Annotated in this window: 59 protein-coding genes and 1 pseudogene (1 of these 60 running past the window's edge); 34 read left to right on the top strand and 26 right to left on the bottom strand. The window is 58.6% G+C overall.

The window, feature by feature from the left end:
* Positions 1–588 (bottom strand): IS3 family transposase gene (locus ACGYK4_RS16370; RefSeq protein WP_394457451.1). Its coding sequence is split into 2 segments (ribosomal slippage): positions 1–327 and positions 327–588, totalling 1,089 coding nucleotides; it reaches 500 nt to the left of the window's first position; the frame shifts between segments, so codons are not numbered across the junction.
* Between the two features lie 265 nt (positions 589–853).
* Between ACGYK4_RS16370 and ACGYK4_RS16365 the strand changes: the two genes are divergently transcribed.
* Together ACGYK4_RS16365 and ACGYK4_RS16360 are read left to right on the top strand one after the other, a co-directional pair.
* Positions 854–1,096, top strand: a complete 243-nt coding sequence (locus ACGYK4_RS16365; RefSeq protein WP_394443718.1) for a type II toxin-antitoxin system CcdA family antitoxin — start codon at positions 854–856, stop codon at positions 1,094–1,096.
* Positions 1,096–1,392, top strand: a complete 297-nt coding sequence (locus tag ACGYK4_RS16360; protein ID WP_394457450.1) for a CcdB family protein — start codon at positions 1,096–1,098, stop codon at positions 1,390–1,392. The genes ACGYK4_RS16365 and ACGYK4_RS16360 overlap by 1 nt, the downstream gene beginning before the upstream one ends.
* A gap of 47 nt (positions 1,393–1,439) precedes the next feature.
* On the opposite strand, the gene ACGYK4_RS16355 is transcribed toward ACGYK4_RS16360, so the two are convergent.
* Positions 1,440–2,198 carry an alpha/beta hydrolase gene (locus tag ACGYK4_RS16355; protein WP_394457448.1) on the bottom strand — a complete coding sequence of 253 codons (759 nt, stop codon included), beginning with the start codon at positions 2,196–2,198 and terminating at the stop codon, positions 1,440–1,442.
* 71 nt (positions 2,199–2,269) lie between these two features.
* On the bottom strand, positions 2,270–3,166 hold the full coding sequence (locus ACGYK4_RS16350) for a LysR family transcriptional regulator (protein WP_168612362.1): 897 nt from the start codon (positions 3,164–3,166) through the stop codon (positions 2,270–2,272).
* 131 nt (positions 3,167–3,297) lie between these two features.
* Here ACGYK4_RS16350 and ACGYK4_RS16345 point away from each other — a divergent pair, with 131 nt between their 5' ends.
* From ACGYK4_RS16345 to ACGYK4_RS16335, 3 genes are read left to right on the top strand one after another with little or no spacing between them, the layout of a single operon-like run.
* Positions 3,298–3,810: a TRAP transporter small permease gene (locus ACGYK4_RS16345; protein ID WP_168612361.1), complete on the top strand. Its 513-nt coding sequence runs from the start codon at positions 3,298–3,300 to the stop codon at positions 3,808–3,810.
* Positions 3,807–5,117, top strand: a complete 1,311-nt coding sequence (locus ACGYK4_RS16340) for a TRAP transporter large permease (RefSeq protein ID WP_168612360.1) — start codon at positions 3,807–3,809, stop codon at positions 5,115–5,117. The genes ACGYK4_RS16345 and ACGYK4_RS16340 overlap by 4 nt, the downstream gene beginning before the upstream one ends.
* A gap of 28 nt (positions 5,118–5,145) precedes the next feature.
* The gene (locus tag ACGYK4_RS16335; protein ID WP_394457445.1) at positions 5,146–6,258 is read left to right on the top strand and encodes a C4-dicarboxylate TRAP transporter substrate-binding protein; all 1,113 of its coding nucleotides are present in this window, start codon (positions 5,146–5,148) and stop codon (positions 6,256–6,258) included.
* A 42-nt stretch (positions 6,259–6,300) separates the two neighbouring features.
* On the opposite strand, the gene hydA is transcribed toward ACGYK4_RS16335, so the two are convergent.
* Positions 6,301–7,692, bottom strand: coding sequence for a dihydropyrimidinase (gene hydA, locus ACGYK4_RS16330; protein WP_394457443.1), 1,392 nt, complete (start codon positions 7,690–7,692; stop codon positions 6,301–6,303).
* Positions 7,693–7,817: 125 nt separating this feature from the next.
* Here hydA and ACGYK4_RS16325 point away from each other — a divergent pair, with 125 nt between their 5' ends.
* From ACGYK4_RS16325 to ACGYK4_RS16270, 12 genes are all read left to right on the top strand, one after another.
* Complete coding sequence (locus tag ACGYK4_RS16325) at positions 7,818–8,465, top strand: GntR family transcriptional regulator (protein ID WP_394457441.1); 648 nt, start codon at positions 7,818–7,820, stop codon at positions 8,463–8,465.
* A gap of 92 nt (positions 8,466–8,557) precedes the next feature.
* The gene (locus ACGYK4_RS16320; protein ID WP_394457439.1) at positions 8,558–8,950 is read left to right on the top strand and encodes a VOC family protein; all 393 of its coding nucleotides are present in this window, start codon (positions 8,558–8,560) and stop codon (positions 8,948–8,950) included.
* Positions 8,951–9,025: 75 nt separating this feature from the next.
* Positions 9,026–10,585 (top strand): ABC transporter substrate-binding protein, encoded by a 1,560-nt coding sequence (locus ACGYK4_RS16315; RefSeq protein ID WP_394457437.1) that lies wholly within the window; start codon positions 9,026–9,028, stop codon positions 10,583–10,585.
* A 73-nt stretch (positions 10,586–10,658) separates the two neighbouring features.
* Entirely contained in the window at positions 10,659–11,624 is a 966-nt protein-coding gene (locus tag ACGYK4_RS16310; RefSeq protein ID WP_394413943.1) for an ABC transporter permease, read from the top strand.
* 10 nt (positions 11,625–11,634) lie between these two features.
* Positions 11,635–12,507, top strand: coding sequence for an ABC transporter permease (locus tag ACGYK4_RS16305; RefSeq protein WP_394457436.1), 873 nt, complete (start codon positions 11,635–11,637; stop codon positions 12,505–12,507).
* Positions 12,507–13,502: an ABC transporter ATP-binding protein gene (locus tag ACGYK4_RS16300; RefSeq protein ID WP_394457434.1), complete on the top strand. Its 996-nt coding sequence runs from the start codon at positions 12,507–12,509 to the stop codon at positions 13,500–13,502. Before ACGYK4_RS16305 ends, ACGYK4_RS16300 begins: the two co-directional genes overlap by 1 nt.
* Positions 13,499–14,533, top strand: a complete 1,035-nt coding sequence (locus ACGYK4_RS16295; RefSeq protein ID WP_394457432.1) for an ABC transporter ATP-binding protein — start codon at positions 13,499–13,501, stop codon at positions 14,531–14,533. Before ACGYK4_RS16300 ends, ACGYK4_RS16295 begins: the two co-directional genes overlap by 4 nt.
* Positions 14,530–15,972, top strand: a complete 1,443-nt coding sequence (locus ACGYK4_RS16290) for an ABC transporter substrate-binding protein (protein WP_394457430.1) — start codon at positions 14,530–14,532, stop codon at positions 15,970–15,972. Before ACGYK4_RS16295 ends, ACGYK4_RS16290 begins: the two co-directional genes overlap by 4 nt.
* Positions 15,962–17,419, top strand: a complete 1,458-nt coding sequence (locus ACGYK4_RS16285; protein ID WP_394457428.1) for an amidohydrolase family protein — start codon at positions 15,962–15,964, stop codon at positions 17,417–17,419. The genes ACGYK4_RS16290 and ACGYK4_RS16285 overlap by 11 nt, the downstream gene beginning before the upstream one ends.
* Positions 17,416–18,075 (top strand): aspartate/glutamate racemase family protein, encoded by a 660-nt coding sequence (locus ACGYK4_RS16280; protein ID WP_394457426.1) that lies wholly within the window; start codon positions 17,416–17,418, stop codon positions 18,073–18,075. Before ACGYK4_RS16285 ends, ACGYK4_RS16280 begins: the two co-directional genes overlap by 4 nt.
* Positions 18,076–18,083: 8 nt before the next feature.
* Positions 18,084–19,007 (top strand): dihydrodipicolinate synthase family protein, encoded by a 924-nt coding sequence (locus ACGYK4_RS16275; RefSeq protein WP_394457424.1) that lies wholly within the window; start codon positions 18,084–18,086, stop codon positions 19,005–19,007.
* Positions 19,007–19,777: an SDR family oxidoreductase gene (locus tag ACGYK4_RS16270; protein WP_394457422.1), complete on the top strand. Its 771-nt coding sequence runs from the start codon at positions 19,007–19,009 to the stop codon at positions 19,775–19,777. The genes ACGYK4_RS16275 and ACGYK4_RS16270 overlap by 1 nt, the downstream gene beginning before the upstream one ends.
* A gap of 63 nt (positions 19,778–19,840) precedes the next feature.
* Here ACGYK4_RS16270 and ACGYK4_RS16265 read toward each other — a convergent pair whose 3' ends face one another.
* The 5 genes from ACGYK4_RS16265 to rfbC all read right to left on the bottom strand — a co-directional run bounded on the left by ACGYK4_RS16265 (position 19,841) and on the right by rfbC (position 24,777).
* Positions 19,841–21,265 carry a mannose-1-phosphate guanylyltransferase/mannose-6-phosphate isomerase gene (locus ACGYK4_RS16265; RefSeq protein ID WP_394457419.1) on the bottom strand — a complete coding sequence of 475 codons (1,425 nt, stop codon included), beginning with the start codon at positions 21,263–21,265 and terminating at the stop codon, positions 19,841–19,843.
* Positions 21,266–21,451: 186 nt separating this feature from the next.
* Complete coding sequence (gene rfbA, locus ACGYK4_RS16260; RefSeq protein WP_394457417.1) at positions 21,452–22,321, bottom strand: glucose-1-phosphate thymidylyltransferase RfbA; 870 nt, start codon at positions 22,319–22,321, stop codon at positions 21,452–21,454.
* Entirely contained in the window at positions 22,318–23,169 is an 852-nt protein-coding gene (rfbD, locus tag ACGYK4_RS16255) for a dTDP-4-dehydrorhamnose reductase (RefSeq protein WP_394457415.1), read from the bottom strand. Before rfbD ends, rfbA begins: the two co-directional genes overlap by 4 nt.
* Positions 23,170–23,173: 4 nt before the next feature.
* Complete coding sequence (rfbB, locus tag ACGYK4_RS16250; protein ID WP_394457413.1) at positions 23,174–24,214, bottom strand: dTDP-glucose 4,6-dehydratase; 1,041 nt, start codon at positions 24,212–24,214, stop codon at positions 23,174–23,176.
* Positions 24,211–24,777 (bottom strand): dTDP-4-dehydrorhamnose 3,5-epimerase, encoded by a 567-nt coding sequence (rfbC, locus tag ACGYK4_RS16245; RefSeq protein ID WP_394457411.1) that lies wholly within the window; start codon positions 24,775–24,777, stop codon positions 24,211–24,213. Before rfbC ends, rfbB begins: the two co-directional genes overlap by 4 nt.
* Positions 24,778–25,023: 246 nt before the next feature.
* Here rfbC and cysD point away from each other — a divergent pair, with 246 nt between their 5' ends.
* Positions 25,024–25,929: a sulfate adenylyltransferase subunit CysD gene (gene cysD, locus ACGYK4_RS16240; protein WP_394457410.1), complete on the top strand. Its 906-nt coding sequence runs from the start codon at positions 25,024–25,026 to the stop codon at positions 25,927–25,929.
* A gap of 49 nt (positions 25,930–25,978) precedes the next feature.
* Positions 25,979–27,889 carry a sulfate adenylyltransferase subunit CysN gene (cysN, locus tag ACGYK4_RS16235; protein WP_394457408.1) on the top strand — a complete coding sequence of 637 codons (1,911 nt, stop codon included), beginning with the start codon at positions 25,979–25,981 and terminating at the stop codon, positions 27,887–27,889.
* A 510-nt stretch (positions 27,890–28,399) separates the two neighbouring features.
* Here the strand turns inward: cysN and ACGYK4_RS16230 are convergent.
* From ACGYK4_RS16230 to ACGYK4_RS16210, 5 genes are all read right to left on the bottom strand, one after another.
* The gene (locus tag ACGYK4_RS16230) at positions 28,400–28,699 is read right to left on the bottom strand and encodes an ATP-binding protein (RefSeq protein ID WP_394457407.1); all 300 of its coding nucleotides are present in this window, start codon (positions 28,697–28,699) and stop codon (positions 28,400–28,402) included.
* Between the two features lie 49 nt (positions 28,700–28,748).
* Complete coding sequence (gene argE / locus ACGYK4_RS16225) at positions 28,749–29,945, bottom strand: acetylornithine deacetylase (protein WP_394457405.1); 1,197 nt, start codon at positions 29,943–29,945, stop codon at positions 28,749–28,751.
* On the bottom strand, positions 29,942–31,429 hold the full coding sequence (locus ACGYK4_RS16220; protein ID WP_394457403.1) for a tripartite tricarboxylate transporter permease: 1,488 nt from the start codon (positions 31,427–31,429) through the stop codon (positions 29,942–29,944). The genes argE and ACGYK4_RS16220 overlap by 4 nt, the downstream gene beginning before the upstream one ends.
* A gap of 12 nt (positions 31,430–31,441) precedes the next feature.
* A complete protein-coding gene (locus tag ACGYK4_RS16215) occupies positions 31,442–31,936 on the bottom strand; it encodes a tripartite tricarboxylate transporter TctB family protein (protein WP_394457401.1) in 495 nt (164 codons plus the stop codon).
* A gap of 102 nt (positions 31,937–32,038) precedes the next feature.
* Positions 32,039–33,010: a Bug family tripartite tricarboxylate transporter substrate binding protein gene (locus ACGYK4_RS16210; protein ID WP_394457399.1), complete on the bottom strand. Its 972-nt coding sequence runs from the start codon at positions 33,008–33,010 to the stop codon at positions 32,039–32,041.
* A 121-nt stretch (positions 33,011–33,131) separates the two neighbouring features.
* Here ACGYK4_RS16210 and ACGYK4_RS16205 point away from each other — a divergent pair, with 121 nt between their 5' ends.
* From ACGYK4_RS16205 to ACGYK4_RS16190, 4 genes are all read left to right on the top strand, one after another.
* Positions 33,132–34,052 carry a LysR family transcriptional regulator gene (locus ACGYK4_RS16205; RefSeq protein ID WP_394457397.1) on the top strand — a complete coding sequence of 307 codons (921 nt, stop codon included), beginning with the start codon at positions 33,132–33,134 and terminating at the stop codon, positions 34,050–34,052.
* Between the two features lie 130 nt (positions 34,053–34,182).
* Positions 34,183–35,157 (top strand): UDP-glucose 4-epimerase GalE, encoded by a 975-nt coding sequence (galE, locus tag ACGYK4_RS16200; RefSeq protein ID WP_394457395.1) that lies wholly within the window; start codon positions 34,183–34,185, stop codon positions 35,155–35,157.
* A gap of 244 nt (positions 35,158–35,401) precedes the next feature.
* Positions 35,402–35,683, top strand: coding sequence for a helix-turn-helix domain-containing protein (locus tag ACGYK4_RS16195; protein ID WP_394457393.1), 282 nt, complete (start codon positions 35,402–35,404; stop codon positions 35,681–35,683).
* Positions 35,680–36,234, top strand: a complete 555-nt coding sequence (locus tag ACGYK4_RS16190) for an IS30 family transposase (RefSeq protein WP_394457391.1) — start codon at positions 35,680–35,682, stop codon at positions 36,232–36,234. The genes ACGYK4_RS16195 and ACGYK4_RS16190 overlap by 4 nt, the downstream gene beginning before the upstream one ends.
* Positions 36,235–36,534: 300 nt before the next feature.
* Here ACGYK4_RS16190 and ACGYK4_RS16185 read toward each other — a convergent pair whose 3' ends face one another.
* A complete protein-coding gene (locus ACGYK4_RS16185; RefSeq protein ID WP_394457389.1) occupies positions 36,535–37,566 on the bottom strand; it encodes an IS110 family transposase in 1,032 nt (343 codons plus the stop codon).
* 113 nt (positions 37,567–37,679) lie between these two features.
* Here ACGYK4_RS16185 and ACGYK4_RS16180 point away from each other — a divergent pair.
* The 3 genes and pseudogenes from ACGYK4_RS16180 to ACGYK4_RS16170 form a co-directional block, all read left to right on the top strand.
* A pseudogene (locus tag ACGYK4_RS16180) lies at positions 37,680–37,901 on the top strand (transposase); the annotation flags it as partial.
* A gap of 240 nt (positions 37,902–38,141) precedes the next feature.
* Positions 38,142–38,477 (top strand): hypothetical protein, encoded by a 336-nt coding sequence (locus ACGYK4_RS16175; protein ID WP_394457388.1) that lies wholly within the window; start codon positions 38,142–38,144, stop codon positions 38,475–38,477.
* A 313-nt stretch (positions 38,478–38,790) separates the two neighbouring features.
* Positions 38,791–39,141 carry a glycosyltransferase gene (locus tag ACGYK4_RS16170; protein ID WP_394457386.1) on the top strand — a complete coding sequence of 117 codons (351 nt, stop codon included), beginning with the start codon at positions 38,791–38,793 and terminating at the stop codon, positions 39,139–39,141.
* A 200-nt stretch (positions 39,142–39,341) separates the two neighbouring features.
* On the opposite strand, the gene ACGYK4_RS16165 is transcribed toward ACGYK4_RS16170, so the two are convergent.
* From ACGYK4_RS16165 to ACGYK4_RS16140, 6 genes are all read right to left on the bottom strand, one after another.
* Positions 39,342–39,905, bottom strand: a complete 564-nt coding sequence (locus tag ACGYK4_RS16165) for an invasion associated locus B family protein (RefSeq protein ID WP_394457384.1) — start codon at positions 39,903–39,905, stop codon at positions 39,342–39,344.
* Positions 39,892–40,884, bottom strand: coding sequence for a CsgG/HfaB family protein (locus ACGYK4_RS16160; RefSeq protein ID WP_394457382.1), 993 nt, complete (start codon positions 40,882–40,884; stop codon positions 39,892–39,894). The genes ACGYK4_RS16165 and ACGYK4_RS16160 overlap by 14 nt, the downstream gene beginning before the upstream one ends.
* Positions 40,885–40,929: 45 nt before the next feature.
* Entirely contained in the window at positions 40,930–41,238 is a 309-nt protein-coding gene (locus ACGYK4_RS16155) for a curli assembly protein CsgF (RefSeq protein WP_394457380.1), read from the bottom strand.
* 117 nt (positions 41,239–41,355) lie between these two features.
* The gene (locus ACGYK4_RS16150) at positions 41,356–41,892 is read right to left on the bottom strand and encodes a hypothetical protein (RefSeq protein ID WP_394457378.1); all 537 of its coding nucleotides are present in this window, start codon (positions 41,890–41,892) and stop codon (positions 41,356–41,358) included.
* Positions 41,893–41,916: 24 nt separating this feature from the next.
* Complete coding sequence (gene csgH / locus ACGYK4_RS16145; RefSeq protein WP_394457376.1) at positions 41,917–42,285, bottom strand: curli-like amyloid fiber formation chaperone CsgH; 369 nt, start codon at positions 42,283–42,285, stop codon at positions 41,917–41,919.
* 94 nt (positions 42,286–42,379) lie between these two features.
* Positions 42,380–43,291, bottom strand: coding sequence for a hypothetical protein (locus ACGYK4_RS16140; protein ID WP_394457374.1), 912 nt, complete (start codon positions 43,289–43,291; stop codon positions 42,380–42,382).
* 850 nt (positions 43,292–44,141) lie between these two features.
* Between ACGYK4_RS16140 and ACGYK4_RS16135 the strand changes: the two genes are divergently transcribed.
* The 5 genes from ACGYK4_RS16135 (at position 44,142) to ACGYK4_RS16115 (ending at position 48,509) form a co-directional block, all read left to right on the top strand.
* Positions 44,142–44,846 carry a response regulator transcription factor gene (locus ACGYK4_RS16135; RefSeq protein WP_394457373.1) on the top strand — a complete coding sequence of 235 codons (705 nt, stop codon included), beginning with the start codon at positions 44,142–44,144 and terminating at the stop codon, positions 44,844–44,846.
* Between the two features lie 320 nt (positions 44,847–45,166).
* On the top strand, positions 45,167–46,564 hold the full coding sequence (locus tag ACGYK4_RS16130; RefSeq protein ID WP_394457371.1) for a hypothetical protein: 1,398 nt from the start codon (positions 45,167–45,169) through the stop codon (positions 46,562–46,564).
* Between the two features lie 119 nt (positions 46,565–46,683).
* Positions 46,684–47,031: an H-NS family nucleoid-associated regulatory protein gene (locus tag ACGYK4_RS16125; protein WP_394457370.1), complete on the top strand. Its 348-nt coding sequence runs from the start codon at positions 46,684–46,686 to the stop codon at positions 47,029–47,031.
* 416 nt (positions 47,032–47,447) lie between these two features.
* Positions 47,448–47,861 (top strand): cytochrome c, encoded by a 414-nt coding sequence (locus ACGYK4_RS16120; RefSeq protein ID WP_394457368.1) that lies wholly within the window; start codon positions 47,448–47,450, stop codon positions 47,859–47,861.
* Between the two features lie 336 nt (positions 47,862–48,197).
* Entirely contained in the window at positions 48,198–48,509 is a 312-nt protein-coding gene (locus tag ACGYK4_RS16115; RefSeq protein WP_394457366.1) for a hypothetical protein, read from the top strand.
* Between the two features lie 478 nt (positions 48,510–48,987).
* On the opposite strand, the gene ACGYK4_RS16110 is transcribed toward ACGYK4_RS16115, so the two are convergent.
* The 4 genes from ACGYK4_RS16110 to tnpA are packed head-to-tail and all read right to left on the bottom strand — an operon-like array spanning position 48,988 to position 52,029.
* Complete coding sequence (locus ACGYK4_RS16110; RefSeq protein WP_394457364.1) at positions 48,988–49,590, bottom strand: plasmid pRiA4b ORF-3 family protein; 603 nt, start codon at positions 49,588–49,590, stop codon at positions 48,988–48,990.
* Positions 49,587–51,227, bottom strand: coding sequence for an IS66 family transposase (gene tnpC / locus ACGYK4_RS16105; protein ID WP_394457363.1), 1,641 nt, complete (start codon positions 51,225–51,227; stop codon positions 49,587–49,589). The genes ACGYK4_RS16110 and tnpC overlap by 4 nt, the downstream gene beginning before the upstream one ends.
* Positions 51,228–51,286: 59 nt before the next feature.
* Positions 51,287–51,637 (bottom strand): IS66 family insertion sequence element accessory protein TnpB, encoded by a 351-nt coding sequence (gene tnpB, locus ACGYK4_RS16100; protein WP_394457361.1) that lies wholly within the window; start codon positions 51,635–51,637, stop codon positions 51,287–51,289.
* Positions 51,634–52,029 (bottom strand): IS66-like element accessory protein TnpA, encoded by a 396-nt coding sequence (gene tnpA, locus ACGYK4_RS16095; protein WP_394457359.1) that lies wholly within the window; start codon positions 52,027–52,029, stop codon positions 51,634–51,636. Before tnpA ends, tnpB begins: the two co-directional genes overlap by 4 nt.
* Before the next feature lie 349 nt (positions 52,030–52,378).
* Between tnpA and ACGYK4_RS16090 the strand changes: the two genes are divergently transcribed.
* The 3 genes from ACGYK4_RS16090 (at position 52,379) to ACGYK4_RS16080 (ending at position 53,987) form a co-directional block, all read left to right on the top strand.
* Positions 52,379–52,717, top strand: a complete 339-nt coding sequence (locus ACGYK4_RS16090; protein ID WP_394457482.1) for a MarR family winged helix-turn-helix transcriptional regulator — start codon at positions 52,379–52,381, stop codon at positions 52,715–52,717.
* Between the two features lie 174 nt (positions 52,718–52,891).
* Positions 52,892–53,215 carry a hypothetical protein gene (locus ACGYK4_RS16085; protein WP_394457358.1) on the top strand — a complete coding sequence of 108 codons (324 nt, stop codon included), beginning with the start codon at positions 52,892–52,894 and terminating at the stop codon, positions 53,213–53,215.
* The gene (locus tag ACGYK4_RS16080) at positions 53,208–53,987 is read left to right on the top strand and encodes a hypothetical protein (protein WP_394457357.1); all 780 of its coding nucleotides are present in this window, start codon (positions 53,208–53,210) and stop codon (positions 53,985–53,987) included. Before ACGYK4_RS16085 ends, ACGYK4_RS16080 begins: the two co-directional genes overlap by 8 nt.
* A 47-nt stretch (positions 53,988–54,034) precedes the next feature.
* Here the strand turns inward: ACGYK4_RS16080 and ACGYK4_RS16075 are convergent.
* Positions 54,035–54,695 (bottom strand): sulfotransferase (locus ACGYK4_RS16075; RefSeq protein WP_394457356.1); only part of this gene is annotated, 661 nt, incomplete at its 5' end.

The raw sequence follows: 54,695 nt of genomic DNA, 5'->3' as shown, positions 1-54,695 counted from the left end.
CCGGCTTGTCCCGCTTTAAGCGTTTCTTCGGCTTGATACGCAGGTTCAACGCCAGCTCACAGTAGATCCGGTAGACTCTTTTATGGTTCCAGCCATAGCCCTGCACGTTGCGCAGATACAAAAAGCACAGGCCGAAGCCCCAGGTCCGCTTGTTAGTCGTCAAGCGTTCAAGCCAATCTGCGATCTCTTCGTTCTCATCGCTCAGCACAGGGCTGTATCTGTAGCAGGTCTCGCTGATCTCGAACGCACGGCAGGCCAGAGCTATGCTGACCCCATATTGCTCAACTGCATTCATGGCCATCTCTCGCCGATGAGACGGCCTTAACGCTTTTTTCCAAGCGCTTCCTTCAGCAGGTCGTTTTGCATGCTCATCTCGGCATACATGCGCTTCAGACGACGGTTCTCATCCGCCATATCCTTCATCTCGGAAATCAAGGACGCGTCCATGCCGCCAAACTTGGCCCGCCATTTGTAAAAACTCGCGCTGCTCATTCCGTGCTCGCGGCACAGCTCAGAGACAGGAACGCCACCCTCTGCCTGCTTCAACACGGCCATGATCTGTGCGTCGCTAAATCGTCCGTTCTTCATCATAAATCTCCTCAGATAACTTGCCGAGAAAATTCTACTTTTGAACACCACTATTTTTAGGGGGGATTACCCCCCAACCTAGCAACCTCCGATAACGTGCACCATCAGCGGCGCGCGGGCCGATCCGCCTGACGAGGCTCAGAGATGGGTAAAAAACGCGCCTCCTGCAATCCGGCCGGGCATTCGCGCGAGTAGGGAAGTGATCTGTGATCCATTGCATTACACACCAATCATGTGTATTTATTATGTGATTTAGGAGGATGGCATGCAGACCACGGCCGAAAAGCAGCGCACAAACATTACCCTGACTGCAGAGAACCTCGCCGCTGCCCGGGAGTTGGGCTTGAATGTGTCTGCAATCAGCGATGCTGCTGTCGGAGAAGCTGTGCGTGCGGCACGGGCCGCAGCTTGGGCATCAGACAACGCGGCGGCGATCTCAGAGCGCCGCGCTTGGATTGAGGCCCATGGGATGCCGCTGGCGGACTTGCAGGTGCTGCGGCTCGGCTGATGGCGCAGTTCCAAGTCTACCAAGTATCTGGCGGGCGGCTTGTGCTCGACCTTCAGACGGATCTCATCGACACAGGTTCCCGCGTCGTCGCTCCTTTGATCCCAATTGCAGGCGGGCCGGGGGTCATAGGACGTCTGGAGCCGGTACTCGAAATTAACGACAATGCCTATGCCCTGCATACTGCAGAGATGGCGGCGATCCCCTCTGCGTTGTTCAAAGGTCCTCCCATCGCGGACCTTTCCGCATCAGACTATGAAATCCGCGGTGCGCTCGACATGGTCTTTTCGGGGTTCTGAGCGGGCCAATTTGACCAGCCTTCTCCTCCGCGCGCTATCGGATCCGGTTAGGCTAAGAACCCAGCAATCCGCCGAGCGATCTCGCCCCGCTCATAATCCAGCGTCGCCACATGGTAAGACCGCTCTAGCCAAGACAGCCGTATCTCACTTGACCCCACCGAAGTCGCGATACGCAGCGCGTTTTGTGGGTCGACAACATTGTCGCTTCGCGACTGCATAATCTGGATCGGCTGCCGTATCAGCGGCAGCAAGGCGCCGGTCGCATTCGTCAGCAGGAACCGCTCCTTTAGCGTATCGCGTGGGATCCGATCATAGCAGATTTCGGTCATCCCGGGTTCGGCGATGTCGGAGCCGATGCCGGCGATGAACGCTGGCCCGTCTGCCTCGTAAAGCGGCGCCACAACCTCGGGGCGGTAGAGGCCTGTTGAGCCGTTGATGCTGACCACACCTTGTATCTTATCGGGCATTCTGGCGGCGAGGTTGAGCGATAGCGTCGCGCCCAGGGATAGCCCGCCAACGATAACCCGGGCACAGCTTGTGGAGAGGGTGGCGAGAGCGTCCCCTGCTGAGGCCACCCAATCCGCTTGGCCGGTTTTTGCCAAGGCCGCAGGGGTTTCGCCATGTCCCGCAAGACGCGGGCAGTATACCGTCGCGCCGCTGATCTCATGTACTTTTTCCGCGACTTCGCGCACGCTCTGCGGCGTGCTGGTGAAGCCGTGGAAAAAGAGAAATCCGGTGTCGCTGCCTTCGAGAAGAAAAGGCTGCGCTTCAGGCAGGTCGAAGGGGGCGATCGGGGTCTGTTTCATAGGCGCATAAGATCGCGCTATCGCTGTGTTACGCAAATAGACATGTGGTATCGTCCGATAACCGAACGCGATCAACCAAGCGGCGGGAAGTGGTTGCGGAACTGACGCAACAGCCCGGTATCTGCCTTGATGCTCCATGCCATCGAGATAGTCGTCTCTGCATCCAGCCCTGCTATCGGCACCAGTTCCAGCGCGGCAGGCAGGCTCTCGGCCATGGTCATGGGGAAAAGCGTCACGCCGCGGCGTTCGGCCACGCGCTGCAAGATCACCTGCACGTCCCAAGCCTCATCTGCCACCATGGGGGTAAGGCCCGCGCGATCGCAAGCGCTGTCCAGCAGCGCGCGCCATGAGCGCCAGTTTTCCCGCAGCCCCATGACGAAGGGCATCTCAGCCAGATCATCCACTTGCGAAGGGGCTTCGCCTGCGGGGGCGACCACACCGATGCGCGAACTCCAAACGGGCATCTGATCGATCCCCGGTGCGCCAACTGTGGGATGAGACAGCAGAAAGCCAAGGTCGATAGCGCCGGACTTCAGATTTTTCAGCATGTTATCCGTGGACATGACATGCATCTCGACCTGCACGCCGGGGACGCTGCGGTGGAAGGCATCCAGCGCTTCCGAAATTTGCCGTGAGGTGGCGAGGGCGGAATAGCCCACGATGATATGCCCTCGGGCCCCGGCCGCATTCTGGCGTGAAGCGCGGATTGTCCGCTCGAACTGCGCGACCGTCTGGCGCGCGTCGTCGAGGAAAACAACGCCCTCTGGCGTGGGGATCACGCGCGGCCCGCTGCGATCGAATATCCGAAACCCCAAATCCACCTCAGTGTCTTTGACGGCTTTCGAAATGGCCGGCTGCGCGATATTGAGCATCTCGGCTGCGGCGCGGAAGCCTTGGGCATCGGCCACGGCCAAAGCGTATCGCAGATGTCGAAGGTCGAGCCTTGTGGGTTTCCTGCCGTCGTTCATTGATGCTTCCGTGTTGATCGCGTTTCGTTATCACTCGATCAACCATCGCTATTTGTCAACTGACCCTTCAGCGGTGAGGTTGAATCGGAATTACGGGCCCGGTTCCCGTCTTGGTATGGGGAGGAGGCCCGATGCTGACGCTGTTCAACAGATTATGCTCTTGGCTGATGTTTATCGGCGGTTTCGGTGTCATCGCGATGATGCTGAACATTGTGGCCGATGTCGTCGCTAAACTGGTGTGGAACGCGCCGATCCAAGGCACGGTCGAGATGTCGTCCTACTACTATATGGTCGCGCTGGTCATGCTGCCGATGGCCTTTGTCGAGATGCAGGACCAGCAAATCTCGGTCGATCTGTTGTTCAATCACTTCCCCGCATGGCTTCAGAAACTTGCGTTGCTCTTTAGCTGCGTCGCCGCTGCCGCCATCTTGGCTGTGATGACATGGCGCACCGGGCTGGACGCCATGCGCGCCCTGCGTGTGGGCGAAGTTGTGATGGGCGGGCGTGAGGTCGTAGTCTGGCCTTCGCGTATGGTTCTGCCGCTTGGCTTCGGCCTTGCCAGTCTCGCCGCGTTGCTGCGGGGTCTGCTGGTGCTGCGCGGGCAGCCTGTCACCCAGTCCGACCTCGATGGGGGCATGTCATGAGTAATCTCGTTATCGGCTGGATCGGTGTGGGCACGCTGTTCGGGCTGCTGGCCTTTCGGATGTCCATCGGGACGGCTCTTATGGCGGTGTCCTTTGTGGGCATCACGGTGATGTTCAACCTGCAAGCCGCGTTTGGCATCGTCAGCGCCATGCCCTTCAATTTGATCGGAGATTGGTCACTGACGGCAATCCCGATGTTCCTCTTCATGGGGTTCATCGCCGCCAATACCGGTCTTACCGCAGGCGCGTTTGACCTTTTGCGGGTGTTGCTTGCGCGGGTGCCTGGCGGTCTGGCCTCGGCCAGTGTCGGCGCTTGCGGGCTTTTCGCGGCCGCTTCTGGCTCTTCCATCGCGACCACCGCCGCGATGTCAAAGATCGCCGTGCCGGAGATGCTGAAGGCGAAGTATCACCCCTCGCTGGCCACCGGTGTCGTCGCGGCTTCGGGCACGCTTGGCTCTCTGATCCCGCCATCGATCCTCATGGTGCTCTACGGCATTTTCACTGAGCAATCGATCGGCCAGCTCTTCATCGCAGGCGTCATTCCCGGTGTGCTCTCTGCCTTCGTATATATGGCGATGATCACCGTTCGCGCCACAGTCACACCGCAGCTTGCCCCGCCCGTGGTTGAGCGGATTGACCGGGCGCAAGTGCTGAGCCTGCTATGGTCCGTCTGGCCATTTCCTGTGCTGGTGCTCGGCGTATTGGGTGGCATTTTCGGCGGTTTCTTCACCCCGACAGAGGCCGGTGCCGTGGGGGCGTTCCTTGCCGCGACGGTTGCATTGCTGCGCCGCTCGCTGACCCGCAAAGCGCTGGCCGAGGCGATCCGCCAGACGACGCTCGCGACCTCCTCGATCTTCTTTCTCTCCATCGGCGCGGTGATGTTCACCCGTTTCATGGGGCTGTCGGGCGTGCCCCGCGCCCTGACGGATATGATGCTGTCGGTGTCGGACAATCAGATCGTGATCATCCTGATGATTGCCGCGCTTTTCGTCATCTTGGGCATGGTGATCGACTCCATCGGTCTCATTCTGCTGACGCTACCGATCCTGCTACCGGTGCTTGAGGCCGCAGACATCAACCTCATTTGGTTCGGCATCATTTGCATCAAGCTTTTGGAGATCGGGCTGGTGACACCGCCTGTCGGCTTGAACCTTTATGTCCTGCACAGCGCGCTCTCGGGCGAGGTAAAGCTGCGCGACATCATCTCGGGCACGACATGGTTTATCGCCATGGACATCGTGACGCTTTTTATCCTGATCGCCTTTCCCGCGATCAGCCTGTTCCTGCCCTCGCTCATGGCGCAGTAACGCTTTTTTAACCGGAGGAGACGACAACATGAAACTGAACACATCCATACTGGCCCTCGCGGTCTGTGGCCTCGGCACTGCCGCTGCAGCACAGAACGCGAACCACTTCTTTGCGGAGCGTCATTCGATGGTGCGCGGCCCTTACGTGGAATTTGCCGAACGTGTGGCCGAAGAAACCAATGGGGAGGTGAATTTCACCGTCTTCGCAGGTGGCTCCCTGCTGCCGCCCGCCGCTTCACTGCAAGGCGTACGCGATGGCGTGGCACAGGTGACATATCACGCGGGCACCTACACCCCGTCCGAACTGCCGGTCGCGAACCTGATCGGCAACTTCGCCTTTTACAACACCGACCCTATGGTCATGGCTTTCGCCTCGACCGAGTTTGGCCTTACCAACGAAGCCGCCTTGGCCGAATGGAAAGAGAATGGCGTGGTATTCGGCGGCGGCTACTCGACCTCTGAATATTATATGATGTGCAACACGCCCGTCGCCACCTATGAGGATATTCAAGGCAAACGCCTGCGCATGGCCGGGGGCGCCTGGTCGCGTTTTGCCGAACATGTGGGCGCCGTGCCCGTGTCGATCCCCTCAAGCGAGATGTACACCGGCCTCGACACAGGCTCGCTTGACTGCGCCGTGGCGGCAGCCGATGCGCTTGATTCCTTCTCTCTTTCCGATGTGGTGACCCATCTGAATATGCTGGCCGTCGGCAACTATTACGCCGGATTTGAGTGGGGCTATAACCCGACGTTCTGGCAGGGGCTGTCGCAAGAGTCGCGCGATGTCTTGTTTGACCAGATGGCCTATTACCTCGCGCAGCACCGGGTTGAATTCGACAAGGACGTCGACAAAGCGGTCTCTGCTGCGAAAGAAGGCGGTATGGAAGTCTTCGAGCCCGACCAGGCCCTTAAAGACGCGCTGGCGGAATTCGTCAAAGCGGACGAAGCCGTACTGATCGAAAACGCCAAAAGCCGCGGGATCGAGAACCCCGAGGCGCTGCTGGAAGACTATAAGCGCATCGTAGACCGCTGGGCCGAACTGCTCGCCGATGTGGATCACACCGATACCGATGCGCTGGCAGCGCTGGCAAAAAGCGAGATCTATGACAAGCTAGACCGTGCAAACTACGGCATGAACTAAGCTTTAGAGCGTAGAAGGGGAGGGGCGCTGCAATGGCGCCCTTTAGCCCGCCCGCATTGGCAACCAACGCCCCCGCGGCGCTTCGGTGACCAGCGCCCGGTCCCTGACCAATAGCTCACCGCGAGAGAGCACATGGCGCGGCATACCTTTGACGGTAGTGCCTTCAAAGGGATTGTACCCGGTGTTGTCATGGAGATCATCGGCGCCGTAGGTGTAAGACGCCTCAGGATCCCAAATCGCCAGATCGGCATCGAAGCCTTCGGCAATCGCGCCTTTGCCATCCAGACCAAAGGCCCGCGCGGGCGCGGTGGCCGTCACCTTCGCGAATGCTTCGACACCCATGCGGCCCTCGCTTACCATTGTGTTGAACATCAGGGGCAAGCGCGTCTCCAGACCCGGCATCCCATTGGCGATTTGATTGAATGGCGCGTTCTCCCCATGGGCGAACTTACCGCTGGCGTCCATTCGATAGGGCGCATGGTCTGAGGTGATGAGCTCAATCGTGCCATCGGCCATCGCCTCCCAAAGAGCGGCCTGATCATCGGTCCCGCGTTGCGGAGGGGAGCACATAAAGCGGGCCGGATTCTCGCTGTCCAGAATATCCTCGGTCATGAAAAGGTAGTGCGGACAGGTCTCGGCCTGCACCTTCACCCCACGCGCGCGGGCCTGCCGGATGATTTCAGCTCCTTCGCGGGTCGAGACGTGAAAGATCATCACCCGCGCCCCGGTGAATTCGGCAAAACGGCACATCCGTTCAATCGCCTCAATCTCTGCCTCGCGCGGGTGGGAGGCGGCGTGATATTTCGGCGCGGTCTTGCCCTCGGCCAGCAGCTTTTCGGTCATATGGCCGATCAGCCCGTCATTCTCTGCGTGAAAACAGACGAGCGCGCCCGCATCCCGCGCCAGGGCTAGGATATCGAGAATGGATTTGTCGTCCTGACGAACCCTGGCGTAGGTGGTGAAAATCTTGATCGAACGGTGCCCTTCGGCGATAAGCGCCGGGATATCTTCGGCCAGATTGCCATTGCCCGTGTCGGCGACGATCATGTGAAAGGCGTGGTCGATCACCGCGCCCTCCTTGGCAAGCGCGGCATAGTCGCCCACGACCTCACACATCTTTTGGCCCGCGTGCTGCGCGGCGAATGAAACGGTGGTCGTGGTCCCGCCCATCGCGGCAGAGCGTGTGGCGGTGCGGAACGTATCGGCATTCATCAACCCGGCGCCGGACATCTGTTCGATATGGCAATGGGTATCCACACCACCGGGCAATACCAAGAGGCCGCGTGCGTCGATCTCTGTCGGGGCAGAGGATGTGATTGCGCTGCTCAACTCACTGATTTTACCATCCGCGATGGCGATGTCCTGAACCGCAACGCCTAAAGGTGTTACAACGGTTCCGCCACGAATGACGGTGTCAATCTGTTTGCTTTGCATGGCAACCTCGACGATATGCAGTATCTAGGGTGATAAAAATAATCATACCATTCGTATACCATATGGTATACCGATAAAAGATATATCGCGGCGGAGGCGGGCTCTTAGCCCCGGGAGGAGGTAACATGACCGATAAAATCGAAACGCTCGGGGATGCCACCTTCAAACGGCTGAAGGCGATGATCTTGGACGGCACGCTTGAGCCGGGCACGCGGCTGAGCGAAAAGAAGTTTGCCGACCATTTGGGCGTATCGCGCACACCAGTGCGAGAGGCAATCGGTCAGCTGGTCAGCGAAGGGCTTGCAAAGCGCAGCGCAGGAAGCGCGCCAGTGGTATCAAGCGTGTCCTTGAATGAGATCATGGAGATCCTTCATGTGCGCAGCCTGCTGGAATGTGAGGCGGCGCGCAAAGCCGCGTCTTCGGGCAAATCCACTGCAGAACTGAATGATATTCGCGATAAAATGCAGGGGTTTATAGACGGCCCTCGCCCCACAGCGGCAGAGCATTCGGCTCTGGATATGCGGCTTCATTTCATTCTTGCTGAGATGGCGGGCTCCAATCTTTTGCTTGAGTTGATCGAAAGCCTTAAGGTCAAAACCGGTATGTATGATCAAGGTTCGATCCCCGATCGTCTGGTACCGGGTTGCGAGGAGCATATCGCTTTGATCGACGCGGTCATCGCTGGGGAGCCCGAAGCCGCCAGCGCTGCGATGAAGCTGCATCTCAGCAATGTTCGAGAATCGATCATTTCGCACATTTATCATCCATTCTAATCCCCGTGGGGCAGCGCCAACGCAAAGGCGGTTGACTCAGCATTCCGGTTGTATACCGTAGGGATACCAATTAGGAACGCAGTGGGGATTCCATGCAGGCGCAACGACCCGAAAGCGGTATCGTTCTCGCGATCACCTTTCAGTATTACCGCGATTTGCCGACAGCGATGCGCTTCTACGAGGACGTGCTGGGCCTGACGCTCGCCATTGATCAGGGGTGGTCCAAGATCTACCGGATCGACGGCCAAGCCCATGTCGGCCTCGTGGATGAGACACGCGGCATGCAGAAATGGCAGGAGAAGAAGACCGTTCAGCTTTGCCTGCGCGTGCCGGATGTCGACGCTTGGTATGCCTGGGCCGAGGCCAACAAGGTCGCCGGGCTAACCAAGATGTTCGACAGTGATGAGCTGGGCATCCGCGCCTTCGCCATGAACGATCCCGAGGGCTATCAGATCGAGGTGCAGACTGCTCGCCCGGGCCACTGACGCCGATCCGTCACCATAATGAATGAGGGCCCGCCAAGTGGCCCCGTCACCCATCCAACAGTGGAGAAGCTACCCATGAAATATCTCAGTGAAACCGCGCTGCGTGCCAGTGCGCTCGGTCTGGCCTTGATGGCCACGACGGCGGGCGCGGCATTGGCCGAGAAATCGGTCACCATTGGCCTTACCGCGGACCCAAGCCACCTCTACCCGCTGGCGGGCGAGGAATTGTCGTCTAACATCATGTACTACCACCTCTACGATCCGCTGGTGAAGCGCAGCGCTGATCTGTCCTTCGGCCCCGGTCTTGCGGAAAGCTGGGAGAATGTCGACGACACCACATGGCGGTTCAAGCTGCGCGAAGGTGTAAAATTCCACAATGGCAACGATTTCACTGCGGAAGACGTCGTTTACACGATTGAAAAAACGCGCGAGTCGATCCGCCCGGACCTCGTGGCGAACATCGCCTCGATCACTGCCGTCGATGACCACACGGTCGAGATCAAGACGCCCAAACCCTATGCAGTGCTGCCCAATGATCTGGCCGAATTGCTGATCCTCGACAGTGAATACACCGAAGCTACTGGCGACGAGAAGATGGACCTTGAGCCGATGGGCACCGGCCCCTACAAGCTGGAAAGCTGGATCAAGGAAGAGAAGCTGACCCTAACGGCCAATGACGACTACTGGGCTGGCGAGCCCAAGATCGACACTGTCACCTTCCGCCCGATCACCAATCCCGCGACCCGCACCGCGGCACTGCTGACCGGGGAGGTGGATGTGATTCAGGACCTCGCGGTGCGTGACGTGGACCGGGTCAAACGCGAAGAGGGTTTTGAGGTCGTCACCCGCCCGAGCCTGCTGAACGTCGTGCTGGCGATGGACACTCGCGCCAAATCACCCACCATTGAGGGCGACAACCCGATGACCGACCGCCGCGTGCGCGAGGCCATCGCGCGGGCCATCGACACCGATGCGATTAACAAGATCGTCATGAACGGTCTGGCCACGCCGAGCGACCAGTATGTCCCCGAAAGTCACATCGGCTATGCCGACGGCATGAGCTTCCGCGAGATGTACCCGGTGGACATCGAGAAGGCGAAAGAGCTGATGGCCGAAGCGGGCTATCCGGACGGCTTCACCATGACGCTCGACGCCACCAACAACCGCTACGTCAACGACGCGCAGATCGCGCAGGCGCTGGCCTCGATGCTGGCCAAGATCAACATCGACCTGCAGCTGAACATCATGCCCAAGTCGAACTTCTGGGGCTACATCCGCGTGCCCACGGAGAACTCCAGCTTCATCATGTCGGGCTGGGATGTGCCGGCGGGCGATGCGGGCTCCATGTATGGCGCGCTGTTCTACACCCGCGACAAAAAGGAAGGCTACGGGCAGGTCAACCGCGGTTCCTACTCCAACCCCGAGCTCGACGCGCTGGTCGACAAGGCTGACGCCACCCCCAGCATCGAGGAGCGTGACCAGTACCTGCAGGAAGCCTCCAAGCTCTTGTTGAACGACATCCCGATGATCCCCGTGCATTACGAGCAGGACATCTACGCCAAGCGTGACGGCGTGATGCTCGAGCCGCGCGTGGACAAGTTCATCTGGGCCTATGACATAGACGTGGCCGAGTAAGCCGCAGCCTCCGACCCCGGCGGCCTGCGCTGCCGGGGTCTTTCTTCTCCTTGCCGAAAGACTTTAGCCGCCGATGTTCGGATATCTGCTCAAACGTCTGATCCAGATGACGCTTGTCCTCTGGATCGTCTCCGTGATCGTCTTCTTGATGATGAGTTTCACTGGCGATCCGGTGTTCATGGTCGTGCCGATCGACGCCACCGATGCCGAGATCGCGCAGGCGCGCCGCATCCTCGGGCTGGACCAGTCGCTGCTGGTGCAATACGGGCGCTTCATCACGAGCCTCGTGCAGGGCGACTTCGGCAATTCCTACGTTTTCCGCCAGCCCGCGATGACGCTGATCTTGGAGCGTCTCCCCGCCACCGTCGAGATGGTGTTGGTCGCCATGGCGCTGGCGCTCGCGGTGGCCATTCCGCTTGGCGTCTATGCCGGGGCCAACCCGAACTCCCGCATCAGCCGCACGATCATGGCGGGCTCTCTCTTGGGCATCTCGCTGCCCGGTTTCTGGGTCGGCATGGTGTTGATCTTCCTCTTCGCCGTGCATTGGGGGATCTTCCCCTCCTCGGGGCGCGGCGATACGGCCGAGATCTTCGGGCTGCGCATCAGCCTGCTGACCGCCGACGGCTGGCACCACATCATTCTTCCGGCGGTGACGCTCTCGCTTGCCACCATGGCGATCCTTTTGCGTATGACCCGCGCGGGCATGATGGAGGTCGGGCGGCAGGACTTCATGAAGTTTGCCCGCGCCAAGGGTGCTACGCGCCGCGACGTGCTCTATAAACACGGGCTGAAAAACGCGCTCATTCCCGTCATCACCATCTTCGGCTTGCAACTGGGCGACCTCATCGCCTTCGCCACGATCACCGAGACGATCTTTTCCTGGCCCGGCATGGGCAAGCTCTTGATCGACAGCATCTACCGCGCCGATCGCCCGGTGATCGTCGTCTACCTGATGCTGGTGGCGCTGATCTTCGTCATCATTAATTTTCTCGTCGACATCGTCTACACGCTGATCGACCCGCGCATCACGTTGAAATGAGGGCGGTGGCATGACGGCATTCTTCCAATCCGAATTCTTCTACAACTACCGCCGCAGTTCCTCGGCGATGATCGGCAGCGCGCTGATGGCATTCTTTGCCCTCGCGGTGCTGGTCGGGCCTTTCCTCGTGGCGCAAGACCCTTATGACATCGCTGCGCTGAACCTGATGGACAGCTACAAGCCGCCCTTCTGGCTTGAAGGGGGTGACCCGCAGTTCTGGCTCGGCACCGACGGGCAGGGGCGCGACGTCTGGGCCTCGATCCTCTACGGCGCGCGGATTTCGCTGTTCATCGGTCTGGTGGCCATGGTGGCGTCTTGCTTCATCGGCACACTTCTGGGGCTGATCGCGGGGTTCTACGGGGGCATCGTCGACAGCGTCATCATGCGCATCGCCGACATCCAGCTTTCCTTCCCCTCGATCCTGATCGCGCTGTTTCTGATGTCTGCCGTGGGCACCGGGATCGACAAGGTGCTGATCGCGCTGACGGCCGTGGGCTGGGTGGTCTACGCCCGCACCGTGCGCGGCTCGACCCTGTCGGAGATCGAGAAGGAATACGTGCAGGCGGCCAAAGTCGCGGGGCTGCCAAACCACAAGATCATCCGCAAACATGTGCTGCCCAATGTGCTGACACCGCTCATCGTCATCGCCACCATTCAGGTCGGCACTTTCGTGCTGATCGAGGCGTCGCTGTCGTTCCTCGGCGTGGGCGTGCCGATCACCCAACCTTCGCTGGGGCTGCTGATCAAGAACGGTTTCGACGTGCTGTTCTCCGGCCTGTGGTGGACAAGCGTCTTTCCCGGCGTGGCAATCATGATGCTGGTCTTCGGCATCAACCTCTTTGGCGATTTCCTGCGCGACGAACTGAACCCGAGGCTGAAATGATGCGCGACACGGTACAGCAGAAACTGCTCGAGGTCCGCGACCTCAGAACCCATTTCCACACTTTTGCGGGCACGGTGAAGGCCGTGAACGGCGTCAGCTTCGACATCGCGGCGGGCGAGGTCATGGGCCTCGTGGGCGAAAGCGGCGGCGGCAAGTCGGTCGTCGGCTTCTCGATCCTTGGCCTCATCGACAGCCCCGGAAAGATCGAGGGCGGGGAGATCCTGCTCGACGGCGAAGACCTCGTGAAGGCCGGGGAGGCGCGGCTGCGCGAGATCCGGGGGCGTGACATCTCGATGGTGTTTCAAGACCCGATGACCTCGCTCAACCCGCTGCATACGGTGGGCCGCCAGATGGATGAAGTGTTGCGCCTGCACAGCGATCTGGACGCCAAGGCGCGTCACGCGGCCTGCGTGGAGATGCTGGAGAGCGTCGGCATCAGCCGCGCGGCGGAGCGGCTCAGGGCCTATCCGCACCAGTTCTCGGGCGGGATGCGCCAGCGCGTAGTGATCGCCATCGCACTTCTGGCGCGGCCGCGCCTGATCATCGCGGATGAGCCGACGACCGCGCTCGACGTGACGATCCAGAGCCAGATCCTGAAACTGATGCGCCGCCAAATCGCCGAGAAGGGTGCCTCGATGATCCTCGTGACCCATGACCTCGCAGTGGTTTCCGAGATGGCCGACCATATCACCGTGCTCTATTGCGGCAACGTGGTGGAGCGTGGCCGCACCCGCGAGTTGATCGAGGCCCCGGCGCATCCCTACACGCGCGGACTGATCGACAGCATCCCGGACCTCAGCAACCGTCACGAACGGCTAAAACAGATCCCCGGCACCGTGCCGGATATTCGTAACCTGCCCCAGGGCTGCAACTTCCGCGACCGCTGCCCGCGCGCGCAGGCCCTTTGCGCGGAGATCGAACCCGATCTAATGCCGCAGCGCGGCTCGCTATCGGCGGCCTGTCACTTTCCTCTCAGCCCCGGAGATACCGCATGACCGATGCCCCTGCACCGATGCTCGACGTGCGCGACCTTGAGATGCATTTCTCCTTGGGCGGTTCTGTCCTCGACCGACTGCGCTTTGGCAAGAAGGGCCCTAGGATCGACAAGCCTGTGGTCCGCGCGGTCAACGGGGTGAACTTCAGCATCGAACGCGGTGAAATCATGGCGCTCGTGGGTGAAAGCGGCTGCGGCAAGTCCACCGTCGCCAAGACCATCGCGCGCATCTACAAACCCACGGGCGGCGAATTGCGCATCGACGGGGAGGACGTGGCCGAGCATGACTTCGCGCAGATGTTGCCCGTCCGAGCCAAGATGCAGATGATTTTTCAAGACCCCTACGCCTCGCTCAATCCGCGTCAGAAGGTGCGCGACATCGTGGCGGGGCCGCTGCTGCAGCAGACCAAGACCGCCGCCGAACGGCGCGAGGTACCCGAAAAGATCGAGGCGCTTCTGGCGAAGGTCGGTCTCAATGCCGAACACGCCGGGCGCTACCCACACCAGTTCTCCGGCGGCCAGCGTCAGCGCATCGGCATCGCCCGGGCGCTTTCGGTCACCCCGGGACTGATCGTGGCGGACGAGCCGGTCTCGGCGCTGGATGTGTCGATCCAAGCGCAGATCCTCAACCTGATGAAGGACCTGCGCGACGAGTTCGGTCTCGCCTATCTCTTCATCAGCCACGATCTCTCGGTCGTGCACCACATCGCCGACAAGATCGGCGTGATGTACCTCGGTTTCATGGTCGAGAACGCCCCGCGCGACGTGCTGTTCTCGCGCCCGCGTCATCCCTACACACGCGCCCTTCTCTCGGCTGCACCCAGCATCAAGGACAAGCGGGATAAAGAGGAAATCGAGCTTACGGGCGAGGTGCCCTCGGCGCTCTCGTTGCCCTCGGGCTGCTGTTTCCGTACCCGCTGCCCCTTCGCCTGGGACCGCTGCGCGGCTGAACGGCCCGCCCTGCGCGATGTCGGCGACGGCCAGAGCGTTGCCTGCCACTTGATTGATGAGCCGGAAAGGGATGTCTCATGACCCTGATCGCACAAGCTCGGCTGGGCCTTCACGACCCGCATGACTGCACCGACGCCAATGATGAGTTGACGGTGCTGCACGCGATCTACGACACGCTGGTGAAACGCGACGGGCAGGGGTTCGCCCCCGCGCTGGCGCGGGACTGGGAGATGTCGGAGGACGCAGCCGTCTGGACCTTCGACCTGCAGCCGGGCGTGACCTTCCACGACGGCACCCCCTGCGATGCGGAGGCGGTTGCCGCCTCGCTGACCCGCATGGCGCAGGAGGACAAGGGCTATACCCTGGGCGCGCCAGCGGTATGGCGGCAGTTTTTGGGCGGGGCAGAGCTCGAGGTGCTGACGCCGAGGCGGCTGCGCGTCACGCTGACCGCGCCGATGGCCGATCTCCTAGACGTGCTGGAGCAAGGCTTCATCGTCGCACCTTCGGCCTTCGCGGCGCTCGACGCGGGCAATCATAGTGCGCAGGTCGGCAGCGGGCCTTACCGGATTACAGAGATCACGCCAGAGCGCATCAGTGCCGAACGGGTGGCGGGGCATTTCGCTGGCACCCCGGCGAATGAGAAGATCACATGGCTGCTGGAATCTGACGCCACCAAACGTCAGGCGATGCTGACGCGCGGCGAGGTGCAGGTCGCCAATGGCCTCGACTTCGCAGCCTCGCGCAGCCTCGGCGCGATGCGGCACGAGTTCCTCTCGCCCGTCGCGATCATCTACCTGCTGAATGCTGCGCGCGGCCCGCTGGCCGATGCCCGAGTCCGCCGGGCGCTGAGCCTTGCGGTCGACCGCGAGGCCATCGTCGAAACCGTGATGCAAGGCGCCGCCCGCCCGCTGCGCGGCTTCGTCAGCCCGAACCATTTCGGGGCCGGTACGGGGCAGGGCGCGCAGATGGACCGCACCACCGCCCGCGCCCTGCTGGCCGAAGCCGGGCACGGCGATGGTCTGACGCTCGACGTCGATTGCCCGACCCGCCTGCCGGACGAGGCCGAGCGGCTGACCGCCGCGCTTGGCGAGCAGCTCAAGGAAGTGGGGATCACGCTCAACGTGCACATCCACCCCGAGCGCGAAGACTATGCGCACATGGTACGCCGCAAGGAAATCCGCGACCTCTGCGTCTTCGATTCAAGCCCGATGAGCACCTACCGCGTGCTCTACGAGAAAATCGACAGCCGCGTGGCCGGCTCTTGGTGGCAGGGCTATGCCAACCCGAAGATCGAGGCGCTGATCGACCGCGGCCGCGTGATGCCCGACCGCGCCGCCCGGTCGCAGGTCTGGCAGGAGGCCTACGGCCTGCTGCAGGAGGACCCGGCGTGGCTCACGCTCTACAACCCGCTGCGGGTGATCGGCATCGCGGGGGAGCATCCCGATTTCGCCATGCCCGCCGACGGGGTGATCGACGTGACCGCATTGCCGCATCTGCCGGAGGTGGCCCATGCAGGCTGATACCCTCCTGACCGGCGGCACAGTCATCACCATGGACCCCGCCCGCCGGGTGATTGGGGCGGGGTCCGTGGCGGTCCGTGACGGCAAGATTGTGGCCATCGGCAGCACTGCAGAGCTCACCGAACAGGTCGAAGCCACGGAGATCATCGATTGCACCGGCTATGTCATCTTTCCGGGGCTCGTGGATGTGCATGCCCACGCCGGCCATGGTCTGATCAAGACCATGGGCATGCACGCAGGCGATCGTTGGGAGGCGATCTGCAGCGAGGTCTATACACAGATCTCCCCCCCCGATTTCTGGCGCGCGGAAGCGCGGCTTGCCGCCCTCGAGCGGCTGCGTTTCGGCGTGACCACCGGCGTGTCGCTTTTGGGCGGCGGCGACACGATCATGCGCAGCGACGATCCGGCCTATGCCGCGGCGCATTGCGAAGGCGTGCTGGAGGTCGGCACCCGCAGCGTCGTGGCCATCGGCCCCACCCGCGCACCACACCCGCTGACTTACGCCGATTGGGAGACCGGCGAGCGGCGCCCCTATCAGGTGAGCTTCGAGCAGCAGTTCGACACCGCGAAAGCCGTGGCCGAGGACTGGCACGACACCCACGCGGGCTGCATCAACATCGCCATGCTCTACCCCGTGCTGCGCGACGAGCACGAACGCGACATGGCTGCGGAAGATTACGCCACCGCCTGCGCGCAGACCCAAGCGGTGCAGGGCCATGCCCGCGACAAGGGGCTGGTCTTCACCCAGGACGGCCACTGGCGCGGCTCGATCCGGCGGGCCAAGGAACTGGGGACATTGGGGCCGAACGCGCTGCTGTCGCATTGCATCGACCTGCACGACGACGAGATGATCGCCGTGGCCGAAACAGGCACCAAGATCGCGCATAACCCCTCGGCCAATGCCTCGATCTCGGGCCGTTGCCCGGCGGTCGAGATGATGGACATGGGCGTCTGCGTCGGCCTCGGGTCGGACGCCACGGCGCCGGACCGCTCGGGCGACATGTTCCGGCACATGCAGCAAGCGATGCATTACCACCGCCGCCATTTCCGTGACGCCGACGTACTGCCGATCGGCAAGGTTCTGGCGATGTGCACCATCGACGGGGCGCGCGCGCTCGGGATGGAAGACCGCATCGGCTCGCTGGAGGTCGGCAAACAGGCCGACATCGTGACCATGGATCTCGCCCGCCCGCATCTGCAGCCGGGCAACATGGCGGTGCACCGGCTGGTCTGCTTTGCCAACGGCAACGACGTGAGCAACGTGATGGTGGGCGGCGAGATGGTGCTGCGCGACGCCCGCGCCACACGGCTCGACGAGGGCGCGGCCCTGCGCGAAGCGGCCTCGCAGGCCGAGTTGATGATCGACCGCCTCGGCGGTGCGCCGGATCTCGACCTGCCCGCGAATTTCTGGGGCAGCAGCCCCCACGGCACGGAAGGCCAGCCATGACCATTTACATCGTCAATCCCAACAGCAGCCAGCATGTGACCGACGGCATCGACCGCGCGGTCGACCCGATGCGCGCGGCCTCCCCGGTGCCGATCGTCGCGCGGACCCTGGCCGAAGGCCCCCCGGGGATCGAGACGCAGGCCCATGTCGACGGTGTCGTCGGCCCGATGCTGTCGCATTGCGCGGCGCTTGAAGATCAGGCCAGCGCCTTCGTCGTCGCCTGTTTCTCGGACCCCGGGCTGGCCGCCCTGCGCGAACAATCGCAGCGGCCCGTCTTGGGCATCGCCGAGGCGGCGGTGCTGACCGCGATGACGCTGGGCCAGCGCTTCGGCATCATCTCGATCCTGCGCCGCTCGATCCCGCGGCACATGCGCTACCTCGGCGCCATGGGGGTGATGGACCGGCTCGCGGGCGACGAACCGCTGGAGCTCGGCGTGCTGGAACTGGCCGATGAGACCCGCACTTTCGAGCGGCTGAAAACCGTTGGCACATCCCTGCGTGATGGCGCGGGGGCGGATGTGCTGATCCTCGGCTGCGCCGGGATGACCGCCTTTCGCGGTGAGCTTGAAACAACCCTCGGCGTGCCCGTCATCGAGCCCTGTCAGGCAGCCACCGCCATGGCAATCGGCCGGGTCGCCCTGCAACAGACAAGATAGGAGAGAACATGTCCGCACTCACAGCAAAGGCGAAAGGCGTCTTCGTCATCGCCGTGACCCCCTTTCACCCCGATGGCCGCATCGACATGGAAAGCTGCGACCGCATGGTCGACTTCTATCTCGAGGTGGGGGCCACGGGCCTGACGGTCTTGGGCATGATGGGCGAGGCGCCGAAACTCACGGTCGAGGAATCGCAGGAGGTCGTCGCCCGCATCCTGAAACGCGTCGATGGCCGGGTGCCGGTGGTCGTGGGCGTATCCGCCCCCGGCTTCGCACAGATCGACACGCTCACCCGCGCGGTGATGGAGTTGGGCGCCGCCGGTGTCATGGTGGCCCCGCCCGGGAGCCTGCGTACCGACGACCAGATCGTGAACTACTACCGACAGGTGGCCGAGGTGCTGGGCGATGTGCCCTTCGTGCTGCAGGATTTCCCGCTCGTCACCGGCGTGCAGATCGCGCCCAAGGTGATCGCGCGGATCGTCAACGAACTGCCCACCTGCGTCTGCCTGAAGCATGAGGATTGGCCGGGGCTCGAGAAGATCTCCGCCCTGCGCGCCGAGGGCATGCTGGAGCGCCCCCTGTCGATCCTTTGCGGCAACGGCGGCCTGTTCCTGCCCGAGGAGATGGGCCGCGGCGCCGATGGGGCCATGACCGGCTTCGCCTATCCGGAGATGATGGTGCAGGTGGTCAACCTGTGCAGCCGCGGCGAGCTGACCCGCGCGCAGGACATCTTCGACGCCTACCTGCCGCTGGCACGTTTCGAACAGCAGCCGGGGCTGGGTCTGGCGATCCGCAAATACACGCTCGCGAAACGCGGCATCATCGCCCATGGCGCGCAACGCCGCCCCGGGGCCGCGCTGAGCGAAGCCACCCGCGCCGAGGTCGACCGGCTGATCGCGCGACAGGAAAAACGACTGAAGGAACTGAACTGATGGATCTCGAACTGAACGGCAAACGCGCGCTTGTACTGGGGGCCAGCCGGGGTCTCGGCATGGCGATTGCCAAGTCTCTGGCCGCCGAGGGCGCGACCGTTTTTGCCGCGGCGCGCAGCCGCGACAAGATCGCCGATTGGGCGGAAGGCATGGAGAACGTCCACCCCGTTGAATGCGACCTGTCGGACCTCGCCCAGGTCGACGCGCTGGCCGATCAGCTGCTCTCGGACGGCGGCGCGGACATCATCGTCAACAACGGCGGCGGCCCGCCCCCGGGCACCGCGCAAGCGGCCGAGCGTGGCCAGTGGCTTGCGCATTTCGAGGCGATGGCGGCCAACCTGTTCCACCTCAACACGCGTCTCCTGCCAGAAATGAAGGCACGCGGCTGGGGTCGGATCATCTCGATCACCTCCTCGGGCGTGGAGCAGCCCATTCCGAACCTCGCGCTCAGCAACGGCATCCGCTCGGCGGTGGTGGGCTGGTCGAAGACGCTGGCAAACGAGGTCGCGGGCGACGGCATCACCGTCAATGTGGTCATGCCCGGGCGCATCCACACGCAGCGGGTTGATGAGCTTGACGCCGCCGCGGCCAAGCGCACCGACAGCGACGTGGCCGAGGTGGCCGCCAAATCCCGCGCCATGATCCCGGCGGGCCGCTACGGCAAACCAGAAGAATTTGCCGATGTGGTCACCTTCCTCGCCTCGGCGCGGGCAGGCTACGTCACCGGATCGCGCATCCGCATTGACGGCGGCGCGATCAAAGGGGTTTGATCGGGACCTGTCTAGCGCGCAGCGGTACGCCATCGCGCTAGACAGGCCGCCGTCAGTATCTCACTACTTGCGCGCGTAAACGTCCTCGTAGCGAATGATGTCATCCTCACCCAAGTAGGACCCGGTCTGTACTTCGATCAAAACCATCGGGACCCGACCGGGGTTCTCCATCCGGTGGACCGCGCCAAGCGGGATATAGACCGATTGGTTCTCGGTTATCAGTTGGACATCGTCATCAACGGTTACCTTTGCCGTGCCTTCGACGACGATCCAATGCTCCGAACGGTGATGGTGGCTCTGCAAAGACAGGGCGGCGCCGGGATGGACCACGATGCGCTTTACCTGAAAACGGCCTCCGATAATCAGGCTCTCGTACCAACCCCAAGGCCGGAAATCGCGTGGCAACTGCACCGCTTGGCTGGCACCCTTGGCCTTCAGCGCCGCGACCGCTTCCTTGACCCGTTGCGCTTGGGCTTTCGGCGCCACCAGAACGGCATCGGACATGGCAATGACCATCATATCGTCAAGGCCGATGCCCACGACTTCCTGCCCAGGTGTTTCCGAACGCAAAAGCGAGTTGGAACAGTCAATCGCCGTGGCGTGATCCGAGGTGGCATTCCCCGCCGTGTCCTGCGGGCTTTCCATCCAAACGGCGTCCCAGCCCCCGAGATCGGACCATTCATGGCGGTAGGGCATGACCGCTAGGTTATCGGCCTTTTCCATGATCGCATAGTCGATCGAAATGTCTTCCGCTTCGCTCCAAGCCTTAGGGTCCAATCGGGTGAAGCCAAGGTCGGTATCCGCGTCTTTCAAGGCGGCCTCTACGGCGGCGAGCAGTTCGGGGGCATGGGCCCGGTATGCCGTGATCAGCGTTTCTGCGGTAAAGAGGAAAATGCCAGCGTTCCACAGGAAATTGCCCGCCGCCACCATGTCAGCGGCTCGTGCCGCCTCGGGCTTTTCGATGAAACGCGCCAGTGCTTGGGGACTGTCGGCTTGGGCATCACCGCCTGCGGCAAGCTCCAGATAGCCATAGCCGGTTTCGGGCCGGGTAGGGGTGATGCCGAAGGTAACCAAATCGCCCTCCTGCGCCCGGGGGACAGCCGCCTGGACAGTTTCGCGAAAGGCGTCAGCCTGCGGGATCAGGTGGTCAGACGGGGCCACCAGCATCAATGCCTTGGGGTCATTCTGCGCCATCCAAAAAGCCGCGGCGAGGATCGCAGGGGCGGTATTACGGCCCTCGGGTTCGATCAGAATGCCCTGGGGCACCAGCTCCACAGCGGCCAACTGCTCTGTTACGATAAAACGAAAGGGATCACCTGTCAGAACGACCGGAGCAGCGAAACCTTCACCGGAAAGCCGCTTGGCAGAGACCTGAAACAAGCTTTGCTCTCCCATAATGCGGGCGAACTGCTTGGGGTAGGATTTGCGGGACAAGGGCCAAAGGCGTGTGCCGGAGCCGCCACAGAGTAGGATGGGGTGAATGGTCATCATAAATCCTTTTGTTACAAAAGCTTCGGCATCCATGAAATCTAACGCTCAGGAGATGGTTACACCGAAAAGTCTACCTTTGGTATCGTAGAATGCACTCTGTGGCCGATGGCCATCCGTTATGGTGACCGAAGCGGACCATCGAAGAAATGCACCGACCGCAGCGCGCGATTGAGAAGCGCAGGCTTACTTCAACGTTGCGAGATAGCTGCCATAGTCATTCTTGGTGAACATCTCGGCGCGCTCTGCCAGGGCCTCTTCGCTGATCCAACCATTTTTAAAGGCGATCTCTTCCAGACAACCGGTTTGCAAACCCTGTCGTTCGGTCAACGTGCGGACAAAATTTCCCGCGTCCAACAGGCTGCCATGGGTGCCGGTATCCAGCCAAGCATAGCCGCGCCCCATGCGTTCAACCTGCAATTTGCCCGCTTGTAGATACATCTCAAGCAGTGAGGTGATCTCCAATTCACCCCGCGCCGATGGCTTAACCTCTGCTGCATGTTTTGGCGCATCTCCGTCGAGGAAATAGAGGCCCGTTACCGCGTAGTTCGAGGGCGGCACATCGGGTTTTTCGATGATCTCTTCGGCTTTGCCATCCGCATCAAAGCCGACGACCCCGTAACGTTTTGGGTCAGACACGTGATAGCCGAACACCGTGCCCCCTTCGATGCGCGCATCTGCGGCGGCCAGCATGTCAGGCAGTCCGTGGCCGAAAAAGATGTTGTCGCCGAGCACCATGGCCGATGGCGCACCGGCAAGAAAGTCTTCGGCCAGCAGATAGGCTTGGGCCAGACCATCGGGATTTTCTTGCACGATGTAGGTCAGGTTGATCCCCCATTGGCTGCCGTCGCCCAATGTCCGGATGAATTGCTCTTGATCCTGCGGCGTAGTGATCATGGCGATATCACGGATGCCCCCGAGCATGAGAACCGAGAGCGGATAGTAGATCATCGGCTTGTCGTAGATCGGCAGCAGTTGCTTCGAAATCCCCATGGTGATGGGGTAGAGCCGCGTGCCAGATCCTCCAGCGAGAATGATGCCTTTGCGTTTGCTCATGATCGGGCTCCAAGGTCTTTGAGTATATCTGTGAGCGCCTCACGCCAGTCGGGGCGTGGGATGTCGAAAACGGTCTCAGTGGCGCGACAATCCAGACGGGAATTCAGCGGCCTTTGGGCCGGGGTTGGATACTCGGAAGAGGGGATGTCCGTTACCGTGCAATCAAGCTGTGACTGCGCGAAAATTTCGCGCGCGAAATCGGCCCAGGTGACATCCGGCGCGCCGGAGAAATGATAGGTGCCGCTTTTGGTTGGGTCGCTCATCAATTGCCGCGCAATGGCATGACAGGCGGCAGCGATCTCGGCAGCGCCGGTGGGGCCGCCGATCTGGTCGGCGACAATGTTGAGCGGGTCACGCTCTGCCCCAAGCCGCAGCATGGTTTTGACGAAGTTCGACCCATGGGGCGAAACCACCCAAGAGGTTCGTAGGATGGCATGGGTGCCGCGCGCCGGTCTTACCGCCTGCTCTCCGGCCAGTTTGCTGCGACCATAAGCGCCCAATGGGGCGGTTGGATCATTCGGTTGCCACGGCGCGGCGCTATCCCCCTTAAAGACATAATCGGTGGAGATCTGCACAAAGGGAATGCCAAGGTCAGCGCAAGCGCGGGCCATCGCGCCGGGGGACGCGCCGTTGATCGTGGTGGCGCGCGGCTCTTCCTCTTCCGCCTTGTCGACAGCCGTATAGGCCGCCGCATTGATTACCGCCTCGGGACGCTTGCTGTGGATCAGGGCGGCGCAGGCCTCTGGGTTTTCGAGATCGGCGGCGTCACGGCCGTAACATTCCGTTCCCTCCAAGGCGGCGAGTTCGCGCGCGACCTGACCGGTTTTTCCGAAGACAAGAATGGTCATGCGTTCACCCTTTGGTGCCAAGCCGTTGGCCCACGCCATCGCGGTGCTGCAGCGCCCGCCACCAGTCTTCATTATCGAGATACCATTGTACGGTCCGCTCCAGCCCCTCTTCGACCGTTACCGACGGGCGCCAGCCCAGTTCATCGCGGATACGGCTTGGATCGATGGCATAGCGCAGATCGTGGCCAGCGCGGTCCTGCACAAAGGTGATCTGATCGGCGTAGGGCGTTTCCTTGGGGCGCTTTTGATCGAGAATGCTGCATATGGTTTTCACAAGGTCGATGTTACGCGCCTCGTTCTCGCCGCCGATGTTATAGCTGCGCCCCAACGCGCCTTTTTCCAGCACCAGCAGCAGCGCGTCAGCGTGGTCTTCTACATAGAGCCAGTCGCGCACGTTCAGCCCTTGACCGTAGACTGGGATCGGCTTGCCCGCCAAAGCGTTCAGGATCACGACCGGCACCAGTTTTTCGGGAAAGTGGAAGGGCCCATAATTGTTGGAGCAGTTTGTCAACACGACCGGCAGGCCATAGGTCTCATGCCATGCGCGGACCAAATGGTCGCTAGAGGCTTTGGAGGCGGAGTAGGGCGAGCGCGGGTCATAAGGCGTGTCTTCGGTGAACATGCCTTCTGCACCCAGCGAGCCATAGACCTCATCCGTCGAGATGTGGTGAAAGCGGAACCCTTCCGGCTTGCCCTGGGTCACCCAATAGCGGCGCGCGGCTTCGAGCATGTTGTAGGTGCCGGTAATATTGGTCTCGATGAAATCCCCGGGTCCGTCGATTGAGCGGTCCACATGGCTTTCCGCGGCCAGATGCATCACCGCGTCTGGCTGGTGTGCCGCGAGAATACGATCCAGCGCCGCACGGTCGCGAATGTCGGCATGCTCAAAGGAATAGAGCGGATCATCCGTCACGCTGGCGAGGTTTTCGAGACAACCCGCATAGGTCAGCGCATCCAAGTTGACGACCTCATGCCCCCGCGCCACCGCCAGCCGCACCACTGCTGAGCCGATAAAGCCCGCGCCGCCCGTCACCAGAATCTTCATGTCGCTTCCCCATAGGTAAATGGGCTGTCGAAAGCCGCCCAATGCGCGGCCTTGGCGTCTTTGTCAGAGAGGATTGCCTCCCCGTCTATGCCCCAATCGATGCCAATATTAGGGTCGTCAAAACGCACAGCCCCATCGCATTCAGGCGCATAGTAATCGGTGCATTTATAAATGATCTCTGTGTCAGGCGCGCGCGTCGCAAAGCCATGCAAAAAACCCTTGGGGATCAGCAGTTGTAATCCGTTCTCAGCGGTCAAGTCATAGCCGGCCCATTGGCCATAGGTCGGACTGCCTCTGCGGATATCCACCGCCACATCGAACAGCGCGCCTCGCCCACAGCGCACCAGCTTGTCCTGCGCGTGGGGCGGGGCCTGAAAATGCAATCCGCGCACGGTCCCCACGGCGGCAGAGAGCGAGTGGTTGTCCTGCACGAAATCAAGCGTGATCCCATGTTCCGCCAGTCTCTTGCGGTTCCAGCTTTCGGAAAAGAACCCTCGTGCATCGCCGAACCTCGCGGGTTTTAACAAAAGGACCCCCGGTAGGGCGGTTTGGGTTACTTGCATAGCGGCGTGATCCTTGAAGGCTTCACACTTTCCATAGCAAGCAATAGAGTCGGTGTCATGGGATGGAATAAGAGGGCGCGTTTGCAAACCAGCAGAACAAACCCTTTCTGCCAGTGACGCTTACATTAACCCCTCTTTCTTCAGGAATTTGCTTTGAAAGCTCCAATTTTTGCTGGCCATGTCTGTCATAGAAAATGAAACTGGTGTATCGCCTCTTAGAAAATGCCTTTTTAGAGAATGCCCTTTATGACCACGACAGCCTTGACCCACCTCCAGCGCCTTGAGGCGGAGAGCATTCATATTCTGCGCGAGGTTGCCGCGGAAGCTGAAAACCCCGTGATGCTTTACAGTGTTGGCAAGGACAGCGCCGTCATGCTGCATCTGGCAAAGAAAGCCTTCTACCCGGCCCCGCCGCCCTTTCCACTGCTGCATGTTGATACCACGTGGAAGTTTCAGGACATGTATGCGCTTCGGGATCGTGCGGCGAAAGACGCTGGGATGGAGTTGCTCGTGCACCAGAACCCCGAAGCGGCAGAGCAGGGGATCAACCCATTCGACCACTGTGCGCTGCATACTGACATGTGGAAAACCGAAGGTCTGAAGCAGGCACTCGACAAGCATGGTTTTGATGTGGCTTTCGGCGGTGCGCGTCGCGATGAGGAGAAATCCCGCGCTAAGGAGCGCGTCTTTTCATTCCGCTCAGCAAACCACCGGTGGGACCCCAAAAACCAGCGCCCGGAGCTCTGGCGGCTTTACAATGCCCGCAAAGCCAAAGGTGAAAGCGTCCGAGTATTCCCAATCTCGAACTGGACCGAATTGGATATCTGGCAGTACATCCACCTTGAGGGGATTGAGATCGTTCCCCTGTATTTCTCGGCACCGCGACCCACTGTCACGCGCGATGGGATGATCCTTATGGTGGATGACGACCGTTTCCCGTTAGAGCCGGGTGAGGCGCCTGAAATGCGCTCGATCCGCTTTCGCACCCTGGGCTGCTACCCCCTCACCGGCGCGGTGGAGAGCAAGGCAAAAACGCTGCCCGAGGTCATTCAGGAAATGCTGCTGACCACCACGTCTGAACGGCAGGGGCGTGCGATCGACCATGATCAGGCGGCCTCGATGGAGAAAAAGAAGCAAGAAGGTTATTTCTGACGCTTCCTTTCTTTTCCGGCCCTTCCATTTAAGCAGAGACATTGCCCCCATGACCGCCCAAAATCCGACCTACAAGACCGACGCCCTTATTGCCGAAGACATCGACGCCTATCTGGAATTGCATCAGCATAAGACCATGCTGCGCTTTATCACCTGTGGCTCTGTCGATGATGGCAAATCCACCCTGATCGGTCGGCTGCTTTACGACAGCAAGATGATCTTTGAGGACCAACTGGCGACCCTTGAGGCTGACAGCAAGCGCGTGGGCACCCAAGGGCAGGATATCGATTTCGCCCTGTTGGTCGATGGTCTGGCGGCGGAGCGGGAGCAGGGCATCACCATCGACGTCGCCTACCGTTTCTTCTCAACCGAGAAGCGCAAGTTCATCGTGGCCGACACGCCGGGCCACGAACAATATACCCGTAATATGGTCACCGGCGCCTCGACTGCCGACCTTGCAGTGATCTTGATAGATGCGCGCAAAGGCGTGCTGACCCAAACCCGTCGCCACAGCTATCTCGTGCATCTGTTGGGCATCCGACATGTCGTGCTAGCCGTCAACAAGATGGACCTCGTGGATTACGATCAAGCCACCTATGACCAGATTGTCGAGGATTACCGGACATTCGCTGAAAGCATCGGGCTCACCGATTTCACGGCCATTCCGATCTCGGGCTACAAGGGCGACAATATCACGGGCCCGAGTGAGAATACCCCTTGGTACAAAGGCCCGGCGCTCCTGCCGCATTTGGAGGCGGTGACGCTTGAAAGCACTATCGAGCAATCCGAGCCTTTCCGGATGCCGGTACAATGGGTGAACCGGCCCAATCTCGATTTCCGCGGTTTCGCGGGCCTCATCGCCAGCGGGCAGCTGCGCCCGGGTGATCCGGTCCGCGTCTTGCCCTCGGGCAAGACCTCGACCATCGGGCGGATCGTCAATCTGGATGGTGACCGGGAACTCGCCGTTGCGGGGGAGTCGGTGACCGTAACCTTGGCAGATGAGATCGACTGTTCGCGCGGGCAGGTGATCGTGGCGGCACAGGCGCCGCTTGAAGTGGCGGACCAGTTCGAAACCACGCTCGTCTGGATGGACGATGCCGAACTGGTTCCGGGGCGCGCCTATGCCCTTAAAATCGGGGCGCAAACGGTGTCGGCGACCGTTCAGCAGCCTAAATTTGAGGTCAACGTCAACACTCAGGAACATATCGCGGCCAAGACCTTGGAGCTGAACGCCATCGGCGTCGCAAACATCACGACCGACCGCGAAATCCCCTTTGCTCCCTATAGCGAGAACCGAGATCTGGGCGGCTTCATCCTGATCGACCGGATCACAAATCGCACTGTGGCGGCCGGCATGATCAATTTCGCCCTGCGCCGGGCTCAGAACATCCACTGGCAGGCCACGGATATTGGCCGTGACCACCATGCATCGATGAAACACCAAAAGCCTGCGGTGCTTTGGCTGACGGGTCTGTCCGGGTCCGGCAAATCCACGATCGCCAATGTCATCGAGAAAAAGCTCGCTCGGATGAACCGTCATACCTTCCTTCTGGACGGCGACAATGTACGCCATGGGTTGAACAAGGATTTAGGCTTTACCGAGACGGACCGGGTCGAGAATATCCGCCGTGTCGGCGAGGTGGCAAAGCTGATGACGGATGCCGGTCTCATCGTGATCACCGCCTTCATTTCACCCTACCGTTCGGAACGGGACATGGTGCGCAACATGATGCAGCCCGGTGAGTTTATCGAAGTGTTCGTTGATACACCGCTCGACGTGGCTGAGAGCCGGGACGTGAAAGGGCTCTATGCCAAGGCGCGCACTGGCGAGCTGAAAAACTTCACCGGGATCGACGCACCCTATGAGGCGCCCGATGCGGCGGAGTTGCGCATTGATACGACGGCTCTAAGCGCGGAAGAAGCGGCGGATTTGATTATCGCGAGGCTGATCCCGGAATAAAGCGAGGCCAGGCTTGGATCGAAATAGAGCGAAAGCTCTCCTGTTTAGATTCAGACGCACCTGTGAGCGATACCTGATCCGCGACTCGTGTTGAACTCAGGATAGGGGTGTCATCGCGTTTTCCCCAGATCTTTTGGGGGAAGACCTCGGCTGGGCCATCCATACAGGGCACTTGCGCAGCGTGTAGTTAGGGCGATCACAGATCACCTTCATGTCGTAATCTGACATTGTCACATTAACTCGGGCCTGTTGGAAACGTAGGAGATTTTGCATAGTTGCAGCACAAGAGCATGATCGTCAGCTACAAGCGTCACCGTTTTCCGCCGGAGATCATCGCGCGCGATTTGGCTAAGGCTCTCCCAAATTTGTAGACGCTTTTCATGGTTTCAATGCCGGAGTAAAACTCGACCAAAGGGCGAGGCAAAAATAGGCTACTTTGTGATTAAGCGTGAAGGTCACATAGAGCGCTGGCGGCCAGCCGACCGCGCTCCTTGAATAGCTGGCGGTTGACTACCCGCGTCGGCCCGTAAGGGCAAATTCATGGATTGTCGGCCAGGTGGTGGCTTTTCGCGTCTGGCTCTGGACCAGGTGATAGCTTTTACCATTCATCCCGAGGATGTCGACCTGATGGGTCAACTGGTCGAGGAGCGCCCCAGTCAAGCACTCGGTTCCGAAGGCTCCCGTCCATTCATCGAAGGGCAGGTTGGTCGTGACCAGAGTAGCTGCGCGAGAGAACCGTGTCTGCGTGACCTTTGAAATGCTTTTGCTGTCGCAGGCGGAGTGAGCACTTTTGCCGACATGAAAATGCATGCCGCCTGGTCATCGCGGCATGCAGGCAAAGGTCAATTGCGCGAAGCGTTCATTCCGTCGCGAGAAAACCGATGATGTCGCCTAGAAACTGAACGCATTTCTCAAGCTGTTCGATCTCGACAAACTCATTGGGTTTATGCGCTTGCTCAATTGACCCCGGCCCTACGATCACCGAAGGGACCCCGCCAATCTTTTCGAACACACCGCCTTCTGACCCATATGAGACCTTGCCGCCCCATGCGGGCAGGAGACCGGCATAGCGTTGAAACCCTTCGGTTTCGCGCGCGTCGCCCATGGCGGGATAGGAGAAGATCGTCTCAAACCGGATACCGGTTCCGGGGATCTTCTCTTCCATGGGTGAGGTGACCTCACGCGAGATCTCATCCAAAAGCAGTTGCATATCCCGCTCAGGCTCCATGCCGCTGATCGAGCGGAGCTCGAAGGTCAGTGTGCAATTGTCCGGGGTGACATTCGTGGCGACACCGCCCTGCATCATCGTGACCAACATCGTCGCATGCGGCACGGTGAAATCGTGGTCAAAGGGGCCGTCTTGTTCATAGCGTTTGCCGCGTTCAGAAATCCGCGCCACGGCTTTGGAGGCAAACTCGATCGCGTTGACATGCTCGGGCGCGAAAGACGAATGGCCCGCGGTGCCCGTGGCCTGGGCGCGCATGGCAATCTTGCCTTTCTGCCCGGTGATCAGCTTCATCATCGACGGCTCGCCGATAATTGCAAACTCAGGCGGCAGGGGCAGCTGCGCGAGATGCTCCGCGATCGCGGGGGCGCCCAAACAGCCGACCTCTTCGTCATAGGAAAAGCAGAGGTACACCGGACGGGTCAGTGCCGCCCGCGCCAGTTGTGGGGCAACGGCCATGACGCAGGCTGCGAAGCCCTTCATGTCGCAAGCGCCGCGCCCGAAGAGTTTGTCGCCCTTGATCTTGGCCTGAAACGGGTCCGTTTCCCATTCGGGCTCATCCGCGGGGACGACATCCGTATGCCCCGACCAGACGATGCCCGGCTTGTCCGCGGGGCCGAAGGCTGCGATCAGATTGGCCTTGGCGCCGGTCTCGTCCGGGAGGATGGTGATCCGCGCGCCCAGATCGCCAAAGTACTCCGCCATATGGTCGATAAGCGCGCGGTTGGAGTTGCAGGAGACCGTATCGAAGGAGATCAGCCGCGCCAGATGTTTGGCGGCGTCACCGGTCAGGTCGTCAAACGAAAATGGTGTTTCGCTGAGGTCAATCATTGCTGAACGCGTCTTTCTTTGGATTTTAGGAACTCGCGGCGGACCGTCAGGCCAAGCACGAGAATGATCAGCACTGCGAAGACCCATGTGATGGGCGACGACAGCAGCACCGCAGGATCGCCCCGCGAAATCGCCAGCGCGCGGCGCAGGTTTTCTTCGATCATCGGGCCGAGGATGAAGGCGATCAGGAAGGGGGCCGCGGGGATGTTCAGCAAGAACATCCCAAAGCCCACCAGCCCCATCACAAGCAACACGGCCACGTCGAAGGTGCTGGAGGCGATGGAGTAGATCCCGAAGATGCAGAGCAGCAGCACCAAGGGGGTCAGCAGGGTCTGCGGGATCAGCGCCACCTTGGTGAACATCCGCATGGTCACCTTACCGGCGAAGAACAACAGTACCGAAGAGACCAGCATGCCGATGAAGAGCATGTAAATTTCATGCACGTTCGTCTGGAACAGCAGCGGGCCTGGGGTCAGACCTTGGATCATGAAGGCCCCCAGCATCACGCCCGTGATCACATCGCCGGGCACGCCCAATGCAAGCAGCGGGATCATGGTGGCACCGCAGGCCCCGTTATTGGCGGATTCCGAGGCGGCGATGCCCTCGAGCTCGCCCTTGCCGAAATTCGCGCCGTTCTTGGAGCTGCGCTGCGCTTCGCCATAAGAGAAGAAGGCGGCGGAGGAGGGACCAATGCCGGGGATCGCACCGAGGATGGACCCGATGACAGAGCCTTTGAAAATGCTGCGCAGCGATCCCATGAACTCATCGCGGGTCACATGCTGGGCACCCAAGGGGGCGGCCTCATCTTTGTTCGCGGCGCGGAGGACCACCAGCTTGATCAGTTCGGGCAGTGCAAAGAGGCCGATCAGGACCGGCGCAATCGACAGGCCAGCCTGCATGTCCGGTACGAAGGCAAAGCGGAAGGAGCCATAGAGGTCTTCGCCCACGGTCGCCAGCAGCAGGCCAAGCGCGGCAGAGACCATGCCCAGCAGAAGAGAGTTGCCGGAGACGCCCGCGACTGTGGTCAGCGCAAAGACCATCAGCATGAAGAATTCAGGCGGGCCGATGTGAAGTGCCAGTAGGGCGAGAGGGGCGGCAAAGAAGATCAGAGAGATATTCGACAGAAAGTCGCCGATCACCGATGAATAAAGCGCCATGTTCAGCGCTTTGCCGCCTTTGCCTTGTTGGGCCAGGGGGTAGCCATCCAGCGCCGTGCAGGCCGCCGAAGCGGTGCCGGGGGTCTTGATCAGGATCGCGGAGACCGAGCCGCCGTAGGTCGACCCTTTGTAGAGCGCGACGAGGAGCAGGATCGACGGCACCGGGGCCATGTAAAACGTAAAAGGCAGCGCCAAGGTCACGGCCATGGTGCCCGTCATGCCGGGAATGGCCCCGACGATCACGCCGCCCCAGATACCGGCGGTCATGATCAGAAAGTTTTGCAAAGTGGCAACTGCCGAGAGTGCAGAGAGAACGTCGTTTAGCATCAGTATCTCCGATCAGAAGCCGAGTGTCTTGAGCAATGCGCCTTTGGGGAATTGCGTGCCCAAGGCGGAATTGAAGAACAAAAGAAGCAGCACAGGCGCGCCGACCGAGATCAGCGCGATCCAGAACCGGTAGCTCCGTTCGCCGGTCATCAGCACCATGGTGAAGGTCAGCAGGATGATCGCGATCAGGAAGCCGACGTAAGGAAGTGCCAGCAGAAACAGGCCGAACGCCATCACCACGCCCGCGAAACGCAGCGCCATCCGCCTGGGAGAGCTTCCATCGGTCTGGACCGTTTCCTCAGCCGGTGCACCGCCGCGGAACGCAAGGGCCAGCACAAGAAGGCCGAGCAGGATGCCGATCAGCGACACGGTGCGCGGCCACATGTCAGGCGGCGGGGCGAAACCGGGGATGAAGGCCGGGCGAGGCACATAGACAGGGATAAGATAGAAGGCGCAGAGTGCGAAAAACGCGACGACCAGCACCCCCCGCAAAACGGGCTTCGTCATGGCAATCCTCATGAAAACAGGGACCTCTAGTGAGATCGGGCAGGCCGCAGGGGCCGGCTGGGGGAGGGGCAGGCGGGCGCGGGTGCGCCCGCCCGCGATAGCTTACTGGGGCAGATAGCCGAAGGCTTTGGCAAGACCGTTGAAGAGCTCGTACTGGCTTTTCGCGTAGTCGGGCATCTCCACCGTGCCGATGGTGGAGATCGAGCCGCGACGGTCGGCGAGTTCGAGCCATTTCTCGTCAGTGGCCACTTGGCCCAGCACGTCTTGCCATTTGGCGATCACGTCTTCGGGCAGGTCTTTGGGAGCGTAAAGCGCGCTCCAACCGGTGATTTGGCCCGCTTTTTCATAGCCCAATTCGCTCGCTGTCGCGACCTCAGGCAGGCTGTCCATCCGCTTGGGCGCAAAGACCATCAGGGCCTTCATGTCGCCGCTTTCAATATGGGGCATCAAGGATGCCGCCGCCATCGCGACGAAATCGACATGGCCGCCCAGCAGGGCTGTCGCAAGCGCACCGCCGCCTTTGTAAGGCACCAGCGTCGCTGCGGTCAGCGGGTCGAGGTCATTGTCGGCCAGCAGCGCTTGGGTGGTGAAGCCGTCGATCGCCGTTGCGCCCGAAGCCGCATAGGTCATCGCGCCATTGCTGTCTTTGACCGCCGCGATCAACTCGTCGACGTTGTCATAGGGCGCGTCGCCGCGCACGGCCAAGATCATCGGCGTCGCTTCGAGCGCGCTGACGAATGTATAGGCATCCCACGGCACCGCGGCGCCCGGTGTCACGGCAGGGGAGAGGGCCATGCCGACCCGCGCGAGCAGCAGCGTATAGCCGTCCGCATCGGCTTCGGACACGAAACGCGCGCCGTTCATGCCGCCTGCGCCGGGTTTGTTCATAACCGTGACCGGCTGTTCCAGAAAGGGCTGTGCCGTTTCCGCCAGGGCCCGGCCTGCCAAGTCCGACGCGCCGCCCGGGCCATAGGGCACCACCAGCGTGACAGATTTTTCTGGATAAGATTGGGCAAGCGCCGGTCCACCGACTGCCATGAGCGAAAGTGCAATCGTTCCGATTATGTTTTTCATGAGTACCTCAGATGTTGTCCGGCAAGCCGGAGCTGTTGGATGGCGGCCACCATCCACAGTATGCTGAATTTGACAATAGATGCGCCATAGTTGCATAAATTGCATACTGAGGGGAGGCAGCATGTTCAAGACACGAGAACTACAGGCCTTTGACGCCTATATGCGGTTGGGCGGCATGAAGCTTGCGGCGGAACATTTGGAATTGAGCCAGCCTATGGTGAGCCGATTGCTGTCGTCTCTCGAAGAGAAAGCCGGTTTCGAACTCTTCCAACGCAAGCGAAACCGGCTTGCGCCGACGGCCGAAGCATTCAGCTTTCACCAAAACGTAGTGCACTATCTCTCGGGACTGCGAAATCTTGAGCAGGAAGCCAAGGCGATTGCCAGCGGTCAGGTCGGGCATCTTGTCATCGCAGCGCAGCCCGTCTTTTGCGACACCTTCCTGTTGGACGCGCTTGCCCAGTTTCGCAAAGAGCACCCCCAAGCGACGGTGCAAATCGCCGATGTCGGCATGGCCGAAATGCTTCAGATGATCAGCGAGAACCGCTGCGATCTGGCCTTCGGCATCACGCTCAACGCCGAAGCTTTCGGCGGGGAAGCCCTTTCATTGGCCCATTGCGAGGCGACATGCATTCTGCCGAAAGGGCATCCGCTTGAGGAGATTGAGGAAATCCCCCTGCCACGGCTGCGCAAGGAGATGTTCATTGACCTGTCCCAAGGCAGCCCGCTGCGGCGGCGGATCGATCTGATGATGGAGACCATTCAGGTCAACCGCACGATCGCCGCCGAGCTTCGGACCATCCATGGCATTGTCCGCCTCGTGGAGCGCGGGGAAGGCATCGCGATCATCGACCCCGTGGCGCATCAACTGCTTGATTTGGAACGGGTCTCGGTCCACCGGCTGATCCCCTCGATCACATGGGACATCGCGCAATTCGTTCCCCACGGGCGGCCCTTGAGCACGGTGGGGCAGGCTTTCGCGGCGGTGGTCGCGGATGAGATCGAGAGTCTGAAACGGTCCGGGGTGGTGAGCGAAACGCTGTAGTTTTGGCACTGGTGTCCCGGATGCTATCGGCCTCGCGACGCTTTAGGCGCCGCGCGAAGCCAGCCTGCCGCGCATCTCTTGCGCAGCGCGGTGGAACCGTGACAAATGACCTCAAACGAAAGGACGACCGATGGCGAAAGTATTGGTGACCGGCGGAGCCGGATATATTGGGGCCCATGCCTGCAAGGCGCTGGCACAGGCAGGATATACGCCGGTGGTGTTCGACAATCTAAGCACCGGCCATCGGGCGGCGGTCAAGTTTGGCCCGCTTGTCGAAGGTGATCTGTTGGACAGCGCGGCGATTGATGCGGCACTGGCAGAACATGCCCCCATTGCGGTCATGCATTTTGCTGCGTTGAGCCAAGTCGGCGAGTCCATGCAAGACCCGGCTCGCTATTGGCGTGAGAACGTGTTGGGCGGACTGAACTTGATCGAGGCGACGCGGGCAGCTGGGATCGACAAGTTCATCTTTTCTTCGACCTGCGCCACCTATGGCGATCAGGATGGGGTGGTGTTGAACGAAGAGACCGACCAGCGCCCGATCAACGCCTATGGTGGCTCGAAGCTGGCGATCGAACAGATGCTGCGCGATTTCGCGCCCCAAGGATTGAACCATGTGATCTTCCGCTACTTCAACGTGGCCGGCGCGGACCCCGAAGCAGCGGTAGGCGAGGCCCATGATCCGGAGACCCATTTGGTGCCGCTGATCCTCCAAGCGGTGGCCGGAACACGCGGGGCGCTGACCATTTTCGGCACCGACTACGATACCGAAGACGGCACCTGCATCCGCGACTATGTGCATGTCAGCGATCTGGTCGACGCCCATGTAGCGGGATTGAAATGGCTGGAAGCGGGCAAGCCTTCGGAAGTCTTCTGCCTAGGCACCGGCGACGGGTTCTCGGTCCGCGAGGTGGTTGCGGCGGCTGCAGCTGTCACCGATGGACCCGTGCCGATTGAAGAAGGCCCGCGCCGCGCCGGGGATGCGGTGAAACTGATTTGCGGGTCGGATAAGGCCAGAACGCAATTGGGCTGGACACCATCGCGCTCCACCATGCCACAGATGTTGCGGGATGCGCATCGTTGGCATGCCTCAGACGGGTTTTGAAATTTTTTCTTTTGGCGCAACGATCTGGCACGCTTGTCATGGTCGTTTTGGGCCCATATCAGATTTAAGTATCCTACGCGTCGGGCTCCCCTGCAAGATGCTTGCTAAAACTAGTGTGCTCGATAGTTCAGGATAAACAAGTTCTAGGCTGATGACACATAATTAACCCTATGGGCGATTTATGAAAGGCGAGGCGCGCGCTACCCTCAAGTGCGACTCTTGTTAGAAAACAGTAGTTTATCTAATGAGAGGAACCGGTATGGGAGCCGTTTACGACCAACTGAGTATCACAGAACGACGCAAGATAGAACGCTGGAGACACGCTAAGGTCCCAGTTGATGAGATGGCGCGCGTTCTGAAGCGCTGCAGATCAACGATATTTCGCGAGCTAAAGCGCAACCATTTTTCGGACGAAAGCATGCCGGGTTGCGATGGCTATTACGGTGCCGCTGCTCACCTGATGCAAGCGGAACGTCGTGCTCGAGAGCGCAAACTGATCAACATCCTGAGCTTCGCAAGTGCGTGATCGAGCGTATCAAGAACGGCTGGACACCAGAGCAGATCAGTAACCGTATGATTCACGAACGCGCTCCTCTCAGGGTCTGTCAGGAAACCATCTATCGTTACATCTACTCAAAGGAAGGTCAGCGCGAAGACCTGTGGTGGTATCTACCGACCCACCGTGCCGCCCGCAGACCACGTCGCACCAGAAGGCGCAGAGAACCCAAATTCCACCGCGATGTCAGCATTCTGTTCCGACCCGATGATGTCGCTCATCGCCGTCAGTTCGGTCATTGGGAAGCTGATTTGATGCTGTTTAAACAAAAGCTTGGCCAGTCCAACGTTACCTCATTGGTTGAGCGCGTCAGCCGCTTCGCTGTGATCCTGAAAAACCCGAACAAGCGCACCAAGCCGGTCATGGCCAAGATCATGAGCGCCATCAAAGACCTCCCCCTCGTCGCCCGTCGGTCCATCACTTTTGACCGCGGAACCGAGTTTGTCAGTTGGCCACACCTGCAAGCCGAGATCGGAACCCAGACGTGGTTGTCTAATCGCAAGGCCGCAGTCAAGGCTTGATGCAAAAGCACGGCCTCTCGAAATGCCGTTAGAGCATTTCGACGTCCAGTTCTTGCTCAGTTCGCTCTCAGCACCTTCATGTTATCGAGGTCATGCGTGTGTCCGGGGCATGGTTGTCTCCGCGGTCAACACTTGGCTGCCGCATTTTGGGTTCCGCAGGTGAAGCCTTCCTTTGTTCTGCACGCAGTCTGTAACAGCTGCTGCCACGTCTTTCGGATTGGCTTGACCTCCGTCCACGACAGGGACGCCTCCTCGCATCAAGTTATGATGCGCTGAGCTCGGTGTGCGAGGGACAGTGCCTTAGGCGAGTTCCTCGCGCGTTGGAATAAAGGTTTGACCGGTCTTCAGCATGGAATGCATGATGACGGCAAGTTTGCGAGCAACGGCAACCGCTGCCCGCTTGAAGCCAAGGCGTTCGCGCAATTGAAGCCCCCAGTTTTTTAGATCACTGACCGTTTCGGCCCGAGTCCTCGTAAGCAACGAGGTCGCAGCCTCGTAGAGCAGCCCACGCAATCGTTGATCCCCCCTTCGGGAGATGTGACCGTTAAAATCCATCTCTCCCGATTGGTATCGGCGTGTGGTGAGGCCGAGCCATGCGCCGACAGATCGGGACTTCGGAAAGTTCTCCGGGTCTTCGATAGCGGCCACATAAGAAACTGCTGTGATCGCCCCGATGCCTGGTATCGTCATAAGCAAACGCGTGCTTCGGCACTGTCGCGCCGCCAACAAGAGCTGGCGGCTGAGTGTAGACGCCTGCTCCTTGACAGCTTGCCAGGCTTCGAGCAGCGGATAGATAATCCCTTTCAACTCGACATGTCCGTCCAGCAGACCGTTAACCTTTTCTACGAACACCCGGCCTTTGCTCTTGGGCACGACAAGACCGAAAGTCTTCATCAAACCACGGATCTGATTGGTCAATTGTGTCGTGATGGCCAGGAGTTGCGTGCGTGCTGCAACCAATGACCGGATCAGCATCGCTTCGAACGACTTGACCCTAACAGCCTTATAGAAGCCGGTTTCGGCAGGTTTGGCCAATCCCTCAGCATCGTTTGCATCGGTCTTGTTCAACGTCTCACCCAGAATTTTCTGGGCATGCCGTGCCTCAATGCAGATCGCCCGAAGTCCTTCCCCCGTTAAAGCATGATAGAACCAAGTGGCGAGTGGGCCAGTTTCGAAAACGACGTTCACGGGGTCGTCCGCATGCTTCCGAACCGTCTGCGCAATAATTCCCGGGTCTGAGGGACATTTCCCGCGCCATATTCTTTTGCCGCCTTCTCGGATTGAGATCGCGGTATCCTTCAACGAAACGTCAAGCCCTATGTACTGGCCCATACTCAATTTCCATCTGTTGCTTCGAACAAGACCCTTTCGGATCACGCTCTGGATCATACCGAAGAAAAAGCATTTCGCTGCCATGACGAAACGCGGAGTGACAGAGCGATTACCCCATGTTCTGCGACCCCTCCAGCCCCTGGCAGAAAGGCACAGTCGAGAACACTAACCGACGCCTTCGAAGGTGGTTGCCCCGCAAACGCGATATCCGGCAATGCACAGATCACGATATGAAGGTGATCTGTGATCGCCTCAACAATACGCCGCGCAAGTGCCTTGGATGGAAAACGCCAGCTGAGGTCTTCCGCGAAAAGATGTTGGAGGAAATGCGATGACGCCCCTACCCTGATCCCAACATGAGTCGCCGTTCAGGTATCGCTCACAGAGGCATATGTTTCAACCTCACGGTTATTGAATTCGCGGGGGGGACAGGTCAATCAGCCTATCCCTAGGGTCTGACTTGCAAATGGCCAAACAAAGAGGCACGCTGTTGGTGGGATGAGCACACCCTGCCCCGCGCCTGCGGCCTCATTTTCAATCTACAGGTTTGCCCAACACTGCCAGAAGGTACCCCTATGAAACTTTCGATAGGAACCATTGGAATAGGTTTAAGTACTCTTGTGCTGCTCCAGTTTCTGATTTTTGATCATGCTGCCGAAGGAGGACTTTTACAGGCGCGCTCTATTGGCATCATTGTCTCAATCCTAGTGTTTGCGGCCGGAACCTTTACTTTCTGGCTTCCGCGCATCGGGGGCTTTATTTTTGTGGTTTCCGCCTTCCTTGCCTTTTCTGTCTCGAGCGATTTTCCTGATATGGCTTTTTGGGGGTCAGCGTCCCTTATTTTAGGCACTCTTTCTGGGTTATTCGGTTGGAAAGAGTGCGATTTGGCGAGCAACGCCGAAAGAGACTAGATATCCGAGCTTGTCTGGCGTCGAATATTGAAATCAAAGTTTCTGCTTTCGGAATCCTGGTATACTAATTACTGATTTTTGTGCTCTCCCAACTTGTATCCACATTTGCCAATACCGATTCGGTAAATAGTGTTGGAACTACTTACCCTGAAAATAAAACTAAGTAGGGTAAGCCTGTGCTCTCAGTGGAAGTTTGCCCCCGTCTCCTCGCTCGAGAAAAACAAGACCTGGCGGTGGCAGCAGAAGGAACGAAACACGCTGATCTCCAAGATAGTCCAACTATTCGTCCGCACCTCCACCGGCTCAGCTCTCAGTGACAATCAACAGCCGTTTGGCAAATGGCGACCCCAGAATTAAGTTTAAAGGTTTTGCTCCAGCCCCCGTGGCGGCCATGGCTGCCGTTGATATTGTTGCCATGCCATCACGATGGGAAGCCTACGGGCTCGTGGCCATTGAGGCGCTCGCAGCAAAACGAAATTTGCTGGTTAGCAGTATCGGTGGGCTGAAAGACCATCTTGAGAAGGGCGCCCAGGCTGTGCAGCCGGGCGGCGACATCGAAAGTTGGCAGCAAGCAATTGAGCAGGCCACGGCCGCATGCCCCTCAGAGGCTAATGTCCAAGCTCGGCCAATCAAGCGGCCTGAAGACACCTACGCTGCGGCTTAGTCCGATATATTGCGTAGCCTTTAGCCGTCTGGCAATCTGTTCTCGCGAGCAACCGCCTTTCAATTTGCCAATCACGGCATTGCGCAAATCCACGTGCCGTTGACGACGTTTTACATGCCGATAAGCCGCGAGAGATTGCGCCATCATATGCCAGTAGCCATCAGCCTGCGGAACCCGGTTGCTGGAAGCGGTCGTAGTGGTTATTGCTTTTGATCGGTCGCTATTGCAGGATTTGTATCCTCAGGCATGATCTCTCTCAAACCTTCCGCCAAACCGAGCAGCGACAATGGAATAGCAATCGGACCCGCATTTGGTTGGACTACAGTGAACGTCGCGTTTTCTCCGCGCAACAAAGCCGCGACAAGAGGTTCAGGTAGGGGCGCTTCGATTAGGCACCCAGTTGACAGGCAGCGCGACCAGGTGAAGCTCGCAGCGGCTACGCCGTCTATGTTCAGCGAAGGTGGCTTGGTTAGATCACTGCCCAGCGGGAGGGAAATCTGCGCGAGCAGCGCTTTGTCGCTCTGAGACCACGCTAATGCAGCGATCAACGCGACGGTACTCGGATCCTGCGTCAGAATTCTTTGATAAAGCTGACACTGACCCGGGGCGGGGTCAGAACCTGCAAGACACTCGATCGCCCAGTCTCCGGCAGTAACCCGATCGGTGCTGTCGAAAGCGATTGCCTCCTGCGCAGACAGTGCACCCGCGCCTATTGTGGCCATAACCAGCCCAAGGGTTAATGCATTAAAGTCAGCGCCCACCATTGCTCGGCGTCCGGATCGGCGAAGCGACTTGGTTTAAATCCATTGCCATTGCGGTACGGGTGGCCAATGGCTGAAGGGCGTTTGATGCTTTACCAACAGAGGCGAGCCGAACCTGTTGTTCTGCAACCAAACGCCGGTGCACGTTGGGATCTTGGAATTGCCAAATGTTCTCTTCAGCGCCTTCCAGAATAAGATCATAGACGGCCAGTTCCACAGCCTGCCGTACTGCAATACCCGTAGGCTCGTTCACCGAATAGCCCGTGTCTAGTTCAAGCAGGCGATCCACGGCAACATAGCGGAAAATTGACAGCTGGTCTGCCAGCGAATAGATCGTCTTCTCAGTCTGGACCGACGCGAGGACTTCGCCGGTCTGTACGCTGACGGCACGCAGCACCACCGAAATGCGGTCACGACGATATTCAAAGCTGTTGCCTATCCCCAAAAGCCGCGCGCCAACGCCGCCCGTGACGACATTGGTGTCATAGTCGATGACGCCACCTGAAATAATGATCCCCGCAAAGCGAAGGGGCGGAAGCGCTGAGCGCTGCAAGCCGCGATAGTTTTGGTTGGTCTGATCGATCAGTTGGCGTTCAGTCAGAAGGTCCTGAATATTAGCGCGTTCAATAACATTAAACCACTCGCCGTCGCCCACTTCGGTCAGAACATCAATCAATACGTCTGACATCCCTTGCGAAACAGCACGCGAAAACCGCGTAAAATTGTCCGATTCCTCATTCTGGCCCGTTTTATCTTCGTACTTATAGATCGCGACATCGATCTTCTTGCTAGATGGCGGTAATTCTCTGAGAGCTAAGCCGGTATTGGTGGACGGCGTGGAGAGCGGTGGCCTCATATCTTTGTCGAAGCGCGTTCCAAATGACTGCAAGCCCAGCTCCGCGCACCCCCCAAGAGTGGTCATCAAAGTGAGCCCTAGTCCAAGCATCTTTTGTCTCGAACTAAAAATAGAAAAGAAATTCATGCTGTCCCTCATTTCCGCGCCGCTTTTTCGCGATCTACAGTATTTCTAATTGGAGCCTGTGCTACTTGCGTTTTGAGGTGCCGGAACTGCTGGGGTGGGCGTACCAACGCCCCCAAGATCGATTACAATTGGCGGGAAACTAATGTCAGGCGCGCCGCCACCGCCGCTGCCCTCACTTTCCGGAAGGTATTGGTTCTGAATTTGTGCCGTGCCGATTAGGTATCCGAAGTTATCGGAGAAGCCTCCAAATCCCGGGTTAATTGGCTGATAGATGAGATCGCCAGCAGTGGCCGCTCCTGCGCTAGTCAGCAATGCAGCAGTAGCGAGCCCTAAAAGCCTTTTTGCCGAAAACATAGCTAGTTCCTCTCAAGCAATAGTTTGAAAGCTTCAAACAGATTGGCAAGGGATAAGCTTGTAGCACTCGAACGAGCACCATGGCGTGCCGAAGCAATCTGAGTGCCGCAATCAAGATCAATTTAGTCTGACAACTGTGCCCCGAGGGGCGTTACGCACCACTATGCCGCCACTATAGCCTTGGCCGGCCTGTCCGTAAACAACCTTAGTGTCAACGGAGTTCACAAGCGCGACGGAACTGCTAAGACTGTTGCCGATTTGCGCCGTTGCGATGCCATTCCCTGCCCCCCCCACAATAGCCGCGGCAGAGAAATTGTTTGTCCCCAGTTGAGCCTGAGCGATCGCGCTCCCGGGAGAATTCTGGATGACGGCGACGGCGGTATTGTCGTCACCTGTCTGCAAAACGAGCGTCCCTGCGTTTGGGCTGCTAGAAATAGAACTGGCCGCGCTGTTATCACTACCCTGTTGTGAAATCACCGCTGAGGAGCCGGTTCCCCCGGAGCTGCTCGGTGTGGCAGTATTGCTCTCCTGAGTGACGACCACCTGTTCAAGTGTCAGCCCGTTGCTGACCTGAAAGCCAAAGTCTTGCGCCAATCCGGCAGTGGTGCTGCCAAGCATAAACGCAATCGTAACAAGAAGCATTTTAGAGCGCATATCGTAATCCTCGGAATTGGGTCACTACCGTTCATAATCGAAAGAGCAGGACTGGTTACGGTCACCGTCTTCAATTTGAAGCGTGACGGCGAGACGGCTACCCTTTGAAACATACAGTGTTGTAGTTGATAAAACAATCAAGCCATCGGCAGTCTCGGTGTTGCTGTCATCAAAGCTACCGGACTGCCGTGAGACGGAACGGTTGCCTCCCTGTTGCGCCACAATGGTCATTTTGTAAGTTCCATGGCGCCAACCTTGTGGATCTACGACCCCCTTTAGCGTGACCATCTTTCCCGTCTCAGACATGTGCAAAGCGCAGCCCTCAGGTAAAGGCGCCGCGTTGGTCTGTGTATTTATTAACGCGAGAGAGAGTAGGATCGGGAACATTTGCATGATGTGCTCCTCGCCATATGGCGCTACGAGGGCGCCGTCACGGCGCCCTCGCTTGTTTGGTGTGCCTCCCACCGAAACGTGGAAGATTATGCTATCAGGGTGTCTTCTGATAGTTGACAGCTTCGTTGCCGCTGCCTTGCTGGATGATCGCACTCAAGTTCGAGTTGCCCAACTGGATGCTCGCTGCCGAGTTCAGCGATGCAGCCCCGGGGACTGCGCCTGTTACCGACAGACCTGCCGGGATCATCACTGAAGCCGGGGTGCCATCGATTGCTGGCAAGTTGGCGCCATCCCCTCCACCCTGTGAAATAAGCGACTTGTTGTCGTTACCGACTTGCACTTGAGCCGCAGTGTTGTCACCGTTGTTCTGGAAGGTCATAGCCGCGTTATTTTCGCCAAACTGCGAGTGCGCCGCAATATTATGGTTGCCATCTTGAAGGATGGTAGAAACGTTGCTCAGACCTACTTGGGCACTTGCAGCGCCATTGTCTACACCGTTCTGAATAATTGCGTTAACGTTCAGATTGCCGCGCTGTGCGATCGCAGCTTCGTTACCTGCTTGAGTTTGGCTGATGATCGCGTCGTTTTCATTGCCTTCTTGGACAGTTGCCGACTCTTGACGCACTCCGGACTGCAGGTTGACAGATTGGTTGAGATTGCCGACTTGGAATTGAAGGTTAGCGTTTGCCGTCTGCTGCTGAACCGTTGCACTAACGCCGCCCGTTGTTTGGCCCTGCGCCGTGACTGCGTTACTTAGGTTAACACGAGCGCGCGCTCCGTTGCCCGCGGTACCTGCTGTACCCGACGCTTCCTCATCGTTGCCACCGCCAGCTGAATCAAGCGCAAGAGATTCGTTAAAAATAGTGCCATCCTGATTTGCTGTCGCGCTATTATTACTATTCGCAGTCGCGCTCGAAGGATTTACGCCTGGGCCTGTTGCAGTTTGGGCGAATGCCATACCCGCCGTCAGTACCAGCGCTGTTGAAGTCAAAAGAAGCCGTTTCATATCGAAAATCCTATTCACCTATACCCACCCCGAGGACCATCCCCGAGGCCAACTAAAAGGTACGAACAGGCATCGAGGCCGGATATTCCGGAGATCCCTCCCCGGTCTTCAGTTAGGCTCCGGTGATTCGAGCGGACAGTGCAGATGGAACCCCTATAGGATAAATGGTCGGGTGCACCGTTACCCGTACAGTAAGCATGGGATTTTCGGCGGTTGGGAAGATTCGGTTAGGGTTTTCCCCTACACAAGCGCGCACAAACACCCAAAAGATTGACTCAGCGTCAACTTTTGTTCACATTGTGTCCCTAGTTAGTATTTAGAACCGTGTGGGCGGGTATAGGTTCCCTTCCAATGCGAATTTTTCCGTTAGGGTGACATTACGGTAGTTTTTTATTTTTGCGGGAGGGGGGAGATATGACTGCTCTATACAGATCGGCAATCGTTGCAACTGTACTTGGCATTGTTTCTATAGGGACTGAAAGCAACGCAAGCGACCGAGTGTATATCACTCAAGTACCAGCTACAGCTAATTTAGTTTATGTCCGGCAAGCAATGGAATTGCCGGATCAGAGGGCGGCACGCATAGCGGCCGCCCGGGCACAACGTGCCCAACAGGCGCACCGCATCCGAGCTTCTAGACAGGCAACATCTGCTTCCACACAGGAAGCACGAGCTTCGGATGTGTCCATGCTTGAGTTAAGCTCTCAGGATATGCCTTCGCTACCTGCCGCACACATAGCGGTGGATTGATCACTTTCAAATGCCGGGCTTTTTAACTTTGCATAACGTTCTGACAAGTGAAGTCTGTAAAAGGTCGCTCTTTGTGCCCTAAATATGTTTGGGAAGAGTCATGAGTATTAGTGAAAACAAAACTGTGGGAATCCTTGGCGGTTGTTTTCTTATAAGGTCAGCACTGCAATCTATCTTGGCAGAACTGAAACTTCCTAATGTTGCTATTGACGAACACTCAGACGTGCCGCCTGATGTAGGTATTGTGCTTATATGCTATAATACAGATGAAGCACTGTCAGATCGCATTGCCAAGTGTATGAGCAACCCCGACCCGACACCCATCGTATTGTTTCCCCAAACTGAGGCACTGCTTAAGAGAATTCGGGGCACTCCGGTTACCGTTGCTGCAGTAGTGCCCCCTACCTTGGCAGCTGCTGAGATCAAATCCGTGATATCTTTGGTGGTAGAAGGGCATCGCATATTGCCGTTCGCTCCCCCCGAGACTGAGCACATGCCCGATACTGGGCTCCCCGACTGCATCCAGCCCGGGCTTCTGACTGCACGCCAACTTGAGATCCTCCGCGAGGTGGCCGCGGGGCACTCCAACAAAGCGATCGCCCGTACGCTTGCGATTTCGATCAATACGGTTGAAGCGCATGTTTCCCGGATTATTCGCAAGCTTAAAGTGGACAACCGGACTCAGGCTGCAATCGTTCTTCGGGGGGGTATGCCCCGGTCAAAGCCTGCAGTTCACAGGCAGGAGGATGCAAGTGCATCTTCTGAAATAGAGGCACCACATTGCTCGGCTCGCCCCCAAAGCTGAGCTGAAAGCTCAATAGGTGACGTATTGGATTGTCACTTCCAAATTACAATCGCAAGGCGCACTGCGCCGATTAAGCTTCGAAAGCGACGGATGACCGACGCCCGGGGTATTTGTGAGGCGCCGGTCACCCTTCTTGGGGGCTTCTGGGTTTGGTTAATAGGTGAAGATCGGAGATCGAAGTTTAATACGATATCTATAGCGCGATACGAGCACCGACCCGGTGTCGAACGTTGACGAAGCGTGCTCCCTCAGACGTCAACGCCTTTGGCGCCCGCTTTGGACGGCTCGTCCGGTCGTATCGGGATGATTTGGGTTTATCCGTGCGCGACCTGGCCATCAACGTATGGAACGACGAGGGTCGCAAGGCCAGTATTTCACGGCTTGAGAACGGCCATGTGGCTAACCCGGCTGCGCGCACGGTACAAGGGCTGGCCCAAGCGCTTGACATTCCACAGCATGAGATCGACAGCCTACGCGCGCCTGCGCCAAGTCTGCCTTTGCAGCTTGAGGGGCTTTCGAATGCCCGCCGCGATCAGCTTGAAGCCCTCGCAAGCCGTTTTGAGATCGATCAAGTGTTTGAGAAGTCTGATGCGGAGTTGCGCAGTTTGCTCGACAAAAAGGCATCTGAATATCGAATCTACAAACGCCGCTTACACGAATTAGACGGCCGCATGGGTGAACTCGCTGAACTTAAGGCAGCAGCCCGCGAGGCAGCGGCAGAACTTAAATTCGATGAATACGAGTCGCTTTTGCGACAAGTGGACGAGAGTTATAGTGAGATGGTCGTTCGTGCTAAAGAAGCACGGGCCCGCAATGCGCTCCTGCGTGGGCGCGCCAATGACGCCTATGAAGGGTTCGTCAGCGCCGCCGAGACATGGCGAAGCCTTGACCATGTGCACTCCATGAGAAAACGACTTGAATACCATCGAGCGTTGTTCGATCACGGTTTGCGCTTTGGTGGGAGCGGGCTTGAACGCTCAGCTGACATCTTGCGCCCGACGGTAGGAGCCGGCGACTACACTGCGCAGCTCCGAGCCCGAGCCCTTCAAAACCTCGCCAACGCCCTCGCGAACATCAGCATTCGATCCGAAGGTCCTGCCAGCCTAACGACGATGGACGAGGCAATTGAACGATACGAAGAAGCGCTACTGCTCGTCTCAATCGATCACGACGGCGATGTATGGGCGATGGTGCAGCAAAACCTCGGGGCTGCATTGTCCTTGCGTGCGAACTGGTGCGATGACGCGAACGCACGACGGGTTTTCCTCGGACGCGCAATTGACGCCTTCCGCGCGGCCCTTCGCTTACGTCCGCGGGAAAGCAAGCCACTGGAATGGGCGATGACCACTCAGAATGTTGCGGTGACACTGCTAGAAATGGCAAATGTGACGCCGGGCAAAGACGGGTTAATGTTGCTCGGGCGGGCGGAAAAGATGCTGCAGGAAACGCTGAGCGTGCGCAGCCGCGATGCTGTGCCATTCGACTGGGCATTAACGCAAGAAAATCTCGCCATTGTGTCCAAAGCATTGGCCGAACGCGGTTCTGCTTCAGAGCGCGCACGACATCTTGCGTCGGCTTCAGGCTACATCGATGCCGCGCTTAAGTTTTTTAGGACTGAAGGTGATACGTTCTATCAGGAAAAAGCCACACGACTAGCTACCGAAATCAGGCAAAGCGTATTGGACAACGATGTAGGGCGCATTAGAGTCGAAGAGTAGTCAAATTTTTGCGGTTCGTAGCGGTTTAGTGTTTAAAATCGCGAGGCTAACTTGAACAGATAGTTTGATGCGCCTATGAAACCGAAAAACCGACTCTATTTGCAGCTGAAAGAAATCCTATGATCTCTAAAGACGAACTGAAAACGATGCCCCGAAAGGAGCTTGAGAAGCTTCTAAACAACGTAAGTAAAGCGCTTGCCTCTGCGAAAGCCAGAGATCAACGCGAGGCTAAGAAAGCCGCTGCCAAAGCCGCCGCGGAATTTGGCTTCTCGCTTGGTGAAATCTCCGAGGCAGACGGCACAGTTCAAAAAAAGGCGAAAGCAAAAAAGGCCCCCAAAAAGCCCTCAAAGCCCGCTTTTGCGAACCCAGAGGACAAAACGCAGACCTGGACAGGTAAAGGGCGTCAGCCAAACTGGTATCGCGCTCAGATCGCAGCAGGCGTTGAGCCTGATGCCATGCGCATTTGACCCCATAGAACGACAAGGCCCTCGACCGCGACGGGGGCCAAAGCCCCGGAAGGCATCTAATCCATTCCGGGGCATAGGGAGCGCTTCAGTGATTGCCCTGCAGGAAATCAAATCTCACAAATTCCGATAATGTTCCAATAGTTGCCGGGCGTTTTCTACTTCAGGTAGTGATCTGCCCTCCTCCCGATCCAGTGGACCAAGAAAAGAGTACGCGGCGCGATCCAAAAGCTTTCAAAAGACAAAATCACGATCATGGTCGCTCACCGTCTTTCTACAGTACCCCATGCAGATCATGTCCGTGGTCGAAAAAGCGTGCACTCATGGCGCAAGAAGGTCTCTATGCCGCTATGTTCAACGCGCAGCGTAGCAGTTACGGTTGAATCGCTTAACTTGCACCGACACAAAGAGGAACCAATATGCCACCCCTTAAACTCCCCTTATTTTCAACGGCAGCGCTTGGCATTGTGGTGGCGGCCTGCACAGCACCCTCAATGCCCGAAGCCCCAGAGGGGGCCAAATTCTATGCGGCAAACTGCGTTGCGTGTCATGGCATGTCCGCAAAGGGAGATGGTCCCCTAGCAGCAACGCTTGATACCGCGCCAACGGATTTGACACTTCTCGCCCGCAAGAACGGGGGCAGCTTCCCGCGCGCGCGGGCTTTAAGCTATGTCTATGGCCACCCCGAGCAACGCGAATTGGCGCGAGACATGCCCCAATTTGGTGGTGCGATGGCACATGATACGGTACCGGTTGAGATCAATGGCGTGCTCACACCCGCCCCACGTGAACTCGCGGGATTGCTGATCTATTTGGAAAGCATCCAGCGATAGGAACCTGAGATCAGACGACCGTCGCCCGAGGTTTACCCAGCCATTGATCAAACCACTTGGCGTACCTTTATCGCCTTGATCTCGGCGGCTTCAATCGGGCGGGCCATTGCGCGGAAAGTAAGAGCAAGGCACAAAGCCGCAGGCCAGTTTGCGGCGGCATCTCTACATTGACAAAAAAATGCGAGGTATACGCGTACAGGCGCCTCCTTACCGGGAAGGTTTCTGCCGACACCTGGGACAAATCAAAGTGGCATCTACCCAGCTTTCACTTGAAGCGCGTTGCGGACGAGCCGCCCGTTTCATAATGTGATCTTGTGCAAAAAGGTGCCCGGCCCAGTGTTTAAGAAGATCGCGAATTTCTACTCTCAAAATCTCAGGATTGATCTGGTTCCTGCCAGTATCCTCGCTGATCTCAGCCCTCAAAACGAAACCTACCGCTCTGCGGCAGAAAGAGGCGACTTCGTGGTCTGCGTTGCGCAAGGGGAACCTCAGGAAAGCGTATATATCTCACTTGCAGAACAAATTTTCTCTCAGCTTTCGGAAGCACGGTACTTGTTTGAAAGCTTACGCTCCGCGTATCCTGCGGCCGCATTCTTTGACTTCGTTGCCTACCCTGCTGGAGGTGAGCGTCCTCCGAAATCGCTATAAGCTCAAATGTCTTAGTTTCCTCACATTCCCCTATTAAGTGAGCGGCTAGGAGCGAGGGATGAACATATTTGCAAACAAACGCGCGTCGAGTGGGCGGATCCCCCACACGATCATTACAGGCACATTTCTAGCCTCGATGATATTCACTATAGGACGTCACTTGGTAGCATTCGACAAAGCCGATGCTGTGCAGCCTACTGCGGCTCCATTGGCTATGGCGCAAGCTGATACCATGGATATGGCGGCAGCAGTGCCGGTGCGTTTCGCCAGCCTCACTTGCTCAGGATCGCAATTTCCCTTTTAGGCTCATGCATACTTGCCATCCCACCCGGTTCAGAGCAACAGGATGTCCTCTATGCTGAGCCCGTGTTTTTTTTGCGCAGTCTCTCAATCCAGCCAGGGGTGCATCCGACAACGCATTACAAAATGCTCTTTGCACCGTAAGCCTTCGGCGAAGGCCGTGGGGGCGCCGTATTGATCAGAGGCGTTTGGGTGCGGCTTTTGGTTTGCGCGGTTTCGGGGCCCATTTCTTTGCAAGACGCTCGAAGTTATCGAGGATGAGGCCGATCTCTGCCTCATCCGGGTCGAACTGTCCCCCATACCACTCCAGCATCTGGTCGTGTTCTTCGTGCTTGGGGTCGGCCATGGCTTCAAGGAAGTCAGCGTAGCCGGGGAAGCCCCCCACATCCTCCGGAGGGCAAGCACCGATGGCCCTGACCAGGCGTGGATATGCGGCGCCCGCGATAGAGCCATCGATTTTCTCGATCTTGATCACGTGGTGCCAGTTGTCGCCAAAATCATAGATGTAATGGATGGTCTTGGTTCCCACATCTTCGATCACGTCAAGCAGGCTGATTTTGCTGGCGGGCATCGGGCCATCGTAAAAACCATCTGGGTCTGGCACGCCCCAGCCGCTGCCGCCGGCCCTGAACTCATACAGGTGACTGTCGGTCCATCCCATGGCAGCCTGGATCACATCATGCAGGCGGTTCAGCTTGATCTTAAGGGGCACATCAAAGCGTCGAAGCACCTGTGGCTCAACATCGGACAATGTGACCTTGAGGCGCGCGACCAGCGTCATGCAGCAATCCTCTTCAATTCCATGGCGGCCTTCCAATTCCAGGGCAACAGTTCTGGTAAGCGTGACACAGGCATATCGGGCAGCCGTGCCAATACGTCTGCCATCCATGCCTGCGGGTCGATGTCGTTCATCTTTGCTGTGATAATGAGGGTATACATGAAGGCTGCCCTGTCGCCACCGCGTTCAGACCCTGCAAAAAGCCACGACTTTCTACCCAGTGCGATCCCTCTGAGCGCCCGTTCGGCGGCATTGTTCGTAAGGCAGAGGCGCCCGTCGTCAAGGAATGCGGTGAAGGCCTCCCAGCGACCTGTGCCCTCGAGCATGTAGTTCATCGCCTTGGCAACTGGGTTGTGCTTTGACATCCGGGCCCGCTCGGCCAGCATCCAACCATACAGATCATTAACCATCGGCGCTACCCACTGCTGGCGGGCTTCATGACGCGCTGCTTCTGACAGGCCGGTGATGTCGCGCTCGGCCGCAAAGATCGCATCGATCCGTGTCACAGCGTCCAGTGCGATTGGCGAGATTTCTTTTGCTACCTTTTTACCCTTGCGGGCTATGGCCTTGATGTCGGCCAGTTCAAAGAACTTGCGCCTTGCGTGGCTCCAACACAGCGCACTACGGACCGGGCCCGGACTACGATCTGCGAGATACAAATCATTGTAGCCGCCATACACGTCCGACTGAAGAACACCGTGCCATTCGGCCAGATGCCGTGTCGGGTGTTCTTTCCGGCGATCTGTTGAGAAGTGGAAGAGTGCGGCAGGTGGCGCACCCCCATCCCACGGTCGATCGTCGCGCACATAGGTCCACAGCCGCGCAGTCTTTGCGCCACCACGCGCCAATAGCGGCACGGTAGTATCGTCACCATGCAAACGGCCAGCATCCAGCACGTGGCGCGCGATTAACGCATGAATGGGGGTCAGCGCCACACAGGCATGACCGATCAGATCAGCCAAGGTGGACAGGCTCAGATCAACTCCCTCCCGTGCAATGCGCTCGGATTGCCGGTTCAACGGTTGATGTTGTCCATACTTGTCGAAGGCGATCATCGCGATCAGTTGCGGCCCGGCCCAACCGCGCGGAATGGCATGGAACGGGGCCGGCGGTTGGCTGATCTTCTCGCAAGCTCGGCAAGTGAACTTCTCGCGGACCGTCTGGATCACCTTCCACTGGCGGGGGATCACCTCCAGCGTCTCGGTGACATCTTCACCCATCTTTACGATCCGGTCCGAGCCACAGCAGGTGCAGGCGGCAGGTGCTTCGACGACAACCCGCTCGCGGGGCAAGTGATCTGGGAATGGTTTGCGCACGGGCTTGCGTCGCGTGAAGGCACGCACGGCGCTGGCCTTGTCCGTAGCCTGTTCAGCCGCCAGCGCATCCTCGGTTGCGGCCGCTTCCAATTCCTCAAGCTGCAATTCCAGCTGATCAATCAGCCGCGTGCGACGCTCGGAGGTGATGCCATATTTGTCACGCCGAAGCTTGGCGATCTCCAGCTTCAATTCTTGGATCATTGCGTCTGTGCAGGAGGCCAGAGCGCGAGCCTGCGCCAATTCGGTTTCCGCAGCCTGCGCACGGGCGGTCTGCGCGGCAAGTGCAGCGCTTAATCTGGCAATTTCGGAAGCGGCGTCGGACATGGCAAATATTTACCACAGAAGCCGATAAATGCCCATAAAAACAGGCGCTTCAGCGCAAATTATCCAGCCGCTTTGGGCCTTTGCGTCCAGCGTGGGTTACGCCAATCGATCCCCTCGAGAAGATAGCCCAACTGCGCCGCAGATATCGCAACAGCCGTCCCGTCTTGGCGCACCGGCCAAATGAACTTCCCCGCCTCAAGACGCTTCAAATATAACGACATGCCCACCCCGTCATGCCAGAGCAGCTTCACCAGGTCACCCTTTCGACCTCTGAAGAAAAAGAGCTCGCCCGCATGCGGATCACGCCCAAGCCCCTGTTGCACTGTCAGCGCCAGAGTATTCATGCCTCGGCGCATATCCGTCACACCACCTGCAATCCACACCTTCGTTCCAGCCGGAAACGCGATCATGACCGCACCATCAAGCCGTTAAGCAGCTGCGCAGCAGCCTCCATGTCAAAACCTGACGGGATCGCCACACGACACCGCTTTCCGAGATCAATAGTCATGACAGGAGCTTGCGGCGCTGGCGCAGTGTCAGTGCCATCAGAAGCATCTTCGATCTTCATAACGCGCAAAAATTGCGGGCCAGGACCAAGCAATCCATTCTTATGGCGATAACGCCAATCATAAAGCTGAGACCGCGATACCTCATGGCGTCGTGCAACCTCCGCCACTGTCACGCCGTCGCCAAAGCTTTCCTCAACAATACGGATTTTTTCGTCATCAGACCAACGGCGGCGACGGCCGGTATCAGAGACTGACAAAACTTGAATGCGGCGGGTGTCTTCGTGTGCGTCCATAAGGACACTCGATAAACGATCTCACAGCTCAGCAGCCAGACGGCCCTCAGCGGAAGTATACTTTGCACCGTGGCAGGGCGGCAAACAACCGGTTGGTCCAAAATGCACGACCGTGACAGAATGGGGCGGTGCGACTTTAGCTGAGGCTCAGGAACAGCTTTAACTCATATGCCTCCCTTAGTATTGCCTGAACGACAAACGATCAGGGCCCTTCATGCAACCGATAGACTCCCACAACACATTGTTCTTACTACTTGACATCACTCGCATATTGCGATCGCAGTTTGAGCGCAAAGTACAGGAGGCAGCACTCGGCATTGCGCCAAGCGAAGCACGAACATAGGCAAACATCTCCCGCTTCGGCCCCTTGAACCAAAACGAGCTGAGCGATCTGACTGGTTTTGGCGCAATGAGCGCCGCGCGCGTTCTGAAGAATCTCGAAGCCGTAGGCCTGGTGTCCGGAAGCACTGACCCGAATGACCGTCGCGCCAGAATAGTTCAAGTCACACAGAAGGCAGCCCCACTTCTGACGGCACTGAAAGACGTAGGAGACGAGATGGACGCTGTCACACGCGGTGACATGTCTAATGAAGATTGGACATCTTTACAGAGCATGTTGCAGACTGTACGCGAAAACCACCTAACAGCATATCGCAACAGGCGCGCAGCCGAAGATGCGTCGGAATAAAACTTGAGAGCCTTTACGGCCTTCCGGTACTAAAAAACGCAAAAAGTGCGGCCTAAAAAGCTCGCAAAGCATAACTCGACGCCAAGAGCCTGTTGCATCTATCAAAGAGCGCGCAAAAACGCAGATAAGGTCGATTGTAGTCAATGATACGGCGGATTTACGGGGGAATAGGCCATGAGCCTCAAGCTAACGATTGACGCCGAGAAAGATGCTCTTTCTCTCAAAGTCAGCGGCTTTGACGCAAAAGATTGCACGCTTATACAAGACCGGTTGACAGAAGTTGCAGAGCTTCTCGAAGAAATTCTATCATCTGATGAAGCCGCAAACAGTCTGATCGAGGCAGAGCTCACGCGGTTAGAGCCGAGCCTAGCTGCGCTGGAGCTTAAATACAAAATTCTCCTTTACCAAGCCGCTGAACTGGCAAAGACCGCCAAAAGCATCGCTCTAGGCGATGAGACGATTTCCCAGCACGGGTTTCCGGAGCTTGATGATGCCTGAGCAAAGAACGGCGACTGTCCATTTTGGGGCAAACCGTATCGCAACCGGCTTTGTAGAATGCATATCGAACCATTTGGAAAAAGTTTTGCTGAACATTTCTGCCAAGGCCATCACACGCCCTGAATACGTGGAGCACTTTAGAGCGACAATGGTCGCCTCTGACAAGTTGGGCCTTCTACAAGGGGCTGTTGAACCTGTTCTAAAACACCAAAAAAATCTCGACGCCTTTAAGCACATTATCATCAGTGAACACGCGCTTCTCGGCCCGGTGAACGATATGCTGACCAAAAAGACCATGTTCCCTAAAGCCAAGCGTAGGGTTCAAAACCTCAACAATGCCTTCTCCGACCGCCAACTGGATCTGCATTTAGCAATCGCTCCTCAAGCAGAATGCTGGACATACTTGCTGGCGGATGATGACATCTCCCCCGGCCCTTCTGACCGCGCCGTACCAGTTCATTCTTGGGCCGACCTGGTGTCTCGCATCACGGCTGCCTGTCCCAGAGCGACCCTAACAGTTTGGAATTTCGAGCAGCCCCATCAGGTGATGCTACCGTTCTTGGCAGCCCTGCTTGATATAGATGTTGAGCTTATTGATCCTCAAACCCGCAAAGCCCTGTCGCAAGAGGCTTGCCATCACCTCAAAAGCGCAAAGCTTCTCAGTAAGATTGTCCAAATCGATGAAGAGCTCCAAATCCGTATGGATGCCCAGTATGAGCTCGATCTGATCAGGATTGCCGCCATGTCGAAGGTCACCTTGCGTGACAGCTGAGGCCAAGTTCAACCTTCGCCACGTCAGACAATGTTCCATGCCCTTTCTTACGTTTCTTGATAGAAGCTTTCGCCAAAATGGCTTCGAAGAAACGCGGCCTGGGGCGCTGCCAGCTCTTCCAAACGCTCGATGACATAGTCCGGCAACTGCAGCGGCGCTGTTTGATGAACTCTCTCAGCAGCCTGAGGGTATTCAGAGGAAGGCAAGCCACAATGATGCTCAATCTTGCGCAGAAAGCTCAAAGGATCTTTGCCGATTTGTCCGTAGGGTAAGTATAGCAATCGATCGGGTGCAAAACGTGCGCTCCACCGCGGCACATTGCTCAGATAGTCTCCGCGCGTTCGAAGCGCGGGCATATCTAACAGCTCTTCCCACTCCTGTCGCGAAGAAGGCAGCTTCTCTCTGCGGTGCGCATTCATGCGCAGCTGAGACTTCAGCCGGCCCAAGGGATTACGGATGAGATAGATCAGTTTGCTATGTGGCAGAAAGCGCTTAAAAAAATCCACGCCCTCATCTGGAATGCATGAGTATTCCGGCGTGACATCAAGGCACTTTTGGTCCTCCGGCGCTCGGGAAAAAATGTATTTATACCATGTGCCGTTCAAAATGGGTGCGGTCTGAAGACGATCAAGATATGCCAGATAGGCCTCATCTGGGGGTGAGGCGCTCGCAAGATGGCGCGCACGCGCGCCCTGAAGTCCCTGTTTG

The sequence above is a fragment of the Sulfitobacter sp. 1A13368 genome (assembly GCF_043557275.1).
Classification (GTDB): Bacteria; Pseudomonadota; Alphaproteobacteria; order Rhodobacterales; family Rhodobacteraceae; genus Sulfitobacter; species Sulfitobacter faviae.
The sequence above is the reverse complement of the archived record's forward strand: the minus strand, read 5'-3'. Positions and strand labels throughout refer to the sequence as shown.

Bases quoted from the DNA above. Each gene is read 5' to 3' on its own strand.
- ACGYK4_RS16365 (WP_394443718.1), top strand. From the start codon at position 854: ATGCAGACCACGGCCGAAAAGCAGCGCACAAACATTACCCTGACTGCA.
- ACGYK4_RS16360 (WP_394457450.1), top strand. From the start codon at position 1,096: ATGGCGCAGTTCCAAGTCTACCAAGTATCTGGCGGGCGGCTTGTGCTC.
- ACGYK4_RS16355 (WP_394457448.1), bottom strand. From the start codon at position 2,198: ATGAAACAGACCCCGATCGCCCCCTTCGACCTGCCTGAAGCGCAGCCT.
- ACGYK4_RS16350 (WP_168612362.1), bottom strand. From the start codon at position 3,166: ATGAACGACGGCAGGAAACCCACAAGGCTCGACCTTCGACATCTGCGA.
- ACGYK4_RS16345 (WP_168612361.1), top strand. From the start codon at position 3,298: ATGCTGACGCTGTTCAACAGATTATGCTCTTGGCTGATGTTTATCGGC.
- ACGYK4_RS16340 (WP_168612360.1), top strand. From the start codon at position 3,807: ATGAGTAATCTCGTTATCGGCTGGATCGGTGTGGGCACGCTGTTCGGG.
- ACGYK4_RS16335 (WP_394457445.1), top strand. From the start codon at position 5,146: ATGAAACTGAACACATCCATACTGGCCCTCGCGGTCTGTGGCCTCGGC.
- hydA (WP_394457443.1), bottom strand. From the start codon at position 7,692: ATGCAAAGCAAACAGATTGACACCGTCATTCGTGGCGGAACCGTTGTA.
- ACGYK4_RS16325 (WP_394457441.1), top strand. From the start codon at position 7,818: ATGACCGATAAAATCGAAACGCTCGGGGATGCCACCTTCAAACGGCTG.
- ACGYK4_RS16320 (WP_394457439.1), top strand. From the start codon at position 8,558: ATGCAGGCGCAACGACCCGAAAGCGGTATCGTTCTCGCGATCACCTTT.
- ACGYK4_RS16315 (WP_394457437.1), top strand. From the start codon at position 9,026: ATGAAATATCTCAGTGAAACCGCGCTGCGTGCCAGTGCGCTCGGTCTG.
- ACGYK4_RS16310 (WP_394413943.1), top strand. From the start codon at position 10,659: ATGTTCGGATATCTGCTCAAACGTCTGATCCAGATGACGCTTGTCCTC.
- ACGYK4_RS16305 (WP_394457436.1), top strand. From the start codon at position 11,635: ATGACGGCATTCTTCCAATCCGAATTCTTCTACAACTACCGCCGCAGT.
- ACGYK4_RS16300 (WP_394457434.1), top strand. From the start codon at position 12,507: ATGCGCGACACGGTACAGCAGAAACTGCTCGAGGTCCGCGACCTCAGA.
- ACGYK4_RS16295 (WP_394457432.1), top strand. From the start codon at position 13,499: ATGACCGATGCCCCTGCACCGATGCTCGACGTGCGCGACCTTGAGATG.
- ACGYK4_RS16290 (WP_394457430.1), top strand. From the start codon at position 14,530: ATGACCCTGATCGCACAAGCTCGGCTGGGCCTTCACGACCCGCATGAC.
- ACGYK4_RS16285 (WP_394457428.1), top strand. From the start codon at position 15,962: ATGCAGGCTGATACCCTCCTGACCGGCGGCACAGTCATCACCATGGAC.
- ACGYK4_RS16280 (WP_394457426.1), top strand. From the start codon at position 17,416: ATGACCATTTACATCGTCAATCCCAACAGCAGCCAGCATGTGACCGAC.
- ACGYK4_RS16275 (WP_394457424.1), top strand. From the start codon at position 18,084: ATGTCCGCACTCACAGCAAAGGCGAAAGGCGTCTTCGTCATCGCCGTG.
- ACGYK4_RS16270 (WP_394457422.1), top strand. From the start codon at position 19,007: ATGGATCTCGAACTGAACGGCAAACGCGCGCTTGTACTGGGGGCCAGC.
- ACGYK4_RS16265 (WP_394457419.1), bottom strand. From the start codon at position 21,265: ATGACCATTCACCCCATCCTACTCTGTGGCGGCTCCGGCACACGCCTT.
- rfbA (WP_394457417.1), bottom strand. From the start codon at position 22,321: ATGAGCAAACGCAAAGGCATCATTCTCGCTGGAGGATCTGGCACGCGG.
- rfbD (WP_394457415.1), bottom strand. From the start codon at position 23,169: ATGACCATTCTTGTCTTCGGAAAAACCGGTCAGGTCGCGCGCGAACTC.
- rfbB (WP_394457413.1), bottom strand. From the start codon at position 24,214: ATGAAGATTCTGGTGACGGGCGGCGCGGGCTTTATCGGCTCAGCAGTG.
- rfbC (WP_394457411.1), bottom strand. From the start codon at position 24,777: ATGCAAGTAACCCAAACCGCCCTACCGGGGGTCCTTTTGTTAAAACCC.
- cysD (WP_394457410.1), top strand. From the start codon at position 25,024: ATGACCACGACAGCCTTGACCCACCTCCAGCGCCTTGAGGCGGAGAGC.
- cysN (WP_394457408.1), top strand. From the start codon at position 25,979: ATGACCGCCCAAAATCCGACCTACAAGACCGACGCCCTTATTGCCGAA.
- ACGYK4_RS16230 (WP_394457407.1), bottom strand. From the start codon at position 28,699: ATGCATTTTCATGTCGGCAAAAGTGCTCACTCCGCCTGCGACAGCAAA.
- argE (WP_394457405.1), bottom strand. From the start codon at position 29,945: ATGATTGACCTCAGCGAAACACCATTTTCGTTTGACGACCTGACCGGT.
- ACGYK4_RS16220 (WP_394457403.1), bottom strand. From the start codon at position 31,429: ATGCTAAACGACGTTCTCTCTGCACTCTCGGCAGTTGCCACTTTGCAA.
- ACGYK4_RS16215 (WP_394457401.1), bottom strand. From the start codon at position 31,936: ATGACGAAGCCCGTTTTGCGGGGGGTGCTGGTCGTCGCGTTTTTCGCA.
- ACGYK4_RS16210 (WP_394457399.1), bottom strand. From the start codon at position 33,010: ATGAAAAACATAATCGGAACGATTGCACTTTCGCTCATGGCAGTCGGT.
- ACGYK4_RS16205 (WP_394457397.1), top strand. From the start codon at position 33,132: ATGTTCAAGACACGAGAACTACAGGCCTTTGACGCCTATATGCGGTTG.
- galE (WP_394457395.1), top strand. From the start codon at position 34,183: ATGGCGAAAGTATTGGTGACCGGCGGAGCCGGATATATTGGGGCCCAT.
- ACGYK4_RS16195 (WP_394457393.1), top strand. From the start codon at position 35,402: ATGAGAGGAACCGGTATGGGAGCCGTTTACGACCAACTGAGTATCACA.
- ACGYK4_RS16185 (WP_394457389.1), bottom strand. From the start codon at position 37,566: ATGGGCCAGTACATAGGGCTTGACGTTTCGTTGAAGGATACCGCGATC.
- ACGYK4_RS16175 (WP_394457388.1), top strand. From the start codon at position 38,142: ATGAAACTTTCGATAGGAACCATTGGAATAGGTTTAAGTACTCTTGTG.
- ACGYK4_RS16165 (WP_394457384.1), bottom strand. From the start codon at position 39,905: ATGGTGGGCGCTGACTTTAATGCATTAACCCTTGGGCTGGTTATGGCC.
- ACGYK4_RS16160 (WP_394457382.1), bottom strand. From the start codon at position 40,884: ATGAATTTCTTTTCTATTTTTAGTTCGAGACAAAAGATGCTTGGACTA.
- ACGYK4_RS16155 (WP_394457380.1), bottom strand. From the start codon at position 41,238: ATGTTTTCGGCAAAAAGGCTTTTAGGGCTCGCTACTGCTGCATTGCTG.
- ACGYK4_RS16150 (WP_394457378.1), bottom strand. From the start codon at position 41,892: ATGCGCTCTAAAATGCTTCTTGTTACGATTGCGTTTATGCTTGGCAGC.
- csgH (WP_394457376.1), bottom strand. From the start codon at position 42,285: ATGCAAATGTTCCCGATCCTACTCTCTCTCGCGTTAATAAATACACAG.
- ACGYK4_RS16140 (WP_394457374.1), bottom strand. From the start codon at position 43,291: ATGAAACGGCTTCTTTTGACTTCAACAGCGCTGGTACTGACGGCGGGT.
- ACGYK4_RS16135 (WP_394457373.1), top strand. From the start codon at position 44,142: ATGAGTATTAGTGAAAACAAAACTGTGGGAATCCTTGGCGGTTGTTTT.
- ACGYK4_RS16125 (WP_394457370.1), top strand. From the start codon at position 46,684: ATGATCTCTAAAGACGAACTGAAAACGATGCCCCGAAAGGAGCTTGAG.
- ACGYK4_RS16120 (WP_394457368.1), top strand. From the start codon at position 47,448: ATGCCACCCCTTAAACTCCCCTTATTTTCAACGGCAGCGCTTGGCATT.
- ACGYK4_RS16110 (WP_394457364.1), bottom strand. From the start codon at position 49,590: ATGACGCTGGTCGCGCGCCTCAAGGTCACATTGTCCGATGTTGAGCCA.
- tnpC (WP_394457363.1), bottom strand. From the start codon at position 51,227: ATGTCCGACGCCGCTTCCGAAATTGCCAGATTAAGCGCTGCACTTGCC.
- tnpB (WP_394457361.1), bottom strand. From the start codon at position 51,637: ATGATCGCGTTTCCGGCTGGAACGAAGGTGTGGATTGCAGGTGGTGTG.
- tnpA (WP_394457359.1), bottom strand. From the start codon at position 52,029: ATGGACGCACACGAAGACACCCGCCGCATTCAAGTTTTGTCAGTCTCT.
- ACGYK4_RS16085 (WP_394457358.1), top strand. From the start codon at position 52,892: ATGAGCCTCAAGCTAACGATTGACGCCGAGAAAGATGCTCTTTCTCTC.
- ACGYK4_RS16080 (WP_394457357.1), top strand. From the start codon at position 53,208: ATGCCTGAGCAAAGAACGGCGACTGTCCATTTTGGGGCAAACCGTATC.